This window comes from Sphingomonas sp. BL-S-25 (genome assembly GCF_055521555.1).
This window is the reverse complement of record NZ_CM145486.1, coordinates 3357801-3411932: the sequence shown is the minus strand read 5'-3', so window position 1 is coordinate 3411932 and position 54132 is coordinate 3357801. Positions and strand designations below refer to the sequence as shown.

Here is a 54132-nt window from a genome sequence, read left to right as displayed (position 1 = left end):
TCGCTGCCGAGGGCATCTCGATCCCCTATCCGACGCAGACCACCTTCACCGCCGATCCCGACGGCAAGCTGATCATGCCCTATCCCGATCAGGGGTTCGTCTTGCAGTCGGCCGATGGGGCGCCGGAGACGGGCGCGGCCCGGTCATGAGCGGTGCGGCGGAGGCGATCCGCGCCTTCTACCAGGCCTATCACGAGCGCGACCGTGCGGCAGCGTCGATGCTGATCGACGAGGCGTTCCGCTTCACCGGTCCCGAAGATGAGCCGCTGGGCAAGGCGGACTGGTTCGCTCGATGCTGGCCGATGGGCGACCGCCATGTCGCGTTCGAGGAAGAACGGCTGATCGCCGATGGCGACGGCGCCTTCCTCACCTATCTGGTCACGATCGAGGGTGGAGAGTCGCTCCGCAACACCGAATATTTCGAGGTGCTGGACGGGCGGATCCTGTCGCTCACACTGTATCGCGGTCGCAACTGGCATCAGGTGGCGCCCAACGCCGCGGTCTCCGCCGCCTGACCGGGGCGCCCCGGCGCATCGCGCGATTGACACGGATTGTGTCAGCGCGGATGGATCGGCGATGCGCAAGTTTCTCTACGAAGACCCGGCCGAACCGTCGCCGCCGCCCGCACCTGCCGCGCGTCCCCGCCCCGTGCCTGCTGCTCGCCCGCTGCCGCTGCCTGCGCCGCCGGCAAGCCCGTCGCCGATCGAGGCGGCGCTGATCGCGCTCGCGGCCGAGGGCGGACGGTTCAACCATGATGCGGTGGCGAAGCGGGCCGGCGTGTCGCGTCGCACCGTCTATCGGCGTTATCCCGACCAGAAGGCCCTTCGCGCGGCCATCGTCGCGCGGATCGACGCCCCCACCCCGCTGCCGGCCAGCCTGGAGGCGGTGATGGAAGGACTGGCCGCCCGCTTCGCCGAGTTCGACGCCCGCCCCGCCGAGGCGACGCTGGCGCTGGCCAGCACCGAAGGTCGCGCCGCACGCCGCCGGACCAAGGGGGACGAACTGCGAGCAGTATTGGGCGAGGCGGCCGGTTCGCTTCCCGACCCGGAACGCGCCCGCGCGGCGGCGATGCTGGGGTTCCTAAGCGAGGGCGCCGCCTGGCTGGAACTGCGCGAACAATGGGACCTGACAGGCGAAGACGCCGCCGCGGCCTGTCGCTGGGCGATGGAAACGCTGATCGAGGATTTGCGGCGGCGGGGCGGTTAGGCGGGAGCGTCCGACTCCCGTATGAGCCTTGCGGTGGATGCCGCACTTCGGCCGGCACGACGCGTAGATGACCGCGCGTTCTGATCGGCGTTGCAGGTTGCCGACTCCTGCCGACTTCTTCAGATTGGCGCAATGAACGCCCCGATGCGCATGATTGCATTATGCATTGCGGCCTGCGCGCCCCTGCCCGCCCTTGCTCAGGCGCAATGTCCGGGGTCGGGCGGCAAACGCGCATCGCCGACGGAGGCCCACGCATTCTACGCCGCGCGGGCGGCCGATGTCGTTCGGGCCGGCCTGCGGGAGGATCGGCAAGCGCTCGAAAAACTGGTCTCCTCCGAGGCGACATATGAAATTCAGCGGGGCGATACGGTCATTTCCCGGAGCCGCGGCGTCGCGGGGGTGATGGAGATGGTCCGGTACATCGGGCCTGCCAGCTTCCTGACTTCCACTCCGCTGAGCGGGTCGATTTCCGTCGTGGATCCGGGATGCAGCGGGCGTGCCCAGATGCTGCTTCGTACCCAGGTGCCAGGACGGGCATTCGAGATGCATTTCGAGTTCGTCGATGGCCTGCTCGTCAGCGCGGCCGGAACCGAAGTGGTCCTGGTCGAGGGCGATTTGCGTTAGCCGCGCGGCAGCGACGCGTTCAACGAGAAAGGCCGCGACCGGGCGCACGGGCAGCACCCCGCGCAAGCCCGTGCGGCAAACCGGTCTATCAGGCGAAATCGCCCAGCTTTTCCGCTTCTTCCTCGGGCAGGTCGTGCTGCTCGGTCGGGTCGTTGGGGGCGACCGTGTCGTGCTCTTTTGACATGTCGCCGGGGTCGGGCTCGTTTCCGGGGATGTGCGTCGGGTTCATCTGTCGTCTCCTGTGTGATGCGTGGGCAACGCATGGGCGGGTGGAAATGGTCAATTCGGGATGCGGGTTTGGGCGCTGGGGCTGCTCAGGGCGCTTTGACGCAGCCGCGTGGCCGACTTGGGTCCGGAATGTGCCGGACGGTGGATGCCGGCACTTCGGCCGGCATGACGGAGTGGGTGCAGTGATGTTGGCGCGCTGATCAGGAGCGGCAGACGGTGCCGCGCTGCGCTCGACACCCCTCGATCGTCACCCGGCTGCAATGCCGGGCTCTACCGGGCGGCAGATCCCCGCCTAGTGGTGATAGCGAGACCTACGAGTCCATTTTCTGGGCTAGCGTGACGCGCGGCCTTTTGCTTGCGCGGGGTGAAGCGAACCAGCCAGCTTTTCTCACACGACGGGAAAAAAGTGGTGATCGGAAAATAGATCGAATAATTTTTCGCGGAAAGTGGTGAGACATATGCAATATATGAAGCGGTAACCGCGCGTAAAATCCTAACTCGCGATGGTTGATGCGAGAATTGATCAAGACACTTGGTCGGAACGTAAGGGAGATATTTTGTCACCCTCTCGTTTCGAGAAAATACTCCGACTGAAGCGGATATAGTGCAATGGTGACGAAGAGCCAATTCAGACACAGCGCGCTCTTGGTCGTACTCGCCATAGGGTTGTCAAATTGCGAGCAGGCCAACGATGGCCAGAATGCGAACAAGCCGTCTTCCGTGCCTGCGGACGCTGCCCCGTCTGCGAAGGGAAACTTCAGAGTGGTGATTACAGGCAACGGACTACATTCTGGAACCGATACGAATTATGAAAGTGTCTCGGATTGCGCCGCCTTTCAATTGACGCCTGCACAGGTGAAGGAATTTTTCGCACGTGCAGAGACGATCGATGAGCGAACCTACAATCACGAACTGAATATTTCACAGTGCTACGCCAAGGGTGTTGTCTGGCTTGCCAACGGTGAGCACGGCAATTGGGCGATCGATAAATCGCGACGTGGCTACTATACGCGATCGGATGGCACCGGTAAAAATATGTTCTGCCGGGCCTGCTCGAGCTCACTCTATCTGAACGTCGAAGACGTTACATATGACGGTGAGGACGACAACGAATAGCAACGGACGTGAGATAGCGGCGCGGTCACAGGCACGCTCACGAACCGTGGACCGTCTCGCCCCGTTCGAGCATCGCGACGAACTCCGCGATCCGCCTGGCGCGCGTCTCGGGCTTCTTTGCCGTGCCGATGCGGTAGAGGATGGCGTAGCGGTTGGCGCCCTTCAGCGCGGCGAAGAAGGCGGCTGCCGCCGGCGAGGCGTCGAGTGCCGCCTGGAGGTCGGGCGGGACCTCTGCCTTGCTGGCCGGGGCATAGGCGGCGTCCCAGCGACCGTCCGCCCTGGCGGCCTCGACCTCGGCCAGGCCGGCGGCGTGCATCTGGCCGCTTTCGATCAGTTCGGTCGCGCGCGTGCGATTGACCTGCGACCATTTGCTGGCGCGCTTGCGCGGGGTGAAGCGGACCAGCCAGCTTTTCTCGTCATAGGTGTCGAGTTGTCCGTCGATCCAGCCATGGCGCAGGGCCGCGTCGATCGCCTCGGCCCTGGACAGGCTGGCGATGCCCGAGCCCTTCTTGGCAAGCTTCAGCCACAGCCCCTTCGACGATCGCGGTTCCGCCGCCAGCCAGGCGTCGAAGGCAGCGGCATCGGCGAAAGCGATGATCGGCAGACCGGCTCGCAACTCCATCGTTCCCTCGCCCCTCCCTTTTCCGCGTAGCCCGCCAGCGACAGGCAAGCCCGCCTCAGATGCTGCCCTCGTCAAGCGAAAGCAGCGTCGCATTGCCGCCGGCGCTGGTGGTGTCGACCGACACCGAGCGTTCGGCACAGAAGCGGTGGAGATAGTGCGGGCCGCCCGCCTTGGGGCCGGTGCCCGACTGGCCCTCGCCGCCGAAGGGCTGCGAGCCGACCACCGCGCCGATCATCGAGCGGTTGATGTAGAGATTGCCGACACGCGCGCGCATCTCCGCCAGTTCGCCTGAGCGGGCGATGCGGCTGTGCAGGCCCATGGTCAGGCCGAAGCCCTTGGCATTGACCCGCTCGATCGTCTCGGCCAGCTCGCCCGCGGGCCAGGTGGCGACATGGAGGATCGGGCCGAACCATTCGGTCCGCAAATCGTCCATGTCGTCGAGGCGGATCAGCGTCGGCGGGACGAACCGCCCGGTGCCGGGCACCGGCAGCGTCTTGACCCAGCGCGCCTTGGCGGACTCGCGATAGGCCATCAGCTTGTCATAGGCGCCGTCGTCGATCACCGGGCCGACATCGGTCGCGGGATCGCCGGGATCGCCGATCACCAGCAGCTCCATCGCGCCCTTCAGCATCTCGATCACCGTGTCGGCGATCTCCTCCTGCAACAGCAGCAGGCGCAGCGCCGAGCAGCGCTGACCGGCCGAGCGGAAGGACGAGGTCAGGACATCGGCCACCACCTGTTCGGGCAGCGCGGTGGAATCGACGATCATCGCGTTGATGCCGCCGGTCTCCGCGATCAGCGGCACCAACGGGCGATCGTCGCCATCGAGCAGCGCGCGGGCGATCTTCTTCGCGGTCGGCGTCGATCCGGTGAAGGCGACACCGGCGATGCGCGGGTCGGCCGTCAGTGCCGCGCCCACCTCCGGCCCGCCGGGGACCAGGATCAGCGCGTCCTGCGGCACGCCCGCCTGATGCGCCAGCCGGACCGCGGCGCGGGCGATTGCCGGGGTCTGGGGCGCCGGCTTGGCCACCACGGTGTTGCCCGCCACCAGTGCGGCCGCGGTCTGGCCAAGGAAGATCGCCAGCGGGAAGTTCCACGGCGCGATCGTCGCCCACACGCCGCGCCCTTCCATGCGCAGCTCGTTGCGCTCACCGGTCGGCCCGGGCAGCGCGATCGGCGCGAGGCCGCGGCGCGCCTGCATCGCATAATAGCGGCAGAAATCGGCCGCCTCGCGCACTTCGCCCAGCGCATCGGGGATCGTCTTGAACGCTTCCTTGACCGCCAGCGCCATCAGCTCGATCCTGTTCGCCTCGAGCAGGTCGGCCAGCCGCTCCAGCGTAGCAGCGCGCGTCTCGATGCTCTCGTCCGACCAGCCGGTGAAGGCGGCCTGGGCGCGCGAGACCGCATCGCCGACCGACACGCTCGCCGCGCCCTCGGGCACGAACGGGAAGGCGCCGATCGCCTCGGCGGTCTTGTGCAGGATCGAGCGCTCCTGAAGATCGATGCCGCCCGAATTGGCCCATTCGCCGAACAGGTCCCTGGGTAGCGGGATGTTGGGGTGCCGCGTGCCGCCGACCGAGCCGATCTTGCCCACCGGGTCGGCGAGCAATTCCTCTTCGGACAGATGCTCGTCGGCCAACTGGTGGACGAAGCTGGAATTGGCGCCATTCTCGAGCAGGCGGCGGACCAGATAGGCAAGCAGGTCGCGGTGACCGCCGACCGGGGCATAGATGCGGCAGTGATAGCCCTCTTCCTGGACCAGTCGCTCGTACAGCCCCTCGCCCATGCCGTGCAGCCGCTGGAACTCGAAGTCGCGCGACTTTCCGGCCCATTCGAGGATGGTCGCGACGGTCAGCGCATTGTGGCTGGCGAAGGCGGGGACGATGTTGGTCGCATCCAGCATATCGCGCGCGCAGGCGAGATAGGACACGTCGGTCGCCGCCTTGCGCGTGAAGAGCGGGTAATCCTCCAGCCCCTCGACCTGGGTGCGCTTGATCTCGCTGTCCCAATAGGCGCCCTTGACGAGGCGGACATTCATCGGTCGGCCGAGCTGGTCGGCCCAGGCGATCACCGCGCGGGCACGCTTGCCATAGGCCTGGACCGCCATGCCATAGCCATCCCAGCCCTTCAGCTCGGGGCGGCGCGCGACCGACCCGATGATGTCGAGCGACATGTCGAGCCGCTCGCTCTCCTCGGCGTCGACGGTCAGATGGATGCCCTGCGAGCAGGCCTCCGACGCCAGCTGAGCCAGCATGTCGGTGAGTTCGGGGACGCATTTCTCATATTGCCCGACTTCGTAGCGGGCATGCAGCGCCGACAGCTTGACCGAGACCGAATGGCCCGACTTGGGATCGCGGCCGACCGCACGGATCGCGTCGAAATAGGCGCCGAAATAGCGTTCGGCATCGGCCCTCATCCGCGCCGCCTCGCCCAGCATGTCGAAGCTGGCGGTAAAGCCCTTGTGCTCGGGCCGGGCCATGCGCTTTCGCGCCTCGTCGATGGTGCGGCCCATCACGAAGACCTCGCCCATCATCTTCATCGCCGCGCCGACCGCCTGGCGCACGAACGGCTCGCCGGCGCGCGAGATCAGGCGGCGCAGCACACCGCCCTGTTCGCCGATCACCGCGCGGCCGAGCATCAGGCCCCAGGTCGCGGAATTGACCAGCATCGAGTTCGACTTGCCCGAATGCGCCTTCCAGTCGGCATCGCCCAGCTTGTCGGCGATCAGCAGGTCGGCGGTCTCCGGATCGGGCACACGCAGGAACGCCTCGGCCAGGCTGAGCAGCGCGACGCCCTCGGACGAGTTCAGTCGGTATTCCTGGAGGAACTGGTTCACCCAGCCGCGATTCTGCGCCGCGCGCAGGTCCGCCAGCAGTGCGGCGGCATGGCCGAGCACGCGTCCGCGCGACTCAGGCGAGACCCGCGCCCGTTCCAGAAGCGGTTTTAGAACATCGGGTTCGCTGGCGCGATGCAGGCCGGCCATGGAAGCGCGGGGGTTGGACGCTACGTCAATCGGCATTTTCGTTTTTCCGGTCTCTTTGGACTTGCGGCGCACCCGCGCCGCTCACTAGATGGGCTCGCGCGCTATGCGAAAAAAGCGGCGGGAGGGATAGTCTCTGTGGATACGATCACCGTTCAGCAGATGGCCGAAACCGTCGGGACCGAGCGGGTCTCCGACTGGCTGGAGGTCACGCAGGAGCGGATCGACCGCTTTGCCGAGGCGACCGGCGACCATCAGTTCATCCATGTCGACCCCGAACGCGCGGCACAGACCCCGTTCGGCGGCACGATCGCGCACGGCTTCCTGTCGCTGTCGCTGATGCCGGTGCTGGCGCAGAGCACCGGCGCGCCGCAGATCGAGGGCGCGCGGATGGGCGTCAATTACGGGGGCAACAAGACCCGCTTCCTGACCCCGGTCCGGTCGGGCAAGCGCGTGCGCGGCCGGTTCAAGCTGCTCAAGTTCGTCGAGCGCCAGCCGGGCGTGTGGGAACAGGTCACCGAATTCACGCTGGAGATTGAAGGCGAGCCCAAGCCCGCGCTGATCGCGGAATGGATCTCGCTGATCTACGTCTGAACCATCGCGACATGGCCGGCCGCGCGGCGGCGGGCCCACAGAAAGGAAGAACATCATGCGTTCCGCAGTCATCGTCTCCACCGCCCGCACGCCGATCGGCCGCGCCTATCGCGGCGCGTTCAACAACCTGCCCTCGCCGACGCTGGCGAGCCACTCGATCAAGGCGGCGGTCGAGCGCGCCGGGATCGACGGCGCGGAAGTCGACGATGTCGTGTTCGGCTGCGCGCTGCAGCAGGGGCATCAGGCGGGCAATATCGCGCGCACCTCGCTGCTGCGCGCCGGCCTTCCGGTCAGCGTGTCGGGCATGTCGCTGGACCGGCAATGCTCGTCGGGCCTGATGGCGATCGCCACCGCGGCGAAGCAGATCGTCAGCGATCAGATGGACATCACCATCGGCGGCGGCGTGGAGAGCATCAGCCTGGTCCAGACGCCGCAGATGCGCGTGGCGCCCGATTACGAGCTGCTGGCGATCCACAAGGACGTCTATATGCCGATGCTGCAGACCGCCGAGGTGGTCGCCAAGCGCTATAACATCAGCCGCGACGTCATGGACGAGTACGGCTTCCAGTCGCAGCAGCGCACCGCGGCGGCGCAGGCTGCCGGCCTGTTCGACCAGGAGATCATCCCCGTCACCGCGACGATGAACATCGTCAACAAGGAGACGAAGGAAGTCACGACGAAGGAAGTGACGCTGACCAAGGACGAGGGCAACCGGCCCGAGACGACGCTGGAGGGCCTGAAGGCGCTGCAGACCGTGATCCCCGGCGGCACGATCACCGCGGGCAATGCCAGCCAGCTGTCCGACGGATCCTCGGCTTCGGTACTGATGGAAGAGAAGCTGGCCGAGAAGCGCGGGCTGCAGCCGCTGGGCCGCTATGTCGGCATGGCGGTGGGCGGCGTCGAGCCCGACGAGATGGGCATCGGCCCGGTCGTGGCAATCCCCAAGCTGCTCGAGCGCTTCAACCTGAAGATGAACGATATCGGCCTGTGGGAACTGAACGAGGCGTTCGCGGTGCAGGTGCTGTACTGCCGCGACAAGCTGGGCATTCCCGACGAGCTGCTGAACGTAAATGGCGGCTCGATCTCGATCGGCCACCCCTATGGCATGACCGGCGCGCGCTGCACCGGCCATGCGCTGATCGAGGGCAAGCGCCGCGGGGCGAAGTACGTCGTGGTCACGATGTGCATCGGCGGCGGCATGGGCGCGGCGGGGCTGTTCGAGGTCTTGTAAGCGTTTGTTTTCCTCCCCCGGAGCCGCAGGCTCCTGGGGAGGAGATTTATGGGTACGCCCCTCCCCCTCCCCGCGTTTGCCTTTCGGTAACCCCTGTTAGCGATAACCGCCCTTGGACCTTCATCGAAGGCCGTAGGGAGGGATCATGGAACAGGGCATGGCGCTGGTCGCCGATATCGGGCGGCAGTCGGTTCGGTTCGGGCTGACCGGGGGCGGGCATGGGCTCGCGCCGCGCGATGTGCGCAAGTTCCTGACCGCCGAGCATCCGACCTTTACCAGCGCGCTGGTGTCGTACCTGACCGCGGTCGACCTGCGCGATGCGCGGCTGCCCAGCGTGCTGGCGGTGGCGGGCGCGGCGCGGGGCGACCTGATCAACTTGACGGGCAGCCGCTGGTATATCTCGCTGTCGGGAGTCGAGGCGGTGCTGCGCGAGCCGCCGATGGCGCTGAACGAATGCGCCGCCAATGCACTGGCGCTCAGCCAGCTGCCCGCGGGCGCGTTCACCCCGCTACGCGGGCCTGCGCCGCGCGAGGTGCGGCCGGGCGGCAATTATGTCGTGATCGGCACCGGCACCGGGCTGGGCGTCGCCGCGCTGGTGACCGCCGGCGACCGGCTGGTCCCGGTGCAGAGCGAGGCTGGGCATATGGGCTTCATCCCCGCCACCGCCGACGGCCAGCGCTTCGCCGATTTCTGTCGCGCGCGCGGCATCCAGACCGAGGTCGAGACGCTGATCAGTGCCAACGGGCTGTTGCTTGCCCATGAGGCGCTGGGCGGGAAGAAGCTGCTGAAGCCGGAGGACGTCACCCGCAATACCGGACGCGACGAGACCTGTACCGCGGCGGTGCGGCTGTTCGTCGAGCAGCTCGGCGCCTTTGCCGGCGATCTGGCGCTGGCGTTCGGGGCGTGGGACGGCATTTTCCTGACCGGCAGCATCGCGCGCGCGCTGCACCTGCAGCTGATGGACCCCGCCTTTCGCCAGCGGATGGAGGCCAAGGCGAGCTTCCGTCGCCAGCTGAGCGAGGTGCCGGTCGCGCTGGTCAATCGCAACGACCTGGAATTGCTGGGCGCGGCGACCGCGTTCGGGAACGCCTGAACCCCCTGCCCGTTCTCGCTGCAACCCCTTTCAGGAGAGCAAGCATGGACGAGAACGCCAATCCCGCCGAAGTCCGCGACCGGATGTGGAAGAAGATGGCGAAGAGCCCCTTCGTCATGGTGTCGCGGATCGGCGCGACCGATCACGCGCTGCCGATGACTGCGCAGCTGGACGAGGATGTCGAGGGCAAATTCTGGTTCTATACCAGCAAGGACAATCGCATCGCGCCCGGCGGCCCGGCGATGGTGCATTTCGCATCGAAGGATCATGTGATCTTCGCCTGCATCAAGGGCACTCTGGTCGAGGAAACCGACCCGGCGATCATCGACAAATACTGGTCGAACATGGTCGAGGCCTGGTTCGAGGGCGGTCGCAACGATCCGAAGCTGATGATGCTGCGCTTCGAGCTGGACGATGCAGAGATCTGGGAAGGCGATGAATCGCTGAGCGGCAAGTTCAAGATGCTGACCGGCCAGACGATCAAGCCCGAGGAAGCCGGCCGCCACGTCGAGACCGCGCTGTAATCCACGCCGGGGCCGCGCCGCTTGACGCGGCCCCGTTCGCGTCCCATCGCCATCCGCCATGGGGCCGTCGCTCGCACATCGCATCCGGATCGAGGCGCACGCCGTCTGGCTGGCGGTGCGCGATCCGCGAACGCCGCTGCACGCGCGGCTGTTTGGCCTGTTCGTCGCTGCCTATGCGCTGTCGCCGATCGACCTGATCCCCGACTTCATCCCCGGCATCGGCCTGCTGGACGACGCCGTCCTGATCCCGATCGGCGTGTGGCTGTTCGAGAAGATGGTGTCGCCCGCGATACTGGCCGAACATCGCGCAACGGCAACCGAGGCTGCCGAGCGGCCGGTATCCTGGTGGGGCGTGCTGATCGTCGTCGCGATCTGGGCGGCGCTGGCCTGGCTGGCCTGGTCGATCGTCGCGTTCAACTACGAGTGAAAAGGGCCGGAGCGTCTCCGCCCCGGCCCTGAACATCCACGAACGCCGAACCGATCAGTCGCTGTGCGCAGCGATCCACTGCTCGACGACCGGGGCAATCTTGGTGCGCCACTTGGAGCCGTTGAAGATGCCGTAATGGCCCACGCTCGGCGCCATGTGATACTGCTTCATCGCGTCCGGCAGCGACGTCGCCAGCGTCAGCGCCGCCTTGGTCTGGCCGAGGCCCGAGATATCGTCGCGCTCGCCCTCGATCGCCAGCAGCGCGATGTCGGTGATCGCACCCGGATCGACCCGGCGGCCGCGGTGCATCAGCTCGCCCTTGGGCAGCGCATGCGTCTGGAAAACAACGTCGATCGTCTGAAGATAGAATTCGGCGGTCATGTCGCACACCGCGCGATATTCGTCGTAGAATGCCATGGTGGCATCGGCGCTCTCGCCGTCGCCCTGGACCAAGTGCTTGAACAGCTCGAAATGCGAAATCATGTGGTTGCCGAGGTTCATCGTCATGAAGCCGGCAAGCTGCAGGAAGCCCGGATAGACGCGGCGTCCGGCACCCGGATAGGTGACCGGCACGCTGGCGATGACGTTGCGTTCGAACCAGGCGAAGGGTCGCTCGGTCGCCAGCAGGTTGACCGCGGTCGGCGCCTCGCGCGTGTCGACCGGACCGCCCATCATGGTCAGCGTCTTCGGGCGGCAGGGATGCTTGTCGGCGCTCATCAGCGCCGCGACGGCATAGGCGGGCACAGAGGGCTGGCAGACGGCGAGCATGTGCGATCCCGGGCCCATCAGCTCGAGGAATTCGACCAGATAGTCGACATAGTCGTCGAGATCGAAGCGCCCATCCGACAGCGGCACCAGCTTGGCATCGCGCCAGTCGGTGATGTGGACGTCGCAGCTCGGCAGCATCCGCTCGACCGTGCCGCGCAGCAGCGTGGCATAATGGCCCGACATCGGCGCGACGATCAGCAGCTTGGGTCCGCCCTCGACGCCCTTGCGGACAAAGCGCTTGAGCTGGCCGAACGGCTTGCGCAGCACCACTTCCTCGACGACCTCGACCTCGCGACCGTCGATGGTCGTCCGGTTCAGGTTGAACGCAGGCTTGCCGCGCGGGGCCGAGGCATGGGCGAATACCTCGAGCGCCGAGGCGAGCACGGTGCCGCCGCCCATATAGGCGAAGGGGTTGGCGGGGTTCTGAAGCAGGCCTGCGCCGAAATTCGCCATCGCGCTGGCGCCGGCGAGCAGGGACTTCTGGAATTCATAAGCGTCATAGAGCATTTTTGGCGATCCTTCCGCCGTCACCCCCCCAGATGGCGGCGGCACGGCGCGTTTATACCGCAGGGGTCGAGGGGTGCAACGCCGGACCACTACGCATTGATCCCGTTGTCAGGCATGTCCGGCTGGCGGATTTCGATGTTGCGGTTCGTGGCAAAGTAAAACGGATCGTCATGCTGCGCGCATTCTGCGGGGGCTGGCGTGGCGCGGAGCCGTGGGTCCGGGAGTGAGGACGGGTGGACTCCGGCATTTCAGCCGGGGTGACGGCGGGGTGGGTTCGAGCGGAGCGCGCTAGCCGCAGTTGCGCTTTGTCGGACAGTCACATCACCACCCCGTCATGCCGGCCGAAGTGCCGGCATCCACTGCGCGGCACATCCCGGACTGGTGGTTGGACGGGACCTTTGGATCCATATTGCGGGGCTGGCGGGGTGCGCAACCGAGGGTCCGGGATGGAGGATGGGTGGACCCCGGCATTGCAGCCGGGGTGACGAGTAGTGGGATGGGTCTGTCGCCCGTTACTCCGCCAGAGCAATGAATGCACATCCCCAGGTTTCCCCGCGCGGACAATCGCGCTAGGTCGCAGCCGCCATGGCCGAAGATCCCTCCGTCGCTCCCCAGCCCCAGACTGCGCCCCAGTCGAGCCGCAAGCTGAGCAACCTGCTCGTCGTGTGGAGCTTCACGCGCCGCTATCCGGTGCAACTCGTGGTCGCGATCCTGGCGCTGATCACCTCGGCGGTGGCGACGCTGTGGATTCCGCGCACCTTTCAGAAGGTGGTCGACAACGGCTTTTCGCAGGGCGGCGACATCAGCCGGATCGGTGTCTATTTCCAGGGCCTGCTGGCGGTCGTCGTGATCCTGGCGGTGGCGACGGCGGTGCGCTTCTATTTCGTATCGTGGCTGGGCGAGCGCACGGTGGCCGACATGCGCGCCGCGGTACATCGCAACCTGCTGCGCCTGCCCCCGCGCTGGTTCGAGGAGAACCGTCCTTCGGAGATCGCGTCGCGGCTGACATCGGACACCGCGATCGTCGAGCAGGTGGTGGGCAGCACCGTGTCGACCGCGCTGCGCAACCTGCTGATGGGCGTGGGCGGCATCATCTACCTGTTCGCGCTTTCGCCGCGGATCGCCACCTATCTGATCATCGGCATCCCGGTCATCGTGCTGCCGATCGTCTGGCTGGGCGGGCGCGTGCGGGCGCTGTCGCGGTCGAGCCAGGACCGGATCGCCGATATCGGCGCGATCGCGTCGGAGACGCTGGGCGCGATGCGCATCGTCCAGGCGTTCGGCCAGGAAAGGCGCGAGAGCGCCCGGTTCGATGCCGCGGTCGCGCGGGGCTTCGCCGCGGCCAAGCGCCGCTTCGCGCTGCGGGCGATCATGACCGCCTTGGTCATCGGGTTGCTGTTCACCGCGATCGTGCTGATCATGTGGGACGCGGTGTCGGGCGTGGCTGCGGGCCGCATCTCGGGCGGCGCGATCACCGCGTTCGTGATCACCGCCGGGCTGGTCACCGGATCGTTCGGCGCGCTGACCGAAGTCTATGGCGACCTGCTGCGCGCATCGGGCGCCGCGAGCCGGCTGGCCGAACTGCTGCAGGAGCAGCCCGAGATCGCGCCGCCGGCCAATCCGGTCGCCCTGCCCCAGCCGCCCCAGGGCGGAATCGCGTTCGAGTCCGTCACCTTCCGCTACCCGACCCGGCCCGAGGTCGCGGCGCTGCGCGACTTCACCCTGACGATTCAGCCGGGCGAGACGGTGGCCGTGGTCGGCCCTTCTGGCGCGGGCAAGTCGACATTGTTCCAGCTGGTTCAGCGCTTCTATGACCCCGAGAGCGGCGAGATCCGCGTCGACGGCGTGCCGGTGAAGCAGGCCGATCCGGCCGACATTCGCGGCCGCATGGCGATGGTGCCGCAGGAGACGGTGATCTTCGCCGCCAGCGCGCGCGACAATCTGCGCTACGGCGCCTGGGATGCCAGTGACGAGGCGATCTGGGCAGCGGCTGAGGCGGCGAACGCGGCGGAGTTCCTTCGCGAGCTGCCCGAGGGGCTCGACACCTTCCTCGGCGAAGGCGGTGCGCGGCTGTCGGGCGGGCAGCGTCAGCGGATCGCGATCGCCCGCGCACTGCTGCGCGATGCGCCCATCCTGTTGCTGGACGAGGCGACCAGCGCGCTGGACGCCGAAAGCGAGCGGCTGGTCCAGGATGCGCTGGAGCGGCTGATGCAGGATCGCACGACCCTGGTCATCGCCCACCGGCTGGCGACGGTGCGCGCGGCGGGCCGGATCGTGGTGATGGACGAGGGTCGCATCGTCGAGAGCGGTACGCATGCCGAGCTGGTCGCGCAGGGCGGCCTCTATGCCCGGCTGGCGGCGCTGCAGTTCAACGAGGCGGCCTGACCGCGCGTCGCGCCCGCCTGCTCGAAATCCTGTAGCCAATCCCGGCCGCGCATGGCACCACGTCCGCGGTTTTAGAAAATCCGGTATGCAACCGGAAGCGGGAGAGCGACATGGCCGAGTTCGACATCATCATCTATGGCGCGACCGGGTTCACTGGTCGGCTGGTCGCGGAATATCTGTCGCAGCATTATGCCGGTGGCAGCGTCCGCTGGGCGATGGCCAGCCGGTCGCTGACCAAGCTGGAGCAGGTGCGCGACGAGATCGGCGCGCCGGCGGACACGCCGCTGCTGACCGCCAATGCCGATGACGCTGCTGCCTTGAAGGCGATGGTGGCCCGGGCAGCGGTGGTGATCACCACGGTCGGCCCCTATCAGCTCTATGGCGAGCCGTTGCTGGCGGCGTGCGTCGAGACCGGCACCGGCTATGTCGATCTGTGCGGCGAGCCCAACTGGATGCACGACATGATCGCCAAATATGATGCCGCAGCGAAGGCGAGCGGCGCGCGGATCGTGTTTTCCTGCGGGTTCGACTCCATCCCGTTCGACCTGGGCGTCTGGGCGGCACAGCAGGCGGCGATCGCCCGCTTCGGCGGGCCGGCGCCGCGAGTGAAGGGCCGGGTTCGTTCGATGAAGGGCACCTTCTCGGGCGGCACCTTCGCCAGCGGCAAGGCGACGGCGATGGCGGCGGCGAAGAATCCGTCGGTGCTGAAGGTGATGATCGACCCGTTCGCGCTGACGCCGGGCTTCACCGGCCCCGCCCAGCCCAAGGGCATGCTGCCCGAATATGACGAGGCGGTCGGCGGCTGGGTCGCGCCGTTCATGATGGCGGTGATCAACACCAAGAATGTCCATCGCACCAATTTCCTGGCCGGCCACCCCTATGGCGCGGACTTTCGCTATGACGAGATGATGGTTGCCCCCGGCCTGGGCGATCTGGGCAAGGCGGCGGCCGAGGCGATCGCCAAGATGAATCCGATGAGCGCCGAGAAGGGCCCCGCCCCCGGCGAAGGGCCGTCCAAGGAAGAACGCGACACCGGCCATTACGACATCGCCTTCATCGCCGAGATGCCCGACGGCCGCCGTGTCATCACCAGCGTGAAGGGTGATCGCGATCCGGGCTATGGATCGACGAGCAAGATGATCGTCGAGGCAGCCTTGTGCCTGGTGCGCGACGTCGAGGGCGACAAGGGCGGCATCTGGACGGCGGGCGCGATCATGGCCGAGCCGCTGAAGGCGCGGCTGGAGGCCAATGCCGGGCTGACCTTCACGGTCGAGTAAGCCGACGGCTCAGCCGCGATAGAGGAAGGTGAGCGCCAGGGCCGAGGCGATGGCGGTGGCGATGACGATCGGCACCGCCCGCCGGCGGCGCCGGTCGACGTCGGCGCGGCACGCGGCAAGATCCACCCAGTAGCGCCGATGCCCCGCCTGCCGGACCAGTCCGCGCGCCAGCATCGCATCGAACTCGCGCCGGTAGAGCGGTGTCGTCGGCAGGTAAAAGACCGCCTCCTCCGCCTCGATCGCATGAAACGCCATGAAATGGCCGATGATGCGATACCGGACCCGTGCGACCAGCGCAACGATACTCAGGACCGGGGACGATCGCATTGCTGATCCTCTTCACGTAAGACTTTACTCGGGCGCGACGGATGCGCCACCTGCGCGCAAGGGAGGGTGATCGATGATCCGCACGCTGCTGGCAATCTTCGCGATGTTGCTATGGACCGGGACAGCGCGCGCGCAGCCGGTGGACGACCCCAACTACACCACCCAGAACCTGATCATCGTCAACGATGCCGGCGAGGTGCTGTTGCAGCGCAACTTCATGGGGTGGAGCACTCCGGGCGCACGCTATGACAAGCGACTGACGATCCAGGAGGGGCTGGCCGACCTCGCCCGCACCTATGGCGTCGAAATCGGCGAGGTGCGCCTGGCCGGGCTGTTCAGCTATCGCTACGGCTACACCCCGGCGATCTCGACCCGGTCGCACTATCGCGCCCAGTTGACCGGCGGTGCGGCGCGAGCGCCGGCGGGGTTCGACGAACTGCGCTGGTTCGCGCCCGATGCGGCGATCGCAGCGATCGCGTCGGACAGCCAGAAGTCGCCACCCGCGCTGGTCGAGCTGATGCGCCAGATGCTCGGCCGGCCGGAGACGATCTGGACGGGCGCCTTCTACATCTGGCAGGACGGCGAGTCGTATCGCAGCACGATACTGGAGCCGTTCGCACCGCTGGGCCAGACCCGGTGAGCGCGCTGCCATTGGCACTTGCGGCCGCGCTGGCCGCGGACGGCGCCTGCCTGGCGATCGAGCGCGGCGACCAGGGGACTCCGGTAGTCGCCGCGCGCGTGAACGGCGGCGAGCCGCTGTCCTTCATCCTCGATACCGGTTCGAGTGGCACGACCATCGACCCCGCCACCGCCGCGCGCCTGGCCTTGCCGCGCGACGCCGCAACCGAGACCGCCCAAGGCATGGGCGGCGAGATCACGGTGCGATATCATCAGGTTGCAAGCTTCGACGCAGGTCCGCTCAGCCTGCGGAATGTCGCCCTTCCCTCGATCGAGGCGCCCGACCTGACCAGCCACCGCATCGTCGGACTGGCCGGGACCGACCTGTTCGGCGACCGGCTGACATGGTGGACGCCGGGCAGCAGCTGCGTGAAGATCGCGCCGGGTGGCGGTCGCCCGGCGGGACGCGGCTGGCGCAGGGTCGCGGTGAACTGGGTCCAACCGTGGAAGATCATGCTGCCGATCCGGATCGGCAATGCCGATGGCTGGGCACTGCTCGACACCGGCGCACAATATACAACGCTGAACCCCGCCTTCGCCACTGCAGCAGGGATCGATCCGGCGAAGACGAGGCCGGCGGGTTCGATAGCGGGCATCGACGGCCGCGAGTTGCCGCTGAGCCAGGCGACCGTCGCCAATGTTCAAGTCGGTATGTGGCGCTGGACATCGGCGCCGGTTCGGGTCGGCGACCTGCTGGTGTTCGGCCGGCTGGCCATGGCGGGCGATCGGCTGGCGATCCTGGGCATGGACTGGCTGGAGGCGCGCGGTTTCGCCGTGGACTATCGGACGAGGACCGTCTGGCAGCACCGCGGCGAGGATGGAAAGGTGGTGGAATGATCCGGTTCCTTGCCTGGCTGGCGGCAGCGCTGCTGGCAACCGCACCCCAGGCCGCACCGGCACAGACGCTGGATGCGCGGCCGAGCATGGCGATCACATTCGACGACCTGCCCATGGCCGGCGCAGGCGATGTTCCGGTGGCCGATGCGCGCGCCGCCAATCGCGCGATCGTCCGGGCGCTGCGCCGGAAGCGGGTGCCCGCGACCGGATTCGTGACCGAGCAGAATGTGACCGAGCTTGGCGACGCTGGCCGACGGCTGGTGCGCGACTGGATCGCCGCGGGGCTGGACCTGGGCAATCACGGCGCGACCCATGCCGATATCAACGGGCTCGATATCGCCGCAATCCGCACCGAGATCGAAGCGGGCGAGCGGACGATCCGCCCGCTTGCCGAACGCTATCGCCGGCCGCTGCGCTTCTATCGCTTCGCCTATAATCATGTCGGCGACACCGAGGCGAAGCGGGTGGCGATCGAAGGAGTGCTTGCCGAGCGCGGTTATCGACTGGCGGCATCGACGATCGATACGTCGGACTATCTGTTCAACCGCGGTTATGTTCGCGCCGCCGCCGATCCGGCGCTGAGGGCGCGGATCGTCGGCGCCTATCTGGACCATAGCCGGGTGCAGATCCGCTATTATCAGGACCTTGGCCGCCAGGTGCTGGGCCATGCGCCGCCCGCGATCATGCTGCTCCATGTCTACGAGATCAACGCGGCGAGGCTGAACGACCTGATCGCACTGTTCCGCGCCGAAGGCTTCAGCTTCGTCTCGCTTGCCGACGCGCAGGCCGACCCCGCCTATGCCACCCCACCGCCGGTCGCGACGAAGTTCGGCCCGATGTGGGGCTATCGCTGGGCCCAGGCGTACGGCGTGCGCGTCGATGGCTCGAAGGAGCAGGAACCACCGGCGTGGATCGCCACCTATGGCGCGACGGGGACCCTGCCCCCGTCGCCGTGACGTCATAATCACGTCCGGACCGCCAGCGCGCGCTCCGGACGGTTCAGCCTTTAATAGCCGATATGGGTCTCGAACTTGCCGACGATCGAGGCCCAGAATTCCAGATTGTCGATGAACAACAGTCGCGACACGCCGCCATCGTCCAGGTCGATGTCCATCTGGATGATCGGATCGCCTTCCTTGTCGAGATGAGCGCGTCCGAACCGCTGGTTGCGGTTCCATTCATTGATCCGCTCGAGCGAGATCTTCTTGCTGAGATCATATCCGGCGTGGAGCTGCACGGTGGCGCAGGCCTTGTGATCGGTGCAGTTGTAGAAGAACACGAAGAAGCTGGTGCCGTCGATTTTAGCCGAGATCTTGGGATCGCCCAGATCGTCCTTGCCCAGCGTCGCGTCGGTATAGCCGCCGGCCTTCATCGCCGCGAGCACCGATTGCGGATCCTGCGCGCGCACCATCTGCGCGGCCGCCGGCAGCGCGGTGGTGGCGCCGGCGATCAGCGCCAGCGTCGCGATTGCGGTACGAATGCGGTTGGTCATCACCCCCCCCTTATCTGCACGGCACGTTAGCTAACCGAGCCAGCGGGGGATGCAAGGGCGAAGATCGGCCTGTCAGCCTAGAGGAGAAAGCAGGTTCTCCCCGTCAGGCTGCACGCGACCCCCTCAAGAGGCAAGATCCCTTCTCGAAGCCGATCACAACGGAGTTTCAGAATCCGAGACTGTCGATGCACAGACTTCTATGCGCACGTCAGTCGTCGATTTTCTTCGACGTCAGCAACCACAATTGGTTCCGCTCGCTGTCGCCGGGAAATCGAATTCAATTAAGCTAGCGGCATCAACGATATCCGAGATGCTTTTCGAACGCGCCGACCAGCCCTGCCCAGCCTCGGAATTTAGCGCTGAATCTCTCGGTTGAGATGCCGCCTCCACTCAAATCGATATCCATCTTGAGGACCAGATTCGCCTCATCGTCAAGATAAGCGCTCGCGAAGCGCCACATTTTGTTCCACTTATTAATCTTCTCCCAGCCTAGCCCATCCTTTCGAGCATATCCGGCGGCAAACTGAACCGTCTCGCAATCCTTGTTCGCGGTGCAGTTACGGAACGATATGGTAGTCACGACGACACCGTTGCGCTCGATCTTGATTATCGGCACGCCCGACTCGGTCTTGCCGAGAGTCGCCGAATTGCCTTCGGCCTTCACGACATCGAGGACAGATTGCGGACTGGCGGCGGTCACCATCTGCGCGGCAGCGGGAAGTGACCCCACCGAACCGACGACAAGCGTGATCGCAGCAAGTGCGGTACGAGTGGGATGTATCATCAGGCCCCCTAAATCTGCACGGTTCCGTAGCTAACGGTGGGTCGTAGATGCAAGTGAAACACGATTGGGATTCGGATCAGTCGCGATCACCATTTGCGCTGCAGCCCGCAGCGCGGCTGCCGACCGGGCGGCGGCGGTGCAACACGAAGCCGGCCCACTTAATGCCGTAGAATCTTCACTGAGCCGGTGCGACAGCGCGACGCCGACATGCACCGGCAAACCCGGTCATTGCCAGCGTTGCTCAGGAGGCCAGATACTTTTCGAATCCCGTAACGACCGCCGCCCAGAATTCCAGATGGTCGATGAAAAGCGCCTGCGACATGCCTCCGTCGTCCAGGTCGATATCCATCCGGATCACCGGATCCTTGTCCTTGTCGAGCGACGCCCTGCCGAAACGGCGCGTGTCGTTCCATTCGTTGATCTTCTCCAGCGGGATCGGGGCCTTTGCACGATAGGCGGTGTTCAACTGAATGGTCGCGCAATCCTTATTGTTCTTGCAGTTATAGAAGAATACCGCGAACTCCGTGTCGTTGAACTCCGCAGTGATCGTCGGATCGCCGCCCTTGTCGGTACCGAGAGTGGCGTCCGAATAGCCACCGGCCTTCATCGCCGCGAGCACCGATTGCGGATCCTGCGCGCGCACCATCTGCGCCGCCGCCGGCAGCGCGGTCGTGGCGCCGGCGATCAGCGCCAGTGTCGCGATTGCGGTACGAATGCGGTTAGTCATCAATCCCCCCTTATCTGCACGGCACGGTAGCTAACGCGGGCGCTGGAGGATGCAAGATCGAAGACGGCTGCCGAAGGCCCTGCCGATGTTCGGTCACGTTCCGGATCTGGCAGGCACGCGCCGATCTCAGCGCGCGAGGAACTCCTCGAACGTGGCGACCACAGTTTCCCAGAACTCCAGATTGTCGACGAACAGCGCCTGCGGCATGCCCCCGTCGTCCAGATCGAGGTCCATCCGGATCAGCGGATCATTTTCTTCGTCCAGCGCGGCCCTGCCGAAGCGTCGGGTGTTGTTCCACTCGTTGACCCGCTCGAGCGAGATCGGCTTTTCGGCCTTGTAGGTAGTATAGAACTGGACCGTCGCGCAGTCCTTGTTGTCGGTGCAATTGTAGAAGAACACGCCGAACTGCGTGTCGCGGGTCTTGGCGGTGATGTGCGGATCGCCGCCCTTGTCGGTGCTGAGCGTGGCATCGGCATAGCCACCCGCCTTCATCGCCGCGAGCACCGACTGGGGATCCTGGGCCCGCACCATCTGCGCCGCGGCGGGGCACGCCATGGATGCGCCGGCAATCATCGCCAGCACGGAGATTGCGGTACGAATGCGAACGGTCATCCAAGTCCTTTGATCTGCCTGTCGTCTCGGCTAACGGAGCGGTGCGTCAATGCAAGGAAACCCCGACGGTCGGACAGGCGCACGGGACGGGCCGGGCGATACCCGGCCCGTCCGGCAGGTCAGATCATCCGGCGCGTGCCCCATGCCTGGCGCACGACCGGGCCGGTGATGACGCGCGAGCCATAAGCGCGGGCGATCGTCGCGGTCTGATCGGAATTCATGTACACCACACGCGTTCCGGCCGGCGTCAGCGGCTCGATCGCGGTGATCGCGGCGCCCTTCTTGGCGGACATGGCGATGACTTCGGCAACGGTAGCCTTGATGTTCAGAGCACGGGACATGGATGTTCCTTTTCGGCAAAAAGCGAGAGCAGGCGGCGCTTGCGCGCGGGCGAGGAAGCTGGCGCGCGAAGCGAAACCGCCTCGACCGCGGGCGGGAGCGGCGACGCTCCGGAACTCTGGAATTTGGGAAGCACGCAATGCTCCAGCACGGAGCGAAAGCGGATGCATCTCTCAGTCGCGTCCTGCTCGTGGCGGAAATGACGCGATAGCCTTCATATAGGGTCGGGGCGCGATTTTACCAGCGCAACCTTCGATCCGAAGAAACCGGTCAGCGCCCCGACTGGAAGTCGGCGGCCGCATGCGACAGCGCGGCGCGCAGGGCCGCCTCGCCGCCGCTTTCGGTGAAGAAGATCGCCAAGGTGTCGCCGCGTGCGGCCGCAACCATCGGGGTGCGAATCTTGCTATTGTTGAAGAACTGCTTGTCGCCCAGCAGCGGGCGCGCCCGGGCCGCGGCGACGGCCGGGTCGGGATAGCGGATCACGAGCACCCCGGCATGACGGCGGATTCCGTCAGCGGGGGTGAAGCGGACATCCTGCCCGTGTTTCGACACCGCGCCGTTCAGCAGAGCGGGGTCGATCCGGGTGCGAAGCAGGCGATCTAGATCGAGCGGCGCATAATCTGTGGTCTCGAACCGGGCTGCGTCGCCGGTCAGGCCGTAATCGGCGACAATCCGCGCGCGCAGTTGTGCCTCGGGGGTCACCGCCTGCGCGTTGCCCTGCACCGGATGGGGCGGGGTGGTGCCGCCGGACAGCGTCACGCCGAGGGCGGCGGCACCGCCCAGGAGGCCGGCGGCGAGCAGGCCGACGCGAAGCGCCGGGATCATGGCAACGGCACCAGCGGCGGGCGCGCCGCGCGCTCATAGGTTATCGAGAGGAGACCGGACTTGGCGATCTGGTGCAATTGATCGTTGCGCTTCTTCCCGACGGCGCCGGAAAGCTGGATCAGCAGGTCGTTGAACCGCACGAAGCCACGTGGCCCCATCACCTCAATACAGCCGATCGAGGCGAACACCTCGGTGGCGTTGTCCGGACCGTCGTGGATCAGGAAGTTGCCATAGACCTGCCATCCGCCATTCTCCGGCGAGTTCGCGCTGTGCACCTCATAGGTTGGGATCCAAGTGCGAATGACATGGGTCTGCTGGTCGGCCAGGCCGACGACGCGGGCGGTCGCCCCGTCGGTGCACGAGACGCCGAAGCGCATCACCTCGAAGACATGCGACACGCGGCGTCCGCCCAGCGATCCGGTTACGCTCATATTGTAGGTGGGGACCTGGTAATCGCCGAGATATTTGCCCATCGGATAGGGGAACGTCCTCGCCGTTCCGACCGGCTTGCTGCCCACCTTCAATTCGACTTTGCGCAAGACCTTGCCTCCATCATGGCGAGCACCGGATTAACAGTGGAGCCAACCATCGGCGAGCGCGAGCGATCCCGTCCATCCGCTTCGACGCACGCTCAGCCCCAACCCCGCTGCCGCGCGCGGTCACGCATCGCGTCGATAAAGGCGCGGACCGCGGGCATGGCGGCGCGGCCGGCATCGTAGAGCAGGCTGACCGGAAGCGGCGGCGGGGCGTGATCGGCCAGGATGCGGACGAGGCGGCCGGCGACGATCGCGTCGGCACATTGATAGCTCAGCAGGTTGGCGATGCCGAGGCCGGCCTCTGCCGCGGCCAGCGTGGCGTCGATCGTGTTGACGGTCAGGCGAGGCGTGATGTCCCGTCCCTGCCCCCGCGGCCCGAACGGCCAGGTCGTGCCGGTGCGGACACCATTGCCGGCGATGCAGCGATGAGCGGCAAGCTCGTCCGGCACGGCCGGCGTGCCATGGGCGGCGAGATAGGCAGGGCTTGCGACGATCGCCTGGTCGACCGACCCGATCCGGGTCGTCCGCAGCGCGCTGTCGGCGAGCGGGCCGATCCGCACCGCGACGTCGATCCCCTCCTCTACGATTCGGACATTGCGGTCGATCAGCATCATCCGCGCTGTCAGCCCGTCATGCGCGCCAAGCAGCGCGTCGATCACCGGCAGCACGTGCAGCCGGCCGAACATGACCGGCGCGGTGACGTAGAGCTGCCCGCGTGGCTCCGAGCCCCCGCCCCGTGCGACCTGTTCGGCGTCACGCAGATCGGCAAGGATGGCGCGGGCGCGTTCGAGGAAGGCGGCGCCGTCATCGGTGATCGAGACTGCGCGGGTCGAGCGGTGGAACAGCGTGACGCCGAGATGGCGCTCGAGCGCGGCGACCGCGCGCGTCACAGCGGGCGGCGAGATGCCGAGCGCACGGGCGGCGGCGGCAAAGCCGCGATGTTCCGCCACCGCGACGAACGCGCCGATCATCTCGAACCGGTCCATTATTCCTCAATGCGAAATGGAACGGTTCAATCCTTGCCGATTATCATCGTCGCAGCAACGCATTAGCTTGGCCTGCATGGCGGCGACCTATCTCCACACCCTGTTCGGACCTGGCGCCCGCGCGTTGCAGGAGCTAGCGGGGTCCCGCGCCGCCTATGCGCGGATGGAGGCCGATGCGGACATCGACTGGCTGACCGATCGCGAGGTGGATTTCATCGCCGCGCGCGACAGCTTCTACATGGCCAGCGTCAGCGAGGATGGCTGGCCCTATGTCCAGCATCGCGGCGGCCCCGCCGGCTTCCTGCGGCGGATCGAGCGCAACCGGATCGGGTTCGCCGACTATCGCGGAAACAAGCAATATCTGTCGGCGGCGAACCTGGCGGCGGATGACCGCGTCGCGCTGCTCCTGATGGATTATGCCAACCGGCGCAGGCTGAAGCTGATCGGTCATGCCCGCAGCAGCGACGACCCCGCCGACATCGTGGCGCTGACGAGCCCGGACTATCCGGCGGAGGTCGAGCGCGCCTTTGTCATCGACGTGACCGGCTTCGACTGGAACTGCCCGCAGCATATCACCCCGCGCTTCACCGAAGCCGAGATACGGGAGGCCAGCCAGCCGCTGATCGACGAGATCGCCCGGCTTCGCGCGCGGATCGCAGAATTGGAAGGAGAGCCATCGTGACCAAGGCACTGACCCGCGGCGTACATCATGTCGGGCTGACCGTCCCCGACCTGGACGAGGCGCGCGGATTCTTCTGCGGTGTGCTGGGGTTCGACGAGGTGGGCGGCGTGCCCGACTATCCGTCAATCTTCGTTTCGGACGGCGCGATCCTGCTGACGCTGTGGCGGGCGGCAGATCCGGAGACGGCGCGCGGATTCGACCGGCGGGCCAATATCGGGCTGCATCACCTGTCGCTGGCAGTGGCCGACGATGCCGCGCTCGATACGGTTTGGGACAAGGTTCGGGCGCATCCCGGCGTGACGGTGGACGCGGCCCCCGGACCGATCCAAGTGGGATCCGCGACACGCCACTTCCTGGTCTTCATCCCCGGCGGGATCCGCATCGAGTTCGCGACGCCGTTCGCCTGACGGCCGCGATCAATAGCTCTGGGTCGATTCCTTCTTGCTCTTGATCGCGATGTCGTTGCCGCGAAGCTCGAATTCATAGGTGAACAGGTCGGTGCGCCCTTCCTGCGGCAGGGCGATGGTATAGGACATGCCGACGCCCGCCTTGATGCTGGTGATCCCACCGCCACCGATCGCGCTGTAATTGGCCTTTATATCGTCGAGGATCAGCTCGATCATGCAGGCGGAACGTTCGATCCGGGTAGTGCCGCACGGCTTCGAGGCCGACATGGTGCGTCCTTTCGATTGATCGCGCGCAGCGGTGCGCGCCTGGGGGTCGGGGGTGGCAAGGTCATTCGCGGGGGCGGCTGCATTCGATCCGGAGCAGCCGGCAAGCGCGCTGGTGGCGAGGACCGCTGCGGCGATGCCGATCCTGAGGGTCGTTCCGATGGACATGATCGTCACCTTCCGAACTGCAGGGTGGTAACCAGCTTGCCGGCCTCGAACTCGGCCGTGCTGCGCGGGTAGATGCGTTGCTTGGTCGCCTGGAACGGCTTCACGAATTTCGGCGCCGGATTGTAATAGGGCGAGCGCGCCTCACCCTTGGCGAATGCGTCCATCGCCTCGATCCAGGGCTTGGCATGGGCGACGTCCAACCGCATCCCCGAGCCCATCACGCTGTTCATGTCGGTGTCGGTAATGCCATAGCATGCGCTGGCATTCGTGTTGCCGCCGGGCGGGCAATGCGGCTTGCCGACATCGACATGCGGCAGGCCCAGCAGATGGCCGATCTCATGGACATGCGCGCGTTGCATCACGGTATTGCCCTTGCTGTCGCGCGCCTTGGGCACCGAATTGATGTCGCCGCTGTCGTACAGCGTCGAGTGCGATCCGAACCAGCTTTCGCTGGGATCCAGGCGAACCACGTCGATCACGTGATGATGCCGCCCGGCGGATGCGTCGCTCCCGAGAATCTCGAACTTGCAGTAGAAGTTGGGCAGGAAGATATGCTGGGCCAGCCGGACCGGGTAGAGGCCCCGATTGTTCGAGATCCAGAACTTGCCATGCCAGAACAACTGGGCGGAGCGGCAGAAGGTGAGCTTCCACGCCTGCCACGTCTGTGGCGTCCATTTCAGGATCGCGCGCGGCTGACCATTCGCGTCGCCATAGTCGTTATAGGTGCCCTTGGCAGCGCCGCCCGCCGGGTTGATCTGGCGAAATCCCAGCCGCAGCGTCAGCGTCAAGTCGGCATTGTTCTTGGAACTGCACCAGTCGGTATTCAAGGACGCGTCGAACTTCGGAAGATACAGCGTCTTCTTCATGCACCGGCTCCGCGAGGATTAGCACCAACCTGCGTCTGCCTGTCCTAATCCTTTGCGGGCGGCAACGGTTCCTCCGAAAAGGACAGCCGAACGCGCGGCGACCGGTGCGCGGTTTAGGGTCGAGCCGTTGCCGGCACCGGCTGGGAGATCGACGAATCGCCGCCGAGTGCGCGGTACAGAATTACGCGGTTCGACGCTTCGACCAGCTGAAGTTCCAGTCCGCTGCGCTGCGCCTGGTACAGCGAGCGTTGCGCGTCGAGTGTGTTGAGGAACGGCTCGATCCCGCCGCGATAGCGCGCCTCGGCCAGACGGTAGCTGTCGGCGGCCGCGGCGATGTTCGCGCTGGTCGCGCGACGCTGTTCGCCGATCGTGCCCTGGCGCGCCAGGCCGTCTGCCACTTCGCGGAAGGCGGACTGGACCGAGCGTTCATAGGTGGCGAGCAATGCGTCGCGCTGCGCCTCGCTGAGCGCGACCCCTGCCCGGCCCGCGCCGGCCTGGAAAATCGGATAGCTGGCGTTCGCGCCGGCCGACCAGTTGAACGCGCCGCCGGTGAACAGCGACGTCAGCGCATTGCTGGCGAAGCCGACCAGTCCGGTCAGGCTGATCCGCGGGAACAATGCGGCGCGCGCCGCACCGATATCGGCATTGGCAGCGCGCAGCTGATATTCGGCCTGGACGATGTCGGGCCGGCGCAACAGGATCGTCGAGTCCATGCCCGCCGGCACCAGCGCGATGGCCGGCGCGGCCTGATCCAGCGAGGCCGCGAGAAGCGCGGGATCGATCGGGCGACCGACCAGCAGTTGCAGAGCGTTGACATCCTGGGCCAGCTGCGTGCGCGTCTCCGCAATATCGGCCTGGGCGCTCGCGAGGATCTGCTCCGCCTGGCGAAGGTCTGACCGCGGTGCGATGCCGCCTTCGTAGCGCGCCCGCGTCAGCCGGACGCTGCGCTCGGCGCTGGCGGCGGTCTCCTGCGCCAGCTGAATCCGGCTGGCATCGGCCGCATAGGTCAGCCAAGCATCTGCAATATCTCCGACCAGCGTCAGCCGGGTGGCGCGCGCGGCGGCTTCGGTGGCGAAATAGCGGTTCTGCTCGGCCTCGGTCAGCGAGCGCAGACGGCCGAACAGGTCGAGCTCGAACGCGGTCACGCCGATATCGGTCGAGAAGCTGGTCCGCGTACCGCCGCCCTGCCCCGCCACGCCGCCGGCATTGCCCTGGCGCGCCGTGCCGCTGTCGGTCGCAGTGACCCCGGCGCTGGCATCGATCGCCGGGAATTGCTGGGCACGCTGGATGCGATATTGCGCGCGCGCCACCTGGATATTGGCGGCGGCGACGCGCAGGTCGCGATTGGTCTCCAGCCCCTGTTCGATCAGCGTCTGGAGCCGGGCGTCGCGAAACACGTCCCGCCAGGTCAGGCTGGGCAAGGTCGCCTCGGACTGGGCCAGATAGGCGTCGCCGACCGGCCAGGACTGCGGCACCGGCAGCGCCGGCGTCTCGTAGCGCGGCGCCATCGAACAGCCGGCAAGCAGCAGGGGGAGAATCAGCGCGCGCTTCATGCCGTTGCCTCCGGTGCGGCCGGATCGGCCTTCGCGTCGCGCTTGCGGCCGCGGATCTTGTTCAGCCCGTCACGGACCCCGCGGCGGACCAGCACGAAGAACAGCGGGATGTAGAATACCGCCAGGATCGTCGCCGTCAGCATGCCGCCGATCACTGCCGTGCCGATCGCGACGCGGCTGTTGGCGCCGGCACCGGTCGAGATGGCGAGCGGCAGCACGCCGAAGATGAAGGCGAGGCTGGTCATCAGGATCGGGCGGATGCGCAGCCGCGCCGCCTCGATCGCGGCGTCGATCACCCGCTTGCCCTGTTTCTCCGCCTGTTCGGCGAACTCGATCATCAGGATCGCGTTCTTCGCCGCCAGGCCCATCGTCGTCAGCAGGCCGATCTGGAGATACACGTCATTCTCCAGCCCGCGCAGCGTGACCGCGAACACCGCCCCGACCAGGCCGAGCGGGATGACCAGCAGCACCGCGACCGGGATCGACCAGCTTTCGTAGAGCGCCGCGAGGCACAGGAACACGACCAGCAGCGACAGGCCGTAGAGCAGCGGCGCCTGGCCCGAGGACAGGCGTTCCTGAAACGAAACGCCCGCCCAGGCGACGCTGGTCCCCGGGATCTGCGCGGCGAGCGCGGCGATGCGGTCCATTGCCTCGCCCGAGCTGACGCCCGATGCGGCCTGGCCCTGGATCTCGAAGGCGGGGATGCCGTTGAACCGGCCGAGCGTGGTCGGCGCGACCGACCAGCTGGTGCGGGCGAACGAGGTGAAGGGCGCCATATTGCCCTGCGATCCGCGCACGAACCATTCGCCCAGATTTTCCGGCGTCGCGCGATAGGGCGCATCGCCTTGGACGAAGACGCGCTTCACGCGACCGCGATCGATGAAGTCGTTGACGTAGCGTCCGCCCCAGGCGGTCGCGAGCGTGTTGTTGACGTCGTTCTGATTGAGCCCGAGCGCCGACAGCTTCTGCTGGTCGATATCGACCTGAAGCGTCGCTACGTCGGGCAGGTCGCTCAACCGGATTCCCGTCAGCATCGGGTCGGCATTGGCGGCGGCGATCAATTGGTCGCGTGCCTTGGCGAAATCCGCCTGGCTCATGCCGCTGGCGTTCTGGAACTCCATGGTGAAGCCGGTCGACTGGCCCAGGCCGCGAACGGCCGGCGGCAACAATACGAACACCTGCGCATCGCGGATGTTGCGGAACGCGGCGGTGGCGCGCGCCGCGATGGCATCGGCACTGTTTTCCTTGCCCTTGCGCTCCGACCAGTCGGCGAAGTTGAGGAAGCCCTGGCCGGTATTCTGGCCGGCCGCCCCGCCCCCGCCGCCGCCGGCGACGGTGAGGATGGTGGCTGCGTTGCGTCCCTCATATTGCTGGAAATAGCGCTCGATCTGCTCCTGCACCGCGATGGTACGCGGCTGGGTCGCGCCCGCGGGCAGGCGGAACTGGATCTGGGCCGCGCCCTGGTCCTCGACCGGCAGGAAGCTGGTGGGCAGGCGCAGGAACATCACGGCCAGGATCGCGACGACCGCCAGATAGATCAGAAGGAAGATCCATTTGCGATCGACGACATAGGCGATGCTGGCCGTATATCTGTCGACCCCGCGTTCGAATCCATCGTTGAACTTGGTCTTCGCCGTGTGTCCGAACCGGGCGACGCGCGGGAATCGACGCTTGAGCCAGCCGGGCCTCGCCTCATGCTCGCCTTCCGCATGCTTCGGCTTCAGCAAGGTCGCGGTCAGCGCGGGGCTGAGGATCAGCGCCACCAGCACCGACAGCACCATCGAGGCGACGATGGTCAGCGAGAACTGGCGATAGATCACGCCGGTCGATCCGCCGAAGAACGCCATCGGGATGAACACCGCCGACAGGACCACCGCGATCGCGACCAGCGCGACCTGGATCTCCTTCATCGACTGGATCGTCGCCTCACGCGGCGACATGCCCGGATTCTCTTCCATCAGCCGCTCGACATTCTCGACGACGACAATGGCGTCGTCGACCAGAAGGCCGATGGCGAGGACGAGTCCGAACAAGGTCAGCGTGTTGATCGAGAAGCCGGCGAGATAGAAGATCGCGAAGGTGCCGAGCAGCACCACCGGCACCGCGATCGCCGGGATCAGCGTCGCGCGCCAGCTTTGCAGGAACACGAACATCACGATCACGACCAGTACGATCGCCTCGAGCAGGGTCTTCACCACCTCGTCGATCGACAATCGAATGAAGTCGGTCGTGTCGTTGGCGTATGCGAATTTCATTCCCGGCGGGAAATTCTTCGCCAGCCGCTCGACTTCGGCCTTGACCAGGTCCGAGGTGCGCAGTGCGTCGGCGCCGGGCGCCAGGCTGATCGCCATGCCCGCGCCGGGATGGCCGTTGATGCGACTGGACGAGGTATAATTCTCCGCCCCCAATTCGACACGCGCGACGTCGGACAGACGGACGGTCGCGCCGTTCTGCTGCGTCTTCAGCACGATCGCCTTGAACTGGTCGGCGGTCTGCAACCGCGACTGGGCGGTCACGGTCGCGTTCAGCATCTGCTCGCGCGGCATGGGCTGACCGCCCAGTTCACCGGCAGCAACTTCGGTATTCTGGTTCTGGATCGCGGTGACGACGTCGCCCGGCATCAGCTGATAGCTGGCCAGCCGGTCCGGGTTCAGCCAGATGCGCATCGCATAGGGCGACCCGAACACGTTGACGTCGCCCACGCCCTCGATGCGCGACAGCGGGTCCTGGAGGTTCGAGGTCAGGTAATCGGCGACGTCGCGATTGGTCTTCTCGTCGGTCTCGTCATAGGTGCCGACGATCAGCAGGAAGTCGGGGTTCGACTTGGTGACGCGCAGCCCCTGTTGCTGGACCTGCTGCGGCAGGCGCGGGAGCGCCTGCTGGACTTGGTTCTGGACCTGGACCTGGGCGATGTCCGGATCGGTGCCGGTGGAGAAGGTGGCGGAGATCGTCACCTGCCCGCGCGAGCTGGAGCTCGAACTGAAATAGAGCAGCCCGTCGATACCGGTCAGCTGCTGTTCCAGCACCTGGGTCACCGAATTCTGCAGCGTTTCCGCCGACGCACCGGGGAAGGTGGCGCGGATATTGACCTGCGGCGGGGCGACGTTGGGATATTGCGCCTTGGGCAGCGCGAAGATCGCGCCGACGCCCGCCAGCATGGTGATGATCGCGATCACCCAGGCGAAGATCGGGCGATCGATGAAGATGCGGGACATCGCTCAGTTCAACCCTGCTTGCCCTTGGCGGCGTCGCCGCCGCCCTGCTTCTGCTGCGGCGGCGCGACATTCTGCGGGTTGGTGGCGGGAACCGGGCGGATATCGGCGTTGGGCCGGAGCTGACCGGTGCCCTGCACGATCACGCGGTCGCCGGGGTTCAGCCCCTTGGTCACGACCCAGTTGGCGCCGACCGCGCGTTCGATCTCGACGTTGCGGCGTTCGGCCTTGTTGTTCGCACCGACCACGAACAGGAAGGCGGTGCCATTGGCCTCGCGCGTGACTGCCTGCTGCGGCACCAGATACACGCGGGTGTTGATCGCCTGGGCGAAATTGGCGCGGACGAACATGCCGGGCAGCAGCACGCCATTGGGATTGGAGAAGACCGCGCGCAGCGTGACGGTACCGGTTGCGGGGTCGACCTGGACCTCGGCAAATTCGACGCTGCCGGTCAGGCCATAGTCGCTGCCATCCTCCAGCTTGAGCCGGACCTGCGCCCGGGTCGGCATCAGTCCGCCCTGGCTCAGCGCGCGGCGCAGCGCCAGCATCTCGGCGCTCGACTGCTGGATGTCGACGAAGATCGGGTCGAGCCGCTGAATGACGGCCAGCGGATCGGCCTGGTTCGCGGTGACCAATGCACCCTGGGTGAACAGCGAGCGGCCGATCCGCCCGGTGATCGGCGCGGGGACGTTGGTGAAGCGCAGGTTGATCCGCGCCGTTTCCAACTGAGCCCGGTTCTGCGCCACCGACGCCTGCGCCTGGCGCGCGGTCGCCTCGGCATCGGTATAGTCCTGCTTGGCCACGGCCTCCATCTCCGCCAGCGGCTTCAGCCGCTGGGCACGGACGGCAGTCGCCTCGGCATTGGCCTGGGCACTGCGAAGATTGGCCTGCGCCTGATTGACCGAAGCGCGGTAGAGGCTGGGGTCGACCTGGTAGAGCGTCTGGCCCTGGCGAACGATCGCACCCTCGGTGAAGAAGCGGCGCTGGATCACGCCGCTGACCTGGGGACGTATTTCGGCGGTCTGATAGGCGTTGACGCGCCCGGCAAGCTCGACCGTTACCGGCTCGCTGGTCGGCTGGACCACCACGAAGCCGACCTGGGTGGGGCCGGACGGCCCCTTCCCCTTCGCCTTGTCCTGCGCGCTGCTGCCGCCGCCACAGCCGGCAAGGACCAGCGCGAATGCGAGCGGCAGGGTACGGAGAATCGGGGCGATCGGGTCAGCGGGCAAGTCGGGCGTCCTGGTCAAGCCAGACACGATCCCTGGCACTGCGGGCCAAACTCGTGCGGCGGAGATTCGTTTCATGGGCGATGATGATCTGGAATGTTGCCGAATGATGCAGTTTGCAAGCAACAAGATTGCCGCTTCCCGACGGGCGGAAAACAGGGGCGGAATGCCGGCATATGGTGAGGGCACTCAGGGTCCTCGCGCTAGGTACCGAACAGGAATGGCCCGGTTAGCGGGCCGTTGATTGCGGGCGCCCTATCGCTCGAAGCTTTCCGCCGTGTTTCCGATCAAGGCTGCGGCGCCCGCATTTCACTTTCTTATCACAGCAGAAGCGCTCGATGGACCTTTCCCGGACCCATGCCGTTCGACCCCGCTCGGTCAGGGAAGGACAGTAGGATGATCAGCAAGCGGGAGATGTTGAAGGGCGGTGCCGTCGCCGGCCTCGCAATGGCGGCATCGCCCGCTGCAGCTGCGCAGGAGGGCGGCACGACCGCACCGATGACCGATCCTCAGACCAAATATACGTCCGACCCCTTTCCGGAGCAGCGCCAGAAATGGCCGGGGCTTCAGCGCGACATGAAGCCGGTCCCCGATTGCGGCGAGCGAAGCTATGTCGGATCGGGCAAGCTGAAGGGCCGCAAGGCACTCGTCACCGGTGGAGATTCGGGCATCGGCCGGGCGGCGGTAATCGCCTATGCCCGCGAAGGCGCCGCAGTCGCGATCAACTATCATCCCAGCGAGGAACCCGACGCCCAGGATGTGAAGAAACTGCTGGAGGCGGAGGGGGCGACGATCGTCCTGCTGCCCGGCGACCTGACCGACGAGCGGTTCTGCACCCGCCTGATTGCCGATGCGACGCGCGCGCTGGGTGGGCTCGATATCCTGGTCAACAACGCTGCCTATCAGCAGTCCAAGGCATCGATCGCCGAAATCAGCTCGGACCAGTTCGACCGGACGATGAAGACCAATGTCTATGCCCCCTTCTGGCTGTCCAAGGCGGCCGCGGCGGGGATGCAGCCGGGGGCGAGCATCATCAACACCGCCAGCGTCAATTCCTTCAATCCGGGCGAGGAACTGCTCGACTATGCCACGACCAAGGGCGCGATCGAGATCTTTACCAAGGGGCTGGCCAAGCAGCTGGCGAGCAAGGGCATCCGGGTGAACGGCGTCGCGCCCGGCCCCGTCTGGACCCCGTTGCAGGTCGCGGGCGGACAGCTGCCGGGCAAGATGGGCGAGTTTGGCCAGGACACCCCGCTCGGCCGCGCCGGACAGCCTGCAGAGCTGGCGTCGCTCTACGTCGTGCTGGTCGACAACAACACCAGCTTCACGACGGGCAGCATCTTCGGCGCGCACGGAGGAACGGGCGCGGTGTGAGCGCGCCCGAGTGGCATCACACCTTCCGGGCGAACCAGATGGTGTGCATCGGGCCCTTGCCGTTCTCGCGGGCGCGGACGCGGACCTCGTCGACGTCGAAGCCGGCCTGCTTCACCCGGCGGGTAAAGGCGGCGTCGGCGCCGGCGGACCAGACGGCGAGGATGCCGCCGGGACGCAGCGCGGTGCGCGCGCGCGCCAGACCGTGGTTGGAATAGAGCCCGTCATTGCCCGGACGGGTCAGGCCGTCCGGGCCATTGTCGACGTCGAGCAGGATGGCGTCATAGGTCGCGCGCGCTGCACCGATCGATGCGCCGACATCCTCGATACGGATGTCGACCCGCGGATCGTCGAGGCAGCCCGCGGCCAGATCGGCCATCGGGCCGCGTGCCCAGTCGAGGATGCCCGGCACCAGTTCGGCCACCACCATCCTCGCCTTCGGCCCCGTCGCGGCAAGTGCCGCGCGCAGGGTGAAGCCCATGCCATATCCGCCGATCAGCATGTGCGCCGATTTCGGTTCGGCCAGCCGATCGAGCGTCATCGTCGCCAGCGCGACTTCCGAGCCGCTCATGCGGCTGCTCATCAGCTCGTTGCGATCGAGCATGATGATGAAGTCGCGACCGTGCCGGACGAGGCGGAGCGGCGGACCGCCCGGCACCTCGGCCACGCCGATCAGCTCGCGGGGTGTCACCGCTTCCGGGCTTTGCGTGCCGCATAGCGCGCGTCGCGCGCTGCCTTCAGCTCGGCCTCGGTCGGCTTGGGCTTGTTGGCCTTGGCGGCCTCCGCCTCTTGGGCCGCCTTGCGCTCGGCCGCTGCCGCAGCGCGGGCGGCCTTGGCCTCCTCGATCGCCGCCTTGCGCGCGGCGCGCTTCTCCGCTTCGGCCGCCTCGCGTGCTTCCTGAGCCGCCTTGCGCTCTGCGATCACGGCGGGATCCGGTGCAGCCTTGTTACGCAGCTTTTCCAGCGCGCTTTCGCGAGCGGCGCGCGATGCCGCTGCGCGGTCGTTGAAGCTCGGAGTCTTGTAACCTGCCATGATGATCCGTCGGTGTTCCATAGGTACGAGGAGGCGATCGCGACGACCGCCAGGAAGCGCGCTCTTAGCAGCATTTGCGCGCATGTCTCGTACCGATGAACCCGTTTCGGGTTCCGCGACGCCGTAAAGTCAGGCGGAACGAGCGTCCGCAGGCAATTTGCTGCGGTAGAAATCGATGCCCAGCATCAGGCTCTCGGCGATCCGCTCCGCCTTTTCCTGCATTGCAGCCGCGTGCCGCGCGGGCAGCAGCTCGTCGGTCGTCTCGCGCCACAGCGCCAGCCAGCGGGCAAAGCCTTGCGGCGTGATCCGTCCGGCATGGCGGACATGCGCAGGCATCGGCCGCCCCTTGTAGCGGCCACTGGTGAACATGACCGAGGACCAGAAGGCGCTCAACTTGTCGAGATGCCCGGGCCAGTCGTGGATCGCGTCGTTGAAGATCGGCCCGATCTGCCCGTCGGCGCGGACGCGCGCGTAAAAGGCGTGAACGACCCGTTCCAGGTCGGCCTCGGTCAGTTGGGGAACCGGGTCGAAGCTGAATTCGGTCATGGTCACGCGTCCCTCGGCTGGACGAGCGCACTGCGCAAGGCCCGGGTCAGTCCTTCGCCCAGCAGCGGCTTTTCGACCAGCGCCGCTCCGGCCCGGGCAATGCCGTCGCGCAGCGCGCGGCTGGGATTGGTGGCGAGGATCACCGCCGGGCCACGGCAACCCCGGGCGCGCAGTTGCCCGAGCAGCGCGAGGCCATCGCCGATGGGCTGGCGCTGGTCGAGCACGAGGCAGGAGGCGGTGTCCGCCGCATCGTCATCGGCATCGCCCGGGGTCACGCGAAAGCCGTCGAGCTCGAGCGAAAACGCGAGCGCGGCGGCGACGGCGGGGTCGGGCTCGAACAACAGGATCTGCGGCTGGGCGGTCATGGCGCGTGTCCGTTGGGGGGATCGTCTCTCTACCGAGGGGCGAACCGTCTCCCCTCCCTGGAAACGGAGGGGAACAGGTGGTGCGGGTACCGCCCGGCCGGTGGGGGATCCACCGGCCGGTCCCGGCTCAGGCGGCCTGTTTCCAGGTCGGCTCGAGCGCGGCGTGCGGGGGGCATGGGGCGACAGTGCCGGTGGGCAGGCCAGCCAGTTCATTGGCATAGCCATGGTTGACGTCGCGGTGATGGGCCTCGTCCGCCCGGACGACCAGCACTACGTCGCGCAGCGTCGCGTCCTCCGGCAGGCCCCAATAGCGCTTGGCGATCTCGGGCGCCGGGACATTCTCGGACCGGCCTTCGTCGATCTCGGCGAGGTAGTGGGTGTAGCTGATCACCGCTTCCTCCTCGAAATAGCCGACCACGCGGTGTGCCGTCTTGCTGCTGACCAGGTACAGGCCGAAGAAGAACAGGTAGAAGACCCACTGGACGCCGATGATCACCGCGCGTTCGTACCAGGTCGGCTTGGACACCTCGATGAAGGTCATCAGGTGCATCCGCTCGTTCTCGGCCTCGTCCATCAGCGTCTTGATCCAGCCCTTGTCGTCGCACATGCGGCGCAGGCAGGCGAGGTGGTTGATCGTCGCGCCGACCATGCCCGGCACCGCGGCGACCGTCTCGAGCACCACGGCGCGGTGGCCATAGCGTTCGGCGAAGAAGGTGTCGGCGGTCCAGCGCAGCATCTTGGTGAAGCCGAACGCGATCCGGTCGGACACGCCCTTGGGCCGGTGGTGGACGCTGAGGTCGATAAAGGGTGCGGTCATGGAAAGTCTCCCGAAACAGGCGGTGCGATCCGGTCGCTGCCGTCGGAGATCCAATTAGGCGCATGGCCTGCGCGGCGAAATTTGGATGATCATCCTAGGATGGCTACCCTAAGGGGAATCCCGGAGGTCCGGCATCCCGCGCGGACGGAGACATGATCGACGTGGTGGCCCTGCCCGTTCCCCCTGCCCCGACCCGCCTGCCCCGGCTGGGCACCGCGGCGGGCTGTGCGCTGGCGATCATGGTGATCGCGGCTGGCGCGGCGGTGCGCTGGAGCCTGGGCGACCTGCTGGAGCAGCGCGCCACCTTCATCTTCTTCGTGCCCGCGGTGGTTGCCGCGGCTGCGCTGTCCGGATTGTGGCCGGGCCTGCTGGCGACGCTGCTGGGCGCGGTCGCGGGGTTGCTCGTCGACCGGATGACCGGGGCGATCGGCGCGGGCAACTGGATCGCCGCCGGCGCCTTCCTGCTGGTCGGTGGCGCGGTCACGCTGGGGGGCGAGTGGTTCCAGCGGGCGCGGCGCGAGGCGGAGGGGGTCAATGCCGACCTTGCCCGGCGCGAGGCGCATCTGCGATCGATCCTGGAAACCGTGCCCGATGCGATGGTGGTGATCGACGAGGCAGGGCTGATTCGTGATTTCAGCCCGACCGCCGAGCGGCTGTTCGGCTGGCGCGCCGACCAGGTCGAGGGGCGCAATGTCAGCATGCTGATGCCGTCGCCGCACCGAGAGGCGCATGACGGGTATCTGGCGCGCTATTACGAAACCGGGGAGCGGCGGATCATCGGCAAGGGCCGCGTCGTGCTGGGCGAGCGGGCCGACGGATCGACCTTCCCGATGGAGCTGGCCGTCGGCGAGATGCGGATGGAGGGCGCGCGCTTCTTTACCGGCTTCGTCCGCGACCTGACCGAGCGGCAGCAGACCGAGGCGCGACTGCAGGAACTGCAGAGCGAACTCGTCCATGTCTCTCGCCTGACCGCGCTGGGCGAGATGGCATCGTCGCTGGCGCATGAGATCAACCAGCCGCTGTCGGCGATCGCCAACTACCTGAAGGGCAGCCGGATGCTGCTGGCACGCGACGAGGTGCCGGTCGAGCGCGTTGCCGATGCGGTCGAGCGCGCCGCCGACGAGGCGCTGCGCGCGGGCGAGATCATCCGCCGGCTGCGCGATTTCGTCGCGCGCGGCGAGAGCGAGCGCAGCGCCGAGAGCCTGCCCAAGCTGATCGAGGAAGCCAGCGCGCTGGCGCTGGTCGGCGCCAAGGAACATGGCATCCGCGTGCGATACGCCTTCGACCCCGCGATCGACCTGGTGCTGGCCGACAAGGTGCAGATCCAGCAGGTCGTGCTGAACCTGGTGCGCAACGCCGTCGATTCGATGAGCGAGGGCGACACCGACCGGCGCGAGCTGGAAATCGCGATCGAGCCGGCGCCGAACGCCATGGCGCTGGTCCGCGTCGCCGATACTGGCCCGGGTATCAGCCCGGAGATCGCGCAGCAATTGTTCCAGCCCTTCATCACGACCAAGCGCACGGGTATGGGCGTCGGCCTGTCGATCTCCCGCACCATCGTCGAGGCGCATGGCGGACGGATCTGGGTCAAGGACAATGACGGCGGCGGGGCGGTGTTCCGCTTCACGCTGGAGCGACTGGACAAGGAGGAACTGGCCGATGTCGAATGAGCCGATCGTCTATGTGATCGACGATGACGAGGGCGCGCGGCATTCGCTGGAGTTCCTGATCGACTGTGCCGGCATTCGCGTGCGCACCTTCCCCTCGGCCGACGCCTTCCTCGCCTCCCACGCACCGGTCGACCATGCCTGTATCGTCACCGATGTCCGCATGCCCGGCATGAACGGCGTCGAGCTGGTCGCCGAGCTGAAGCGTCGCGCGGTGGCGGCGCCGGTGATCGTCATCACCGGCCACGCCGATGTGCCGCTGGCGATCCAGGCGATGAAGGCCGGCGTCGCCGACTTCATCGAAAAGCCGTTCGACGACGACACGATCCTGACCGCGATCCGCGCCGCCATCGCCCGCCAGCACGACCGCGACGAGGCCCAGGCCGAACGCGACCGCATCCGCGCACGCATGGCGACCCTGTCGCAGCGCGAGCGCGAGGTGATGGACGGCCTGATCGCCGGCCACGCCAACAAGGTCATCGCCTTCGACCTGGAAATCAGCGCGCGCACCGTCGAGGTGTACCGGGCCAACGTGATGATGAAGATGCAGGCCAGGAGCCTGTCGGAACTTGTGCGGATGGTGACGGTGGCGGAACTGGGGTGAGGCGGTGGGAGTGGATGAGCCGGTGTCTCAAAGACGATCGACCAGCGCGCGATTCAGGCTGACGGCCATCCGATTCGCAAGGGCACGCTGCAGCGGCACATAATCGTTGCGGTCGGTCGGCGCGTCGAACTCCTCCGACCACAGGATACGGCCATTGCCGTCTTCGATCAGCGTCAAGGCGACCAGGGTATGCTGGGGCGTCTGCCGCACGCTGACGCGCGCGTGGAGGTCGGCGCGCTTTCCGGATGCGACGATGCTGAACCGCGCAGGGAGGTCCTGGCTCAGCGTCGACACGAAGCTTTCCCGAAGGCCGCTGTTGAATCGGGGAAACAGGACATATTCGCACAGGCCCTGAACCGGCTCGATGACAATGGTGCGATGGGGGGGGAATAAACGCTGCTGCCCCCAGACGGCACCGGCCAAGGTGACGCTGGCGGTCATGCCGACTGCGACGGCAAGTCGGTGCCAGCGCCGCCGGGAGGGTGCCGCAGGCTCAGGCTTGAGTTGACCGACGAACCGATACCCCGCCCTCGGCCGGGTCTGGATATATATCGGAGCATCCGCGTCATCGTCGAGGAGCGCGCGGATTCGGCGAATACAGGTGTTGAGCGCTGCGTCGCCGCCAGTACCAGCGCGCGGCCAGAACCGATCCAGCAATTCGTCGCGGGTCACCGTGCGATGCGCGTTGGAGATCAGATAGGCAAGCACTTCGACCGCCTGAGGCGGCGCATCGAGGTCCAACGCGCCGCGAGAGAGTCGCAGCATCCCCGGATCCAGCCTGAAGTCGTCAAAGCACTGCATTGCGTCATCTCTATACGCGAAGCCGAGCCTGCGTCTTGCCCATCCTTCGATGTCAGAGTTGGTCAGAAGTTGTCACTGGCTGCGTTCGTTATCCGAAGATACGCCAAGGGTCCTTCGAACCAGCGACATGGGGAGCATTAATGCGGACGAGCGACCAGCCGCACTCACCGGAGCGGCGACTCCTCGTCGGCCTGGGCTTGGCCGGCGTCGCGACGGGGGGCTTGGCGAGGCGCGGCTTCTGCTCCGACATGGCGGCGGCGCCCATCTCGCACGGTATGGACGATCTGCTCCGGGCCACTGCATCGGCTTATGGCACAGTCGGCTATTCGGCCGCGGTTCTGCGCCGCGGCAAACTCGTCCATCTTCGACATGACGGCTTGGCAGACCGCGACAGCGGCACGCCGATCACCCCGGCATCTGTCTATCCGCTATTCTCCATTTCCAAACTTTTCTTGGTGATCGAACTGCTCAAGGCCGTCGAACGGGGGCAAATCGACCTGGCGATGCCGCTCGGCATCGTCCGTCCCGATCTGCCCATCGCTTGGCAGTCGATCACGCTTGAGCAAGCGATTGCGCATGTCTCGGGCTTGCCGGACTATATTCCGGACCATGTCGCGCCGACCGTGGATCAAGCGTTTACGGCGATCCACAGCCTGCCGCTGCGCTTCCCGCCAGGGACGTCCAACGACTATAACCAGACTAACTTCCTGTTCGCACACGAAGCGCTGAAGCAGGCGACCGGCGCCTCGATCTCGTCTCTTTCGCGCGCGCAATTTCGCGCCGCCGGGATGCAGGTGGCACGGTACTATAGTGGGGTGCCAGATAAGCCATTCCGTCTGCCCGGACTGGTATCGAGCTATCGGCCGACGCGGCGCCGAGACGGCCCGCCGGCGCCCTATGGCCTGCCTACGTGGCCGGATTATACGTTCGGCTCTACCGGAGTATTTGCCACTCTTAACGACATGATCGGCTGGAGCCGGGCTCTGTATTTCGGCGCGCTGTTGCCGCTCGACATATTGCACGCATCCTGGAAACCCTTCCCCATGGTCTCGGGGGTCCCGGCTTGGCACAGCCACGGTTGGGAATATGCGCAGAATGGCGATGTGACGATCGTCGGTCATGGCGGCGAGAACCGTCTGGTGTGGCGACATTTCTTCAGGACCGCCGATCATGCCGATAGCGCCACGGTGATCTATCTCGACAATGGCGGACGATCTGCGTTCGACCGGCACCGTGTCGCCGCGTTGCTCGCGGAGTACGTGATGCCGGGAGCCGCGCGCGCCGAAGAGGCTCAGGAGGAGGCACTGTTCCGCGCGCTGGCGGTTGGACGGTGGGAAACAGCTGTCGACCGCCTGATCGCCACCCATTCGGCGACCCGCGTCGAGGCGATCGTCAATCGCGTCGGCTACGATGCGAGGTTCATTCTCGATGTTGACACCGCGCTGGGGCCCTTCGAATGGAATGTGAGGCGGTTCCCCAAGTCCTCAAATGCGCATGACAGCCTGGGCGAAGCCTATCTCGCGGCGGGCCGCCGCGATGATGCCCGGGTGAGTTATCGCGTTGCCCTTGAACTCGATCCTGGCAATCCTCGCATCAAAGGCGTGCTGGCCGAGCTTTCGGGGGTTTCAAATGGGAACTGACAGCCCTCACGCATTGCGTCAGGATCCCCGCGGCGCGAGGCAGCTCATCACATAAGGCGTCTTCAGCGGGACCGGCGCTGCGCCCGGGGTCAAGGGCTGATACTCGGACGCGCGGTCGGCTGGCGCGCCGATATAGGTGAAGATGGCGCCCTCACCGCGCGGGAGCAGGCAGGCGAGCGATCGGGCGGCGCCGTTGTCGCGGCGGGTGCCGTCGTCGATGAACAGGCCAGGGGCGCTCTGCGCCTGGCCGTCTTTCAGCCGCATGACGCGCCCGGACCAGGGAGCTCCGGGCTCAGCCGACGGCGCGAACATCGCGACCATGACGCCGTCGGCGGACAGGACGACCCGGTCGGTCGGCCCCGCCATCCGGCCGCCCTCACGCCCGGTCCGAGCCAGGGCCTCGCGGTCGTCGGGTACCCCGGCATCGGTGCCGATCGGGGTGCGTACCGGAGCGGCGGTCAGCCTCGGGTCACGCCCCTGCGCGCGCGGTTTCAGGGTCCGGATATCGAAGCGCAGGATCGTATCGCCGCCCTGCGCCGCGTCGCTGCGGGTGGCGGCGATCTCGACCATCCGCCCGTCCGCGCTCAACCGCGCCGCGCCGAACTGCCAGCCGGTCACGGTGCGCGAGGCGACCACGCGACCGCCGCGCCACAGGCCGATCCAGGACTGACCGATCAGCACGGTTGCCTGCTGGGGCCAGCTCCGGCGCTGCGCAGCGACCGGTGCCGGCGCCGCCAGTGCCAGGATCGGCAGCAGCCAGAGCAGACGCAGCACCCGCCTCATCCCGGCCTCGCCAGGACATGGGCGACATAGTCCGGATCCCCCGGCGCCTGGCCGCCCGAGCGACTGTTCCGCTCGGCACCGCTGATCTGGGTCCAGCTGCCGACGCCATTGGCATCGACCGCCGGTACCGGCGGTGAGGTCAGCGCTCGCCCCGCGGGATCGCGGCGCGTGGCGGAGGTCAGCGTGGTCAGGGTGGGCTCATATTCATGGATATGGTCGAGATACTGATCCGCGACCTTGCGACCAAAGCCATTATAGGCGCGAAGCCCCTCCCGGTCCTGCTGCTGCTCGGTCAGCGCGGGCAGCGAGACGCGGATCGGTGGCAGGCCCTCGGCGCGGCGCCATTCGGCCAGCGCCGCCACTTCCGCCTGGAACCGGGCCGACGCCATGACCCGCGTATGAAGCGATGCACCCGATCGCCGTTTGTCGCGATAGCGGCGCTGGAGCGAGGCGGCATTGACGCGCCAGTTCCACACCTCGTCGGCGCTCGGCGGCGGATTGGTCAACTGGCCCAGCCCTACCCCGCGCAGATTGTCCTGCGACCAGTTCGGATTGATCGCCTGGGCCGGGAGCCCGCCCCGCCCGTCGTTGAACTGTGCGCCGCCGCTTTCTTGCTGGATCATCTGGCGCATCAGCTTTTCGGGCACGGCCGCCGACAGATCGGTCCCGCCCGGATTGGTTCCGCCGATCAGGATATCGCTGCGGGAGACGGTCACCGGCCGGCCGCCGATCGACGCCGTCACCGTCGCGGTCAGTTGCCCGCCTGTCACGATCGCGAAGGGCACGCGCACCGGGTTGCCGATAATCGCCTGGATCGGCGGATGGCGATAGGCCCGCCCATTGCGGCGAAAGCCCTGCGGCACGGCAATGAAACCGGGATAGTCGAGCACGAACGTCCAGCTGCACGCCGCCGCTGGCAGGACGCTCCCGTCCGCGGCTCTGGCGGTGAGTTCAACCACGGGCATCGCGGGCGCCACGCTGATGTAGAAGCGCGTATTGGCAGCGTCGATCGTCACCTGCGCCATCGGGCCGCTCTCCTCGCAGGACGCCGTGAAAGCCAGTCAAGCGGCGGCTGCGATGCCACCACGCAGGTCGCGTTCACGATCCTGTTCATGCGCGATCGGGCTGCTCGCCCGAGTCGGCGCACGCGAGACTATCACGGTTCGGTCACACGATAGAACCGCTTCGGAGCGACGCTTCGCCAAGACAGCGATTGCGTCTCGCAATTGTTCGAAGCTCTGCTTGTCGGCCGCCCATTACAGCCGGAACGCGACCCCCGGCGCGACGAGCCAGGTCGCCACCAGGCACGATGCAGCCAGCCCGATCGCAGGCCAGCTCCGCCCGATGCGGATCGCGGAAGCGGCGCCGAGGCCTGGCGAACCGTCGCGCACGAACAGCGGCGCGAGGATCAGTGCCGATTGGCCCAGGACCGGCGCGGGGAAGACCGAGATCAGGATGATATAGGGATCGGGCACGCGCGATCCGATGGCGCAGAATGCGACGACGGAGGCGAGATAGGGCGCCCAGACCAGGATCGCCGGCTTGCCCGAATAGTCGCGAAGCCAGCCACCCATGATCCGGGCGGACAGGTAAAGCCCAGCCAGGCCGATCAGGATCTCGATCGATCGCAACAGGCGCTGATGGGGCAGCCCGTCGATCGCCACCGCCCAGTCGCCCACGCCAAAAATCGCCGAGAACAACAGATAGACGAGGCCGAGCGACAGATTGACCGTGACGAGCAGGCGAAGGCCGAGTTGCAGCACCGGCGCTCCGGCCCAGTTCCGGCGGCTCGACAGCACCGCCGCCACAAGGGCAGCCAGCAAGACGTTGAATGCCGATCCCGCCATCACGATCGCACGTCCGGTGGCGCTGGCATAGTCGGAGAACTCGCTCGGATCGGTCCCGTCGATCGAGGTCGAGGTCAGGACGAAGCTGCGAATGCCGCTCAGGGCCATAACCACGCCGTGACCCAGTAGCTCGTGCCCCATGACGGTGATGAAATAGACGATGCACCCCAGCGCCATCAGCGTGGGCAGATCATGACGCCCGGCGTCGCTGGCCATGCGCGGGCCGACAATCAGGTCATCAGGTAGGACGGAGCGATGCATCGTAAATCCCATTGCCGGGCCGGAACGTCAAAGGCATCCCGACCGAAGTCAGAACCGGCAGTCTGGCGGGGTGAAGCTACGACACAGTCACCGTCGCAGCCCGCCCCGTTACGAACGTCGTCAAACTCTCCCCTCACCGCCTCCGAAGCGGCTGGCGCTTGCCATAGACCAGCGACCGCCACAGCCATTCCAGCGGACCGAAGTCGAACCAGCGGAGCCAGAGTGCGCTCGCGACCAGATTGATCGTCCAGACGCCCGCGACGACATAAAGCTGCTGGTGATATTCGAGCTTGGCGAACAGCGGCCACGGGCCCCAGGCGAAGATGAACTGGCACATCAGGCTGGTGCCGATATAGTTGCTGAACGCGGTGCGGCCGACCTTGCCGAGCGCCGTCGTCATTGTCCGTGCAACACCCGATTTCCAGATCAGCAGCAGCAGCGCGGCGTTGGCGATCGCGCCGGGAAGCACCTCCAGACCATAAGGCAGCGCAAGCCAGCGCATCAGCACGGGCGCCGCAAAGCCGGATTGCTGTGAGACGATGAGCCCGACCGTGACGAGCGGTACGGTGAGAGCATAGCCGATGCCGGCGGTCAGCGCGTAGGCGCGCCTGGACCAGTCGCCGGTCAGGAAGCCCAGCTTGAACAGGCCCATGCCGACCATCATGCTGCCCACCACTTCCAGGATCCAGCCGCTGCCGAACACGCCGCGGATGAACTCGAAGAAGGAGGCCGCCCGGGGTCCGATGCTCTGCAGATAGGATCGGCCCGACTCACCCACCACCGACGCCGGCGCACTCGCCGCCTCAGCCCGGCGCTTGGCCTCCGCTGCGAGCGCGGCGCGCTGCTCGCCGGTCAGCGGCCGGTGCGCCTTTATTGCGGCGTGCGCCTGCTGCACCAGTTGCTCGACGCGTTCGGCCTCGAAAACCGCCTCAGCATTGGTCATGCGGTACAGCCCGATCGAGCCGCCGCCGATTCCGACGATCAGGCCGATGGTGACCAGCGTTCTGGCCCCGACTCGCCGCAGCGGATACATCACCACCAGCGCGAGCAGGGCGTAATAGGTCAGGATGTCGCCGGTCCAGATCAGGATGCCGTGAACAAGCCCGAAGGCAAGCAGCCACAGGTTGCGCCGGAAATAGATCTGTCGTCCGCGTACCGTCTCCCCGCGCTGCTCGAACGACCGCGTCAACAGAATGATGCCGGCGCCGTACAGCATGGCGAACAGAGTCCGCATCCTGCCCTCGAAAAACGCCCATTTGACCCAGAGGATCAGATAGTCGAGCTCGGCATGCCAGCCGACAAAGGCCGGATGCGCCTGATCGAGCGGGACGTTGTGGAAGGTGATCGGGGCGCTGAACACCTCGATGTTCAGGACCAGGATACCGAGCAGCGCAAAACCGCGCAGCACGTCGAGCGAAGCGATCCGCTGGGCCACCGCCACCGGCCGGGCAGGCTCGACCTTCCGGGTAGCGGTTGCGGCGAAAGACTGTTTTCCGACCAGATTATGCGCCAAGCACACCCCCATGAGCTGCCCTGTCCGCCGACGCACACAGGGTCAGGTATCGGACGCGATCGCCGATTTGCCGGATCGGAATCGGGTTGGGGGGTTGCGGCTTCGTGTCGAACGCGTCGCGCTTGGTTGCGGCCGTAGCGACGGACCCCCGGGGCCTTTAGTCGGTCTCGACCAGCAGGATCTCGGCAAGTGCCTCGGCCTCGATCGCCAGCGCCGCCTCGTCTGCAATCGCCGCGCCCTCCAGCGGTCCGACCGTCGCACCGTTGACGGTCACCGTGCCGCTCAGCGCCACCAGATAGGCGCAGCGACCTGGCTCGATCGCGTGGACGATCCGGCCCCTGCCCGGCACCCGCGCGCCATAGACACGCGACGGCGAGTTTAGCGGCATCGGCGCGCGATCCTGGGGAAAGCCGCTGGCGAGCGGTTCGAGCGACCCGGTGCGGGTCCGGCCGGGAAAGCGCGTCACTCGGCGCAGCGCGCGTTCGGGCGCGCCCTCCATGCGGATGCGGAGCTCGACATATTCGGCAGGCTTGGCGCCGGGATTGGCGTCGGCGTGGACGATACCGGGGCCGGGGCAGATCAACTGCACCTCCCCCGCCCGCGTCTTGGGGCTGCCGCCCAGCCCGCCTTCATGCGCGATCGTGCCCTTGCGCACCACGCTGAGCAGGTCGACGCCGTCGATCGGCGCGGTGCGCAGCCCGCCGCCCGGCGCCATCACGATGTGGTTGAGCACGCACAGCCGCCCCCAATTATCGCGCGCCAGATCCTGGAACCCGCCGAACGAGAAATGGTGGAGCGTCTCCAGCTCGGCGAGCCTGCTGGTGCCCAGCGTGTCGCGGGTACGGACCTCGATCATGCGCGCATCACGCCGATCCGACCAGGCGATAGCCGACGCCCGGCTCGGTCAGCAGCAGCTGCGGATCGCCCGGATCCTGTTCGATCTTCTGGCGCAGCAGCCCGATATAGACGCGCAGATACTGGCTGTCGGTCGAGTCCGCGCCCCAGCCGGCGGCGAGCAGCCTTTTGTGCGTCACCACCTGCCCCGCGCTCATCGCCAGCGTGCGCAGCAGGTCATACTCCTTGGGCGACAGCTTGATCGTCTCGCCATCCAGCACGACGCGGCGCGCGACGAAGTCGATCTCCAGCGGGCCGCCGCGATAGCCGCTTGGCTCTTCGCGCAGGCTGGAGTTGCGGCGGATCGCGGCGCGGATCCGCGCCATCAGCTCGCCGATCTCGAACGGCTTGTTGACGTAATCGTCGGCGCCGTGATCGAGCGCGGCGATCTTCTCGGTTTCCTGGTGGCGCGCGGAGATGACGATGATCGGCACGGTGCCGGTCAGGCGCAGTTCGCGGATCACATCCTTGCCGTCGATATCGGGCAGTCCCAGGTCGAGCAGCACGACATCGGGCGCGACATCCTGTGCCAGCCGCAGCGCGCTCGAGCCGTCCAGCGCGGTGCTGACGTCATAGCCGGCCGCGCCCAGCACGGGTTCGAGCACCGCGATCAGCGGCGCCTCGTCATCGACGAGCAGGATCCTGGTCATGACAATGCCCCTTCGACAAGCGGAAGCCGGATGGTGATGCAGCTGCCCCGGCCGTCCAGCCCGGGCACGCGCGCCTCGATCGTGCCGCCCAGCGCCTCGACGAAGCCGCGGGCGATGGCGAGGCCCAGCCCGCTGCCCTCGTTGCGTCCCTCGCGGTAGAAGCGGTCGAACACGCGGTGCAGCGCCGCCTCGGGAATGCCGTGACCGGCATCGGCGATATCGATCCGGCACGCGCCCATCTCGCGCGACAGCGTCGCCTGGATGCGGGTCCCGTCGTCGCTATAGGCGACCGCATTGTCGAGGATGTTGATCAGCACGAGTTCGAACAGCGCCGCATTTGCGGCGACCAGCGGCTCGGGGTCGACCCCGACGAGCACGAACTGGCGGTCGCCGGCGCGGGGGCGGACCCGCTGGATCGCGGCGCCAACCATCTCGGCCGCGCTCAATATCTGCAGCGGGTGGGGCGATCCGCCTGATTCGATCCGGCTCATCTCGAGCAGGTTCGCGGTGTAGCGGTTCAACCGGTCGCCTTCCTCGACGATACCGCGCAACAGCTTGGCCGAGGTCTCGGGATCGAGTTGGGCGCCATAGGCCAGCAGGCTGGAGGCGGAAGCGCTGATCGCGGTCAGCGGCGTCCGGAAATCATGGCTGACCGAGGCAAGCAGCGCGCTCTTCAGCTCCTCCGCGCGGGCGGCGGCACGGCGCTCGGTGATCTCGTCGGACAGGGCGGCGCGCTCGATCGCCAGCGCCACCATGTTGCCGAGCGCGTCGACCACCACAGGCTTCAGCCGCGGGCCGCCGAACGGAACGACGACCATGACCATCGCACCGGCACTGCCACCCAGTCGCCGGCCGATCAGCGCCTTCTCGACGTGCAGCGGCTTGGGGCCCTGGTCGGTGCGCAGCGCGAACGCGCCCCAGTCGTCACTTTCGGGCCGGGCATCGAGCGAGACCGCGCGGTCGCCATCGATGCGGAACAGCGCGACCTCCGCGCCGAGGATGGTGCGGGCGCCGCGGCCCAGGGTCGCGACGATGTCGGGCAGGCGCAACGCCGACTGGAGCTCGTGGCTGAGCGCCAGCAGGCCGTTCAGCTGGAGATTGGTCGATCGGGCATCCTCGGCATGGTCCTTCAATCGGCCCGCCAGCACCCCAGAGACCAGCGCGCACAGGTTGAACGCGACCAGCGGCGCCAGATCCCCGCCGGTGGCGATGCGAAAGGTCAGCGCCGGCTCGGTCAAGTAGAAATTATAGATGGCGAAGGCGACGACCGCGGCGATCAGCGCGGCGACCAGGCCGCTGAGCGCACCGGCGATGGTGATGCCGAGAACGAAGACGAGCGCCGAGGCGACCTCGCCATAGTCCTGGACCGCGAAGGCGGCCAGCGCCGAGACAAGCAGAACCAGCAGCGTGACCGCGCCCTGCATGCGGTCGATATGCAGCCTCATGTTCCTGAGGCCGGCAGGGAACGGGGCTGGTTCGGCCATCGGCCGGCTGGTCTCCATAACTGGTCCGCGACGGCGGGAGCCGGGCCCGAGGGGGAGCCTGTTGAGGCACCCGCCGCCGTGGTGAGAAGCGCATCCTCAGAGGGGGGAGGAGAGGATTACCGCGCTAGGGACGCGGTTGCGCTTACAAGTTCCGGATAGCCGCGGCCCGACCGCAGAGTCCATGCATATAAAAGCTATAGTAACGCCGGATCGCGCGGTCGCCCTAGGAGTGTTTCCGAAACATTTCTCGAGAGGCGATTCCGATGAACACGAGGCATTTGACGATCGCGCTGATGCTGAGCGCGGCAGCGCTGTCCGCCTGCACCAAGCGGGTTCCGCCGCAGACCGCCGACACCATCCCCGACGCCGGCCCCGGCGGCGACTATAATGGCGGCGAACAGGACGATCCGGGTCTGCGCGCGCTCCAGTCTGCACTGGTTGCGGCGGCAGGCAGCGACCGCGTCTTCTTCAACTTCGACGCCTATACCCTGTCGCCGGAGGCCCGCGCCACGCTGACCCGCCAGGCCGCCTGGCTGCGCCAGAACCCGCGCGTCGGCTTCTCGATCGAGGGTCATGCCGACGAACGCGGCACGCGCGAGTACAACCTAGCCCTGGGCGATCGCCGCGCCCGCGCCGCCGCCGAGTTCCTGATCCTTCAGGGAATAGACCGCACGCGGATCAGCACCCTGTCCTATGGCAAGGAGCGTCCCGATGCGCTTGGGTCGGACGAGCAATCCTATGCCCGCAACCGCCGCGCGGTCTCGATCGTGATCCGCAACTAAGGTCACTCCGAACCGAACAGGCGTCTGACTGAAAAGCTCATCTCCCCGGAGGAAGAGGGGGACCAGCCGCAGGCTGGTGGAGAGGGGGTATCCCAAAACGATCACTTGCTGGCGGATACGCCCCACCCGCCCGCTCGCCCGATCTTGCGGTCTTTCGGCCGCGCTGAAAATTTGCGCCAGCCCGTGCGTGAGCCGAGCGAGCCGGCTCGGGTGGGTCGCTGACATTCGTCGTGATCGGATCTAGCCTTCCCGCATGAACGCCGACGACCCGTTTGCGAGCCGGATGCGCATCCTCGATGCCCTGCTGGAGGAATGCCGCCAGCATCAGCCCTTTGCCGGTAACATGGTGCGGGACACATCCAATCGGTCGGCGCGCGATTGGCCATGGTGGAGCGTCCAGGTCGAGCGGACGACCGAAGACGGAGCCGACACGTGCAGGGTCAGCGCCACGGTTCGACTGAACGCGACCCAGGCAAGCGAGCCCGGTTCCTATGAAGGGCAGTGGCTCGCCCGCATCTGGCAGGGCGTGAGCACCGATAGCTTCCGCGCCAAGGGCGGCTGGCCGTTACCCTGGACGCAGCCCTCTTCACAGGATCTGCGGGACGCGGTGGCTGCCCTGCTCGAAGCAGGGAAGGCCGCAATCGCCGAAGCCCGGCGACCGCCGCAATAGCACCGCGTGGCTGGGCTGCGGCTCAGTGCGTCCAGTCGAGCGTCAGCGTCTCGAAATGCCAGCGACGCTGCTCGGCCGTCGCACCATCGACGTCGTTGACACGGCGAAGCACGGCCTCGCCCTCGATCCGCACCGGGCGCCCGTCCTTGTCGGTGCCGGTGATCGACACCGGTGCGTTGTAATAGCTTGATCCGGCAGCACCCTCGATCGTGCCGGAGGGGACGGCGACCGTGATCCGGTCAAGATCGGCGAACAGCCTGGCGAAAGCAGTGCGGCTCCATTTGCGCTGGTCGGCCGGGCTCAACAACGCCCAGGCCCGGTCGAACTGCTTCTGCTCGATCGATCGGGCAAAGCCGAGCAGGACATTGCGCGCCCCCTTCTCGCCGCGCTCCGCTTCTGGCGTGAGTTCGGGCACGACGGCAGCATCCGCGCTCGGAGCCGGGGACGGCGTTACCTCCGGGCGTGCGGGCGACGGCGTCGGCGCAGCAACAGGCGTCGGCTGAATCGTCGGGGTGGAACGATTGCCATCCTCAGGCGGCTGCGCGCGCTCGCAACCGACGAGCAAAAGCGCGGGCAGCCATGCGGCGTGAAGGGCGATGCGAGTCATTCAGGCAAAACCCGGCAAGCGCGACGAACGTTCCTGCCGAGGCACCAAGCCATGACCAACTCAGCAATGCCATTCTCGCAAGCGCAACCCAGTCCCCCTCCCGCTTGCGGGAGGGGTTAGGGGAGGGCCTGTCCGCTAGAGGACATCATATTCTGACACGCCCTCCCCCGGCCCCTCCCGCAAGCGGGAGGGGGGATCAGAGCCCTTATCTGTCCGGCGGCCCGTCGCGACAACGTGCGCTGGCAAATGCTGGCAATGCGGGCCGCGACACGTCACTATGGGCTAGGGTACGGAGCCTATCGCGCCCAGCGACCTGTGGGGGATATATGCCATGAGAACTGCCGCAAGACTCAGCGCGCTTGCATCGGTGATGCTGATGACGATGGCATTCGGCATCGCCAGTGCCTCCGCGCAGACCGGGGCGCCCGAGGCTCCCGGCAGACGGGAGTTTGCCAGCGACACGGAACTGCGCGCTCAGATCGAGACGATGCTGGCGGAGATGAAGCCCGACCAGGGCTTCATGTGGCGGCCGCTGGTACGGGACGGCGCGCGGATCGCAGCACTCGAGATCTGGAAAAAGCCCGGCCGCCCCGCGGTTCATCCGGACGAGGCGGAATATGCGATCGTCATCGAGGGCAACGGAACGCTGGTGTCGGGCGGTACGCTGGTCGATGCGGCGCCCCGCAATGCGACGCTGGTGGAAGGAAGCCGGATCGAGAACGGGACGACCCGGACGCTGGGGCCCGGCGATGTCATCCTGGTACCGGCCGGCGTGCCGCACTGGTTCGGGATCACCGGCGAGCGGCTGGTCCTGCTGGGGATCAAGCTGCCCGGGAAGTGATCGAGGCGATCGTGCCGCTGCGGAGACGTGCGCGCCCTACCCCCGCTTCACGCCTAGCAGCGCCAGGCCGAAGCCGATGAAGATCGTGCCGCTGATCCGGTCGAATGCACGCCGGACCGACGGGCGCCGCAGATAGTGTGACAGGCCGCGCCCGCCCAGCGCATAGACTGCGTACCAGAAGCTCTCGATCACCGCGAAAGTGCCGACCAGGATCGCGAACTGCGGCACCTGCGGCGCGGCAGGGTTGATGAACTGGGGGAAGAAGGCGGCGGCGAACAGCAGCAGCTTGGGATTGCTGATCCCGATCGCGAAGCCGCCGCGAAACGCCGCGAGCGAGGACACCGCAGGCGGCATCGGCCCCTCGCCCACATCGATCGGTGCCGCCGCGTTGCGCCACGCCTTGATCCCCAGCCAGACCAGATAGGCGACGCCGACGTAGCGCAGCACCTCGAACGCGCCCGGCAGCGCGAGCAGCAGCGTGGTGAGGCCCGCCGCCGAGGCGCTGAGTGCGGCAACGATCGACAGCAGGCATCCCGCCATTGCGGCGACGCTGCGCTTCAGCCCCGAATCCACGCTGCGCGACAGGATGTGGAGCATGTTCGGCCCGGGCGTTCCCGACAACAGGAACACCGCGGCTGCGAACAGCCACCAATTGTGAAGCGTCATCCCAGCACCCGCACCGTCAGCATGCCGGCGGCCTAGTCGCAGGCAGCCCCTGCATCACGTGAAATCGACGCGCAGGGGCAGATCGGTCAGAAGATGAAGCCGCCCAGCCAGAGGCGAACGAACCCGATGATGAGCACGACGAGGTTGAGGTTGCGACCGCTATTGCTGTCCGACAGGGCACCCAGCGCGACACCAACCACAGCGACCGGGATCACCAGATAGTTGAGCCAGCCCAGCAGCGGGATCAGTCCGACAAGCATCACCGGAAACGCGACAACGCCGAACAGGATCGAGACGAGGTTAAGCATCGACGGACAGGCCCTAGATAGTGTATTATTTATACAATACAGTGAGAGACCCGACCGGGTCAAGCACCGAGCATTTGTTGTACGACCGTATAACAGCGTCGTCCTGCGATCGTGACGTTGGCGTATCAACGGCGCACCGCCGGACGCGGTTCCGCTGCCTGTTTAGGATTTCTTAACCCCGACCCGCGATGAACGAACGCTGGATCAGGAGCGCTTTCATGATCGCCCGGCTCGGCTTTTACCTTCTCGTCATCCTGCCGCTGGCACTGGCGGGCTGACCGCCCGCCGCGGCGAGAGAGCCGCGCGGTCGATCGACCAGCCAGTCAGGCATTATGATCGGCCGCCATCGCTGAACTGCTAGACCGCGTCGTGTAGATGGCGCTGAAGATAGCGTGTCATCAATGCGATACTGGCCGCGGCCTTCCCGTCCAGTGGTCGCTGGTCCAGCGCGACGATCTCTTCCTGGACGATCGGGCCGCGCGCGATGGCCCATTCGATATCGTTCGTATAGTTCTCGGGCGGGATCGCGCCGAATTCGAGCAACTGGACATCGACCCCCTGGCCCATGCCAAGCTGGAACCGCTCGTCCGCGGCGTAGCGCGCCATGAAGCCGCCGATCGTGGCGATATCGCCACCATTGGCCTGCACCGCCTCCAGCCAGATGCGCGCCTTGGCGGTTTCGCTCAGGCGGGTGCCGGTCAGCCGACTGGTGATCGCGCCGACGACACCATGCGCGAAGCCGACAAGATAGGGATCGCGCCAGAAGGCCGCAGCATCGACCTGCCGCTGACCCTCGCAGAAATGGCGCAGGACCCGCACTTCCTGGATCGCCCGCTGCCGAATGGCCGCCTTCTTCCCAAATCCGAACATCACTCTCCCCCCTTGTCTTCGCATGCTGGGACCGCCCGGGTCATCGCGCAAGCCCGTGGTTCCCCTTTGCCGCGTTCCGCGCTAGGCGCTGGCGATGTTCAATCTCCTCCTCGTGATGCTGGGCGGGGCCGTCGGGTCCGGCGCGCGGTATCTGGTCGGGCGCGGCGCGGTGCTGTGGCTCGGGCCGGGCTACCCCTGGGGAACGCTGGCGGTGAACCTCGTCGGCGGGCTTGCCATGGGGCTGCTTGCGGGCAGCCTGACGCGGCTGGGCGAGGGCGGCGAGACGTGGCGGCTGCTGATCGGCGTGGGGCTGCTGGGCGGGTTCACGACCTTCTCGGCCTTTTCGCTCGACGTGGTCGCGATGCTTCAGCGCGGCGACTGGGGGTTGGCGATCGGTTATATTTCGGCATCGGTGATCGGTTCGGTCGCGGCGGTGGCGGCAGGATTCTGGATAGCGACGATGATGACGACGAGGACGCTGGCATGAGCGGCAATGAGGGCGAGGTGCGGCAGTTCACCGTCGCGCTGGACGATGACGGCATCCGGCTGGACCGCTGGTTCAAGCGGCATCTGCCCGATGCCAGCTTCAACATCGTGTCGCGCTGGGCGCGCACCGGCCAGCTGCGCGTCGATGGCGCACGCGCCACGCCGGGCGAGCGGATCGCGGCGGGCCAGGTGATCCGAGTCCCACCCGCCGAGCCGGTGAAGCAGGCGCCGGCAATGGCCGCGCGGCCGAAAAAGCCGCGCGTCCAGCTGAGCGACGAGCAGGTCGAGTTCGCGCAGGACATGGTCATCCACAAGGATGCCAGCGCGCTGGTGCTCAACAAGCCCCCGGGCCTGGCGACGCAGGGCGGCACGGGCACGACCGAGCATGTCGACGGCCTGCTCGACGCGCTCCAGTTCGACCTGGAAAGCCGGCCGAAGCTGGTCCACCGGCTCGACAAGGATACGTCGGGCGCATTGCTGGTCGCGCGCACGCCGCGCGCCGCCGCCTTCTTCTCCAAGAGCTTT

The 54132-nt window shown here is 66.8% G+C and carries 61 protein-coding genes (2 of these 61 running past the window's edge); 26 read left to right on the top strand and 35 right to left on the bottom strand.

Annotation, left to right across the window (positions count from 1 at the left end; translation table 11 throughout):
* The 4 genes from ACZ1H8_RS16570 to ACZ1H8_RS16555 all read left to right on the top strand — a co-directional run.
* Positions 1-149, top strand: partial view of a mechanosensitive ion channel family protein gene (locus tag ACZ1H8_RS16570; RefSeq protein ID WP_465178290.1) — the 3' end only. The gene continues 1057 nt to the left of window position 1, outside the view; only the last 149 of its 1206 coding nucleotides appear in the window; its start codon lies beyond the left edge, outside the window; it ends in the stop codon at positions 147-149.
* Positions 146-514, top strand: a complete 369-nt coding sequence (locus ACZ1H8_RS16565; RefSeq protein ID WP_465178288.1) for a nuclear transport factor 2 family protein — start codon at positions 146-148, stop codon at positions 512-514. Before ACZ1H8_RS16570 ends, ACZ1H8_RS16565 begins: the two co-directional genes overlap by 4 nt.
* 61 nt (positions 515-575) lie before the next feature.
* Positions 576-1205 (top strand): hypothetical protein, encoded by a 630-nt coding sequence (locus ACZ1H8_RS16560; RefSeq protein WP_465178287.1) that lies wholly within the window; start codon positions 576-578, stop codon positions 1203-1205.
* Positions 1206-1337: 132 nt separating this feature from the next.
* Positions 1338-1829 carry a hypothetical protein gene (locus ACZ1H8_RS16555; protein WP_465178285.1) on the top strand — a complete coding sequence of 164 codons (492 nt, stop codon included), beginning with the start codon at positions 1338-1340 and terminating at the stop codon, positions 1827-1829.
* An 88-nt stretch (positions 1830-1917) separates the two neighbouring features.
* Here ACZ1H8_RS16555 and ACZ1H8_RS16550 read toward each other — a convergent pair whose 3' ends face one another.
* Positions 1918-2058, bottom strand: a complete 141-nt coding sequence (locus ACZ1H8_RS16550; protein WP_465178284.1) for a hypothetical protein — start codon at positions 2056-2058, stop codon at positions 1918-1920.
* A 608-nt stretch (positions 2059-2666) separates the two neighbouring features.
* On the opposite strand from ACZ1H8_RS16550, the gene ACZ1H8_RS16545 reads away from it, so the two are divergent.
* Positions 2667-3173 carry a hypothetical protein gene (locus ACZ1H8_RS16545; RefSeq protein ID WP_465178282.1) on the top strand — a complete coding sequence of 169 codons (507 nt, stop codon included), beginning with the start codon at positions 2667-2669 and terminating at the stop codon, positions 3171-3173.
* Between the two features lie 37 nt (positions 3174-3210).
* On the opposite strand, the gene ACZ1H8_RS16540 is transcribed toward ACZ1H8_RS16545, so the two are convergent.
* Together ACZ1H8_RS16540 and ACZ1H8_RS16535 are read right to left on the bottom strand one after the other, a co-directional pair.
* Complete coding sequence (locus ACZ1H8_RS16540; protein WP_465178280.1) at positions 3211-3795, bottom strand: YdeI/OmpD-associated family protein; 585 nt, start codon at positions 3793-3795, stop codon at positions 3211-3213.
* A 55-nt stretch (positions 3796-3850) separates the two neighbouring features.
* Entirely contained in the window at positions 3851-6778 is a 2928-nt protein-coding gene (locus ACZ1H8_RS16535) for an L-glutamate gamma-semialdehyde dehydrogenase (protein ID WP_465178278.1), read from the bottom strand.
* A 159-nt stretch (positions 6779-6937) separates the two neighbouring features.
* Here ACZ1H8_RS16535 and ACZ1H8_RS16530 point away from each other — a divergent pair, with 159 nt between their 5' ends.
* From ACZ1H8_RS16530 to ACZ1H8_RS16510, 5 genes are all read left to right on the top strand, one after another.
* Positions 6938-7369, top strand: coding sequence for a MaoC family dehydratase (locus ACZ1H8_RS16530; protein ID WP_181402050.1), 432 nt, complete (start codon positions 6938-6940; stop codon positions 7367-7369).
* A 55-nt stretch (positions 7370-7424) separates the two neighbouring features.
* Positions 7425-8600 (top strand): acetyl-CoA C-acyltransferase, encoded by a 1176-nt coding sequence (locus ACZ1H8_RS16525; protein WP_465178277.1) that lies wholly within the window; start codon positions 7425-7427, stop codon positions 8598-8600.
* Positions 8601-8745: 145 nt separating this feature from the next.
* On the top strand, positions 8746-9693 hold the full coding sequence (locus ACZ1H8_RS16520) for a glucokinase (protein ID WP_465178276.1): 948 nt from the start codon (positions 8746-8748) through the stop codon (positions 9691-9693).
* Positions 9694-9737: 44 nt separating this feature from the next.
* Entirely contained in the window at positions 9738-10217 is a 480-nt protein-coding gene (locus ACZ1H8_RS16515; protein ID WP_110152144.1) for a pyridoxamine 5'-phosphate oxidase family protein, read from the top strand.
* 58 nt (positions 10218-10275) lie between these two features.
* The gene (locus ACZ1H8_RS16510) at positions 10276-10644 is read left to right on the top strand and encodes a YkvA family protein (RefSeq protein WP_465178274.1); all 369 of its coding nucleotides are present in this window, start codon (positions 10276-10278) and stop codon (positions 10642-10644) included.
* Positions 10645-10698: 54 nt separating this feature from the next.
* Here ACZ1H8_RS16510 and ACZ1H8_RS16505 read toward each other — a convergent pair whose 3' ends face one another.
* Complete coding sequence (locus tag ACZ1H8_RS16505; RefSeq protein WP_465178273.1) at positions 10699-11919, bottom strand: polyhydroxyalkanoate depolymerase; 1221 nt, start codon at positions 11917-11919, stop codon at positions 10699-10701.
* A gap of 585 nt (positions 11920-12504) precedes the next feature.
* Between ACZ1H8_RS16505 and ACZ1H8_RS16500 the strand changes: the two genes are divergently transcribed.
* Entirely contained in the window at positions 12505-14304 is a 1800-nt protein-coding gene (locus ACZ1H8_RS16500) for an ABC transporter transmembrane domain-containing protein (protein WP_465178272.1), read from the top strand.
* Between the two features lie 110 nt (positions 14305-14414).
* Positions 14415-15581, top strand: a complete 1167-nt coding sequence (locus ACZ1H8_RS16495; RefSeq protein ID WP_465178271.1) for a saccharopine dehydrogenase family protein — start codon at positions 14415-14417, stop codon at positions 15579-15581.
* A 9-nt stretch (positions 15582-15590) separates the two neighbouring features.
* Here ACZ1H8_RS16495 and ACZ1H8_RS16490 read toward each other — a convergent pair whose 3' ends face one another.
* A complete protein-coding gene (locus ACZ1H8_RS16490) occupies positions 15591-15908 on the bottom strand; it encodes a hypothetical protein (protein WP_465178270.1) in 318 nt (105 codons plus the stop codon).
* Between the two features lie 73 nt (positions 15909-15981).
* On the opposite strand from ACZ1H8_RS16490, the gene ACZ1H8_RS16485 reads away from it, so the two are divergent.
* Genes ACZ1H8_RS16485 through ACZ1H8_RS16475 form a run of 3 tightly spaced genes read left to right on the top strand, consistent with a single transcriptional unit; the run spans position 15982 to position 18379 of the window.
* A complete protein-coding gene (locus tag ACZ1H8_RS16485; RefSeq protein WP_465178269.1) occupies positions 15982-16548 on the top strand; it encodes an NUDIX hydrolase in 567 nt (188 codons plus the stop codon).
* 11 nt (positions 16549-16559) lie between these two features.
* Positions 16560-17423, top strand: a complete 864-nt coding sequence (locus tag ACZ1H8_RS16480; protein WP_465178268.1) for a retroviral-like aspartic protease family protein — start codon at positions 16560-16562, stop codon at positions 17421-17423.
* Positions 17420-18379 carry a polysaccharide deacetylase family protein gene (locus ACZ1H8_RS16475; RefSeq protein ID WP_465178267.1) on the top strand — a complete coding sequence of 320 codons (960 nt, stop codon included), beginning with the start codon at positions 17420-17422 and terminating at the stop codon, positions 18377-18379. Before ACZ1H8_RS16480 ends, ACZ1H8_RS16475 begins: the two co-directional genes overlap by 4 nt.
* A gap of 50 nt (positions 18380-18429) precedes the next feature.
* Here the strand turns inward: ACZ1H8_RS16475 and ACZ1H8_RS16470 are convergent, their stop codons facing one another.
* The 8 genes from ACZ1H8_RS16470 to ACZ1H8_RS16435 form a co-directional block, all read right to left on the bottom strand.
* The gene (locus ACZ1H8_RS16470) at positions 18430-18915 is read right to left on the bottom strand and encodes a YbjN domain-containing protein (protein WP_465178266.1); all 486 of its coding nucleotides are present in this window, start codon (positions 18913-18915) and stop codon (positions 18430-18432) included.
* 295 nt (positions 18916-19210) lie between these two features.
* Entirely contained in the window at positions 19211-19699 is a 489-nt protein-coding gene (locus ACZ1H8_RS16465) for a YbjN domain-containing protein (protein ID WP_465178265.1), read from the bottom strand.
* 241 nt (positions 19700-19940) lie between these two features.
* Positions 19941-20426 carry a YbjN domain-containing protein gene (locus tag ACZ1H8_RS16460; RefSeq protein ID WP_465178264.1) on the bottom strand — a complete coding sequence of 162 codons (486 nt, stop codon included), beginning with the start codon at positions 20424-20426 and terminating at the stop codon, positions 19941-19943.
* A gap of 126 nt (positions 20427-20552) precedes the next feature.
* Complete coding sequence (locus ACZ1H8_RS16455; RefSeq protein ID WP_465178263.1) at positions 20553-21038, bottom strand: YbjN domain-containing protein; 486 nt, start codon at positions 21036-21038, stop codon at positions 20553-20555.
* 119 nt (positions 21039-21157) lie between these two features.
* Positions 21158-21379: a hypothetical protein gene (locus tag ACZ1H8_RS16450; protein WP_465178262.1), complete on the bottom strand. Its 222-nt coding sequence runs from the start codon at positions 21377-21379 to the stop codon at positions 21158-21160.
* A gap of 268 nt (positions 21380-21647) precedes the next feature.
* Complete coding sequence (locus ACZ1H8_RS16445; protein ID WP_465178261.1) at positions 21648-22202, bottom strand: hypothetical protein; 555 nt, start codon at positions 22200-22202, stop codon at positions 21648-21650.
* On the bottom strand, positions 22199-22741 hold the full coding sequence (locus ACZ1H8_RS16440; protein ID WP_465178260.1) for a hypothetical protein: 543 nt from the start codon (positions 22739-22741) through the stop codon (positions 22199-22201). The genes ACZ1H8_RS16445 and ACZ1H8_RS16440 overlap by 4 nt, the downstream gene beginning before the upstream one ends.
* A gap of 92 nt (positions 22742-22833) precedes the next feature.
* Complete coding sequence (locus ACZ1H8_RS16435; protein ID WP_465178259.1) at positions 22834-23724, bottom strand: LysR family transcriptional regulator; 891 nt, start codon at positions 23722-23724, stop codon at positions 22834-22836.
* A gap of 76 nt (positions 23725-23800) precedes the next feature.
* Between ACZ1H8_RS16435 and ACZ1H8_RS16430 the strand changes: the two genes are divergently transcribed.
* Together ACZ1H8_RS16430 and ACZ1H8_RS16425 are read left to right on the top strand one after the other, a co-directional pair.
* On the top strand, positions 23801-24406 hold the full coding sequence (locus ACZ1H8_RS16430; RefSeq protein WP_465178258.1) for a pyridoxamine 5'-phosphate oxidase family protein: 606 nt from the start codon (positions 23801-23803) through the stop codon (positions 24404-24406).
* Positions 24403-24813, top strand: a complete 411-nt coding sequence (locus ACZ1H8_RS16425; RefSeq protein WP_465178257.1) for a VOC family protein — start codon at positions 24403-24405, stop codon at positions 24811-24813. Before ACZ1H8_RS16430 ends, ACZ1H8_RS16425 begins: the two co-directional genes overlap by 4 nt.
* A gap of 9 nt (positions 24814-24822) precedes the next feature.
* Here ACZ1H8_RS16425 and ACZ1H8_RS16420 read toward each other — a convergent pair whose 3' ends face one another.
* From ACZ1H8_RS16420 to ACZ1H8_RS16400, 5 genes are all read right to left on the bottom strand, one after another.
* Positions 24823-25245 carry a hypothetical protein gene (locus ACZ1H8_RS16420; RefSeq protein WP_465178255.1) on the bottom strand — a complete coding sequence of 141 codons (423 nt, stop codon included), beginning with the start codon at positions 25243-25245 and terminating at the stop codon, positions 24823-24825.
* Positions 25246-25250: 5 nt separating this feature from the next.
* Positions 25251-26111, bottom strand: a complete 861-nt coding sequence (locus tag ACZ1H8_RS16415; protein ID WP_465178254.1) for a hypothetical protein — start codon at positions 26109-26111, stop codon at positions 25251-25253.
* A gap of 113 nt (positions 26112-26224) precedes the next feature.
* Positions 26225-27664: an efflux transporter outer membrane subunit gene (locus tag ACZ1H8_RS16410; protein WP_465178253.1), complete on the bottom strand. Its 1440-nt coding sequence runs from the start codon at positions 27662-27664 to the stop codon at positions 26225-26227.
* On the bottom strand, positions 27661-30879 hold the full coding sequence (locus ACZ1H8_RS16405; protein WP_465178252.1) for a multidrug efflux RND transporter permease subunit: 3219 nt from the start codon (positions 30877-30879) through the stop codon (positions 27661-27663). Before ACZ1H8_RS16405 ends, ACZ1H8_RS16410 begins: the two co-directional genes overlap by 4 nt.
* Positions 30880-30887: 8 nt before the next feature.
* Positions 30888-32105, bottom strand: a complete 1218-nt coding sequence (locus ACZ1H8_RS16400) for an efflux RND transporter periplasmic adaptor subunit (RefSeq protein ID WP_465178251.1) — start codon at positions 32103-32105, stop codon at positions 30888-30890.
* Between the two features lie 393 nt (positions 32106-32498).
* Here ACZ1H8_RS16400 and ACZ1H8_RS16395 point away from each other — a divergent pair, with 393 nt between their 5' ends.
* Positions 32499-33476: an SDR family oxidoreductase gene (locus tag ACZ1H8_RS16395; protein ID WP_465178250.1), complete on the top strand. Its 978-nt coding sequence runs from the start codon at positions 32499-32501 to the stop codon at positions 33474-33476.
* A 16-nt stretch (positions 33477-33492) separates the two neighbouring features.
* Here ACZ1H8_RS16395 and ACZ1H8_RS16390 read toward each other — a convergent pair whose 3' ends face one another.
* From ACZ1H8_RS16390 to ACZ1H8_RS16370, 5 genes are all read right to left on the bottom strand, one after another.
* A complete protein-coding gene (locus ACZ1H8_RS16390; protein WP_465178249.1) occupies positions 33493-34164 on the bottom strand; it encodes a spermidine synthase in 672 nt (223 codons plus the stop codon).
* Positions 34161-34505: a DUF6481 family protein gene (locus tag ACZ1H8_RS16385; protein ID WP_465178248.1), complete on the bottom strand. Its 345-nt coding sequence runs from the start codon at positions 34503-34505 to the stop codon at positions 34161-34163. The genes ACZ1H8_RS16390 and ACZ1H8_RS16385 overlap by 4 nt, the downstream gene beginning before the upstream one ends.
* A gap of 129 nt (positions 34506-34634) precedes the next feature.
* On the bottom strand, positions 34635-35051 hold the full coding sequence (locus ACZ1H8_RS16380) for a group III truncated hemoglobin (RefSeq protein WP_465178246.1): 417 nt from the start codon (positions 35049-35051) through the stop codon (positions 34635-34637).
* 2 nt (positions 35052-35053) lie between these two features.
* Entirely contained in the window at positions 35054-35416 is a 363-nt protein-coding gene (locus tag ACZ1H8_RS16375; RefSeq protein ID WP_465178245.1) for a response regulator transcription factor FixJ, read from the bottom strand.
* 127 nt (positions 35417-35543) lie between these two features.
* Positions 35544-36233 (bottom strand): alternative oxidase, encoded by a 690-nt coding sequence (locus tag ACZ1H8_RS16370; protein WP_110153675.1) that lies wholly within the window; start codon positions 36231-36233, stop codon positions 35544-35546.
* A gap of 152 nt (positions 36234-36385) precedes the next feature.
* On the opposite strand from ACZ1H8_RS16370, the gene ACZ1H8_RS16365 reads away from it, so the two are divergent.
* Positions 36386-37903 (top strand): PAS domain S-box protein, encoded by a 1518-nt coding sequence (locus tag ACZ1H8_RS16365; RefSeq protein WP_465178244.1) that lies wholly within the window; start codon positions 36386-36388, stop codon positions 37901-37903.
* Positions 37893-38504, top strand: a complete 612-nt coding sequence (gene fixJ / locus ACZ1H8_RS16360) for a response regulator FixJ (RefSeq protein WP_465178243.1) — start codon at positions 37893-37895, stop codon at positions 38502-38504. Before ACZ1H8_RS16365 ends, fixJ begins: the two co-directional genes overlap by 11 nt.
* Before the next feature lie 27 nt (positions 38505-38531).
* Here fixJ and ACZ1H8_RS16355 read toward each other — a convergent pair whose 3' ends face one another.
* Positions 38532-39245, bottom strand: a complete 714-nt coding sequence (locus tag ACZ1H8_RS16355) for a winged helix-turn-helix domain-containing protein (protein ID WP_465178242.1) — start codon at positions 39243-39245, stop codon at positions 38532-38534.
* A gap of 200 nt (positions 39246-39445) precedes the next feature.
* Here ACZ1H8_RS16355 and ACZ1H8_RS16350 point away from each other — a divergent pair, with 200 nt between their 5' ends.
* Positions 39446-40945, top strand: a complete 1500-nt coding sequence (locus ACZ1H8_RS16350; protein WP_465178241.1) for a serine hydrolase — start codon at positions 39446-39448, stop codon at positions 40943-40945.
* 18 nt (positions 40946-40963) lie between these two features.
* Here the strand turns inward: ACZ1H8_RS16350 and ACZ1H8_RS16345 are convergent, their stop codons facing one another.
* The 7 genes from ACZ1H8_RS16345 to ACZ1H8_RS16315 all read right to left on the bottom strand — a co-directional run bounded on the left by ACZ1H8_RS16345 (position 40964) and on the right by ACZ1H8_RS16315 (position 48338).
* The gene (locus tag ACZ1H8_RS16345) at positions 40964-41719 is read right to left on the bottom strand and encodes a hypothetical protein (protein WP_465178240.1); all 756 of its coding nucleotides are present in this window, start codon (positions 41717-41719) and stop codon (positions 40964-40966) included.
* Positions 41720-41724: 5 nt separating this feature from the next.
* Positions 41725-42753, bottom strand: a complete 1029-nt coding sequence (locus ACZ1H8_RS16340; RefSeq protein WP_465178239.1) for a hypothetical protein — start codon at positions 42751-42753, stop codon at positions 41725-41727.
* 231 nt (positions 42754-42984) lie between these two features.
* The gene (locus ACZ1H8_RS16335; protein ID WP_465178238.1) at positions 42985-43791 is read right to left on the bottom strand and encodes a hypothetical protein; all 807 of its coding nucleotides are present in this window, start codon (positions 43789-43791) and stop codon (positions 42985-42987) included.
* A 178-nt stretch (positions 43792-43969) separates the two neighbouring features.
* Positions 43970-45349, bottom strand: coding sequence for a DUF418 domain-containing protein (locus ACZ1H8_RS16330; RefSeq protein WP_465178237.1), 1380 nt, complete (start codon positions 45347-45349; stop codon positions 43970-43972).
* A gap of 157 nt (positions 45350-45506) precedes the next feature.
* Positions 45507-46205 carry a pirin family protein gene (locus ACZ1H8_RS16325; RefSeq protein WP_465178236.1) on the bottom strand — a complete coding sequence of 233 codons (699 nt, stop codon included), beginning with the start codon at positions 46203-46205 and terminating at the stop codon, positions 45507-45509.
* A 7-nt stretch (positions 46206-46212) separates the two neighbouring features.
* The gene (locus ACZ1H8_RS16320; protein WP_465178235.1) at positions 46213-46893 is read right to left on the bottom strand and encodes a response regulator transcription factor; all 681 of its coding nucleotides are present in this window, start codon (positions 46891-46893) and stop codon (positions 46213-46215) included.
* Positions 46890-48338 (bottom strand): sensor histidine kinase, encoded by a 1449-nt coding sequence (locus ACZ1H8_RS16315; RefSeq protein WP_465178234.1) that lies wholly within the window; start codon positions 48336-48338, stop codon positions 46890-46892. Before ACZ1H8_RS16315 ends, ACZ1H8_RS16320 begins: the two co-directional genes overlap by 4 nt.
* 302 nt (positions 48339-48640) lie before the next feature.
* Between ACZ1H8_RS16315 and pal the strand changes: the two genes are divergently transcribed.
* Both pal and ACZ1H8_RS16305 read left to right on the top strand, forming a co-directional pair.
* Positions 48641-49159 (top strand): peptidoglycan-associated lipoprotein Pal, encoded by a 519-nt coding sequence (gene pal, locus ACZ1H8_RS16310; RefSeq protein ID WP_465178233.1) that lies wholly within the window; start codon positions 48641-48643, stop codon positions 49157-49159.
* 253 nt (positions 49160-49412) lie between these two features.
* On the top strand, positions 49413-49829 hold the full coding sequence (locus tag ACZ1H8_RS16305; RefSeq protein ID WP_465178232.1) for a hypothetical protein: 417 nt from the start codon (positions 49413-49415) through the stop codon (positions 49827-49829).
* 22 nt (positions 49830-49851) lie between these two features.
* Here the strand turns inward: ACZ1H8_RS16305 and ACZ1H8_RS16300 are convergent, their stop codons facing one another.
* Positions 49852-50244: a hypothetical protein gene (locus tag ACZ1H8_RS16300; protein WP_465178231.1), complete on the bottom strand. Its 393-nt coding sequence runs from the start codon at positions 50242-50244 to the stop codon at positions 49852-49854.
* A 562-nt stretch (positions 50245-50806) separates the two neighbouring features.
* Between ACZ1H8_RS16300 and ACZ1H8_RS16295 the strand changes: the two genes are divergently transcribed.
* Positions 50807-51277, top strand: a complete 471-nt coding sequence (locus ACZ1H8_RS16295; protein ID WP_465178230.1) for a cupin domain-containing protein — start codon at positions 50807-50809, stop codon at positions 51275-51277.
* 36 nt (positions 51278-51313) lie between these two features.
* Here the strand turns inward: ACZ1H8_RS16295 and ACZ1H8_RS16290 are convergent, their stop codons facing one another.
* The 3 genes from ACZ1H8_RS16290 to ACZ1H8_RS16280 all read right to left on the bottom strand — a co-directional run bounded on the left by ACZ1H8_RS16290 (position 51314) and on the right by ACZ1H8_RS16280 (position 53121).
* Positions 51314-51943: a LysE family translocator gene (locus tag ACZ1H8_RS16290; RefSeq protein ID WP_465178229.1), complete on the bottom strand. Its 630-nt coding sequence runs from the start codon at positions 51941-51943 to the stop codon at positions 51314-51316.
* Between the two features lie 86 nt (positions 51944-52029).
* The gene (locus tag ACZ1H8_RS16285) at positions 52030-52251 is read right to left on the bottom strand and encodes a hypothetical protein (RefSeq protein WP_465178228.1); all 222 of its coding nucleotides are present in this window, start codon (positions 52249-52251) and stop codon (positions 52030-52032) included.
* A gap of 357 nt (positions 52252-52608) precedes the next feature.
* A complete protein-coding gene (locus tag ACZ1H8_RS16280) occupies positions 52609-53121 on the bottom strand; it encodes a hypothetical protein (RefSeq protein ID WP_465178227.1) in 513 nt (170 codons plus the stop codon).
* Between the two features lie 94 nt (positions 53122-53215).
* Between ACZ1H8_RS16280 and crcB the strand changes: the two genes are divergently transcribed.
* Together crcB and ACZ1H8_RS16270 are read left to right on the top strand one after the other, a co-directional pair.
* Positions 53216-53608: a fluoride efflux transporter CrcB gene (gene crcB / locus ACZ1H8_RS16275; protein WP_465178226.1), complete on the top strand. Its 393-nt coding sequence runs from the start codon at positions 53216-53218 to the stop codon at positions 53606-53608.
* Positions 53605-54132, top strand: partial view of an RluA family pseudouridine synthase gene (locus ACZ1H8_RS16270; RefSeq protein ID WP_465178225.1) — the 5' portion only. It continues 732 nt past the right edge of the window; only the first 528 of its 1260 coding nucleotides appear in the window; it begins with the start codon at positions 53605-53607; its stop codon lies beyond the right edge, outside the window. Before crcB ends, ACZ1H8_RS16270 begins: the two co-directional genes overlap by 4 nt.

Bases quoted from the DNA above. Each gene is read 5' to 3' on its own strand.
- ACZ1H8_RS16445 (WP_465178261.1), bottom strand. From the start codon at position 22,202: ATGATCCCGGCGCTTCGCGTCGGCCTGCTCGCCGCCGGCCTCCTGGGC.
- ACZ1H8_RS16380 (WP_465178246.1), bottom strand. From the start codon at position 35,051: ATGACCGAATTCAGCTTCGACCCGGTTCCCCAACTGACCGAGGCCGAC.
- ACZ1H8_RS16545 (WP_465178282.1), top strand. From the start codon at position 2,667: ATGGTGACGAAGAGCCAATTCAGACACAGCGCGCTCTTGGTCGTACTC.
- ACZ1H8_RS16305 (WP_465178232.1), top strand. From the start codon at position 49,413: ATGAACGCCGACGACCCGTTTGCGAGCCGGATGCGCATCCTCGATGCC.
- ACZ1H8_RS16535 (WP_465178278.1), bottom strand. From the start codon at position 6,778: ATGGCCGGCCTGCATCGCGCCAGCGAACCCGATGTTCTAAAACCGCTT.
- ACZ1H8_RS16405 (WP_465178252.1), bottom strand. From the start codon at position 30,879: ATGTCCCGCATCTTCATCGATCGCCCGATCTTCGCCTGGGTGATCGCG.
- pal (WP_465178233.1), top strand. From the start codon at position 48,641: ATGAACACGAGGCATTTGACGATCGCGCTGATGCTGAGCGCGGCAGCG.
- ACZ1H8_RS16495 (WP_465178271.1), top strand. From the start codon at position 14,415: ATGGCCGAGTTCGACATCATCATCTATGGCGCGACCGGGTTCACTGGT.
- ACZ1H8_RS16500 (WP_465178272.1), top strand. From the start codon at position 12,505: ATGGCCGAAGATCCCTCCGTCGCTCCCCAGCCCCAGACTGCGCCCCAG.
- crcB (WP_465178226.1), top strand. From the start codon at position 53,216: ATGTTCAATCTCCTCCTCGTGATGCTGGGCGGGGCCGTCGGGTCCGGC.
- ACZ1H8_RS16460 (WP_465178264.1), bottom strand. From the start codon at position 20,426: ATGACTAACCGCATTCGTACCGCAATCGCGACACTGGCGCTGATCGCC.
- ACZ1H8_RS16505 (WP_465178273.1), bottom strand. From the start codon at position 11,919: ATGCTCTATGACGCTTATGAATTCCAGAAGTCCCTGCTCGCCGGCGCC.
- ACZ1H8_RS16415 (WP_465178254.1), bottom strand. From the start codon at position 26,111: ATGAAGAAGACGCTGTATCTTCCGAAGTTCGACGCGTCCTTGAATACC.
- ACZ1H8_RS16385 (WP_465178248.1), bottom strand. From the start codon at position 34,505: ATGGCAGGTTACAAGACTCCGAGCTTCAACGACCGCGCAGCGGCATCG.
- ACZ1H8_RS16295 (WP_465178230.1), top strand. From the start codon at position 50,807: ATGCTGATGACGATGGCATTCGGCATCGCCAGTGCCTCCGCGCAGACC.
- ACZ1H8_RS16515 (WP_110152144.1), top strand. From the start codon at position 9,738: ATGGACGAGAACGCCAATCCCGCCGAAGTCCGCGACCGGATGTGGAAG.
- ACZ1H8_RS16540 (WP_465178280.1), bottom strand. From the start codon at position 3,795: ATGGAGTTGCGAGCCGGTCTGCCGATCATCGCTTTCGCCGATGCCGCT.
- ACZ1H8_RS16475 (WP_465178267.1), top strand. From the start codon at position 17,420: ATGATCCGGTTCCTTGCCTGGCTGGCGGCAGCGCTGCTGGCAACCGCA.
- ACZ1H8_RS16375 (WP_465178245.1), bottom strand. From the start codon at position 35,416: ATGACCGCCCAGCCGCAGATCCTGTTGTTCGAGCCCGACCCCGCCGTC.
- ACZ1H8_RS16560 (WP_465178287.1), top strand. From the start codon at position 576: ATGCGCAAGTTTCTCTACGAAGACCCGGCCGAACCGTCGCCGCCGCCC.
- ACZ1H8_RS16485 (WP_465178269.1), top strand. From the start codon at position 15,982: ATGATCCGCACGCTGCTGGCAATCTTCGCGATGTTGCTATGGACCGGG.
- ACZ1H8_RS16290 (WP_465178229.1), bottom strand. From the start codon at position 51,943: ATGACGCTTCACAATTGGTGGCTGTTCGCAGCCGCGGTGTTCCTGTTG.
- ACZ1H8_RS16280 (WP_465178227.1), bottom strand. From the start codon at position 53,121: ATGTTCGGATTTGGGAAGAAGGCGGCCATTCGGCAGCGGGCGATCCAG.
- ACZ1H8_RS16370 (WP_110153675.1), bottom strand. From the start codon at position 36,233: ATGACCGCACCCTTTATCGACCTCAGCGTCCACCACCGGCCCAAGGGC.
- ACZ1H8_RS16455 (WP_465178263.1), bottom strand. From the start codon at position 21,038: ATGACCGTTCGCATTCGTACCGCAATCTCCGTGCTGGCGATGATTGCC.
- ACZ1H8_RS16490 (WP_465178270.1), bottom strand. From the start codon at position 15,908: ATGCGATCGTCCCCGGTCCTGAGTATCGTTGCGCTGGTCGCACGGGTC.
- ACZ1H8_RS16410 (WP_465178253.1), bottom strand. From the start codon at position 27,664: ATGAAGCGCGCGCTGATTCTCCCCCTGCTGCTTGCCGGCTGTTCGATG.
- ACZ1H8_RS16350 (WP_465178241.1), top strand. From the start codon at position 39,446: ATGCGGACGAGCGACCAGCCGCACTCACCGGAGCGGCGACTCCTCGTC.
- ACZ1H8_RS16550 (WP_465178284.1), bottom strand. From the start codon at position 2,058: ATGAACCCGACGCACATCCCCGGAAACGAGCCCGACCCCGGCGACATG.
- ACZ1H8_RS16520 (WP_465178276.1), top strand. From the start codon at position 8,746: ATGGAACAGGGCATGGCGCTGGTCGCCGATATCGGGCGGCAGTCGGTT.
- ACZ1H8_RS16315 (WP_465178234.1), bottom strand. From the start codon at position 48,338: ATGAGGCTGCATATCGACCGCATGCAGGGCGCGGTCACGCTGCTGGTT.
- ACZ1H8_RS16465 (WP_465178265.1), bottom strand. From the start codon at position 19,699: ATGATACATCCCACTCGTACCGCACTTGCTGCGATCACGCTTGTCGTC.
- ACZ1H8_RS16470 (WP_465178266.1), bottom strand. From the start codon at position 18,915: ATGACCAACCGCATTCGTACCGCAATCGCGACGCTGGCGCTGATCGCC.
- ACZ1H8_RS16565 (WP_465178288.1), top strand. From the start codon at position 146: ATGAGCGGTGCGGCGGAGGCGATCCGCGCCTTCTACCAGGCCTATCAC.
- ACZ1H8_RS16325 (WP_465178236.1), bottom strand. From the start codon at position 46,205: ATGATCGAGGTCCGTACCCGCGACACGCTGGGCACCAGCAGGCTCGCC.
- ACZ1H8_RS16420 (WP_465178255.1), bottom strand. From the start codon at position 25,245: ATGTCCATCGGAACGACCCTCAGGATCGGCATCGCCGCAGCGGTCCTC.
- ACZ1H8_RS16365 (WP_465178244.1), top strand. From the start codon at position 36,386: ATGATCGACGTGGTGGCCCTGCCCGTTCCCCCTGCCCCGACCCGCCTG.
- ACZ1H8_RS16435 (WP_465178259.1), bottom strand. From the start codon at position 23,724: ATGGACCGGTTCGAGATGATCGGCGCGTTCGTCGCGGTGGCGGAACAT.
- ACZ1H8_RS16510 (WP_465178274.1), top strand. From the start codon at position 10,276: ATGGGGCCGTCGCTCGCACATCGCATCCGGATCGAGGCGCACGCCGTC.
- ACZ1H8_RS16395 (WP_465178250.1), top strand. From the start codon at position 32,499: ATGATCAGCAAGCGGGAGATGTTGAAGGGCGGTGCCGTCGCCGGCCTC.
- ACZ1H8_RS16340 (WP_465178239.1), bottom strand. From the start codon at position 42,753: ATGGCGCAGGTGACGATCGACGCTGCCAATACGCGCTTCTACATCAGC.
- ACZ1H8_RS16430 (WP_465178258.1), top strand. From the start codon at position 23,801: ATGGCGGCGACCTATCTCCACACCCTGTTCGGACCTGGCGCCCGCGCG.
- ACZ1H8_RS16450 (WP_465178262.1), bottom strand. From the start codon at position 21,379: ATGTCCCGTGCTCTGAACATCAAGGCTACCGTTGCCGAAGTCATCGCC.
- ACZ1H8_RS16525 (WP_465178277.1), top strand. From the start codon at position 7,425: ATGCGTTCCGCAGTCATCGTCTCCACCGCCCGCACGCCGATCGGCCGC.
- ACZ1H8_RS16285 (WP_465178228.1), bottom strand. From the start codon at position 52,251: ATGCTTAACCTCGTCTCGATCCTGTTCGGCGTTGTCGCGTTTCCGGTG.
- ACZ1H8_RS16320 (WP_465178235.1), bottom strand. From the start codon at position 46,893: ATGACCAGGATCCTGCTCGTCGATGACGAGGCGCCGCTGATCGCGGTG.
- fixJ (WP_465178243.1), top strand. From the start codon at position 37,893: ATGTCGAATGAGCCGATCGTCTATGTGATCGACGATGACGAGGGCGCG.
- ACZ1H8_RS16555 (WP_465178285.1), top strand. From the start codon at position 1,338: ATGAACGCCCCGATGCGCATGATTGCATTATGCATTGCGGCCTGCGCG.
- ACZ1H8_RS16335 (WP_465178238.1), bottom strand. From the start codon at position 43,791: ATGGCCAGCGACGCCGGGCGTCATGATCTGCCCACGCTGATGGCGCTG.
- ACZ1H8_RS16530 (WP_181402050.1), top strand. From the start codon at position 6,938: ATGGCCGAAACCGTCGGGACCGAGCGGGTCTCCGACTGGCTGGAGGTC.